The organism is Roseobacter sp. YIN89 (assembly GCF_057219365.1).
Window position 1 is genome coordinate 1,026,435 of the sequence record NZ_JBXVVD010000002.1, and the last position, 54,582, is coordinate 1,081,016.

Annotated in this window: 61 protein-coding genes, 1 tRNA gene and 2 pseudogenes (1 of these 64 cut by a window edge); 32 read left to right on the forward strand and 32 right to left on the reverse strand. The window is 54.6% G+C overall.

Annotation, left to right across the window (positions count from 1 at the left end):
* Nucleotides 1-2,015 carry the 5' portion of a tripartite tricarboxylate transporter permease gene (locus tag AC2D8V_RS11250; RefSeq protein WP_484733617.1) on the reverse strand. It extends 13 nt beyond the left edge of the window, so only the first 2,015 of its 2,028 coding nucleotides appear in the window; it begins with the start codon at nt 2,013-2,015; its stop codon lies off the left edge, out of view.
* 69 nt (nt 2,016-2,084) lie between these two features.
* Nucleotides 2,085-3,191: a tricarboxylate transporter gene (locus tag AC2D8V_RS11255; protein WP_484733618.1), complete on the reverse strand. Its 1,107-nt coding sequence runs from the start codon at nt 3,189-3,191 to the stop codon at nt 2,085-2,087.
* Between the two features lie 128 nt (nt 3,192-3,319).
* Between AC2D8V_RS11255 and AC2D8V_RS11260 the strand changes: the two genes are divergently transcribed.
* Both AC2D8V_RS11260 and AC2D8V_RS11265 read left to right on the forward strand, forming a co-directional pair.
* A complete protein-coding gene (locus tag AC2D8V_RS11260) occupies nt 3,320-3,994 on the forward strand; it encodes a response regulator transcription factor (protein WP_484733619.1) in 675 nt (224 codons plus the stop codon).
* Complete coding sequence (locus AC2D8V_RS11265; RefSeq protein WP_484733620.1) at nt 3,991-5,364, forward strand: sensor histidine kinase; 1,374 nt, start codon at nt 3,991-3,993, stop codon at nt 5,362-5,364. The genes AC2D8V_RS11260 and AC2D8V_RS11265 overlap by 4 nt, the downstream gene beginning before the upstream one ends.
* 66 nt (nt 5,365-5,430) lie before the next feature.
* Here the strand turns inward: AC2D8V_RS11265 and AC2D8V_RS11270 are convergent, their stop codons facing one another.
* On the reverse strand, nt 5,431-6,009 hold the full coding sequence (locus tag AC2D8V_RS11270; RefSeq protein WP_484733621.1) for a TetR/AcrR family transcriptional regulator: 579 nt from the start codon (nt 6,007-6,009) through the stop codon (nt 5,431-5,433).
* A gap of 96 nt (nt 6,010-6,105) precedes the next feature.
* On the opposite strand from AC2D8V_RS11270, the gene AC2D8V_RS11275 reads away from it, so the two are divergent.
* A complete protein-coding gene (locus AC2D8V_RS11275; protein ID WP_484733622.1) occupies nt 6,106-7,212 on the forward strand; it encodes an NmrA family NAD(P)-binding protein in 1,107 nt (368 codons plus the stop codon).
* A 64-nt stretch (nt 7,213-7,276) separates the two neighbouring features.
* Nucleotides 7,277-7,765, forward strand: coding sequence for a hypothetical protein (locus tag AC2D8V_RS11280; protein WP_484733623.1), 489 nt, complete (start codon nt 7,277-7,279; stop codon nt 7,763-7,765).
* 102 nt (nt 7,766-7,867) lie between these two features.
* Here AC2D8V_RS11280 and AC2D8V_RS11285 read toward each other — a convergent pair whose 3' ends face one another.
* Complete coding sequence (locus AC2D8V_RS11285; protein WP_484733624.1) at nt 7,868-8,431, reverse strand: TetR/AcrR family transcriptional regulator; 564 nt, start codon at nt 8,429-8,431, stop codon at nt 7,868-7,870.
* Nucleotides 8,432-8,816: 385 nt separating this feature from the next.
* Here AC2D8V_RS11285 and AC2D8V_RS11290 point away from each other — a divergent pair, with 385 nt between their 5' ends.
* The 3 genes from AC2D8V_RS11290 (at nt 8,817) to AC2D8V_RS11300 (ending at nt 10,836) form a co-directional block, all read left to right on the forward strand.
* Nucleotides 8,817-9,281 carry a nuclear transport factor 2 family protein gene (locus tag AC2D8V_RS11290; protein WP_484733625.1) on the forward strand — a complete coding sequence of 155 codons (465 nt, stop codon included), beginning with the start codon at nt 8,817-8,819 and terminating at the stop codon, nt 9,279-9,281.
* Between the two features lie 168 nt (nt 9,282-9,449).
* Nucleotides 9,450-10,313, forward strand: coding sequence for a cysteine hydrolase family protein (locus AC2D8V_RS11295; RefSeq protein WP_484733626.1), 864 nt, complete (start codon nt 9,450-9,452; stop codon nt 10,311-10,313).
* A 43-nt stretch (nt 10,314-10,356) separates the two neighbouring features.
* Entirely contained in the window at nt 10,357-10,836 is a 480-nt protein-coding gene (locus AC2D8V_RS11300; protein WP_484733627.1) for a YHS domain-containing (seleno)protein, read from the forward strand.
* Between the two features lie 38 nt (nt 10,837-10,874).
* Here the strand turns inward: AC2D8V_RS11300 and AC2D8V_RS11305 are convergent, their stop codons facing one another.
* Entirely contained in the window at nt 10,875-11,135 is a 261-nt protein-coding gene (locus AC2D8V_RS11305) for a hypothetical protein (RefSeq protein WP_484733628.1), read from the reverse strand.
* Between the two features lie 32 nt (nt 11,136-11,167).
* On the opposite strand from AC2D8V_RS11305, the gene AC2D8V_RS11310 reads away from it, so the two are divergent.
* The 3 genes from AC2D8V_RS11310 (at nt 11,168) to AC2D8V_RS11320 (ending at nt 14,249) form a co-directional block, all read left to right on the forward strand.
* A complete protein-coding gene (locus tag AC2D8V_RS11310) occupies nt 11,168-12,082 on the forward strand; it encodes an MBL fold metallo-hydrolase (RefSeq protein WP_484733629.1) in 915 nt (304 codons plus the stop codon).
* Nucleotides 12,082-13,029: an MBL fold metallo-hydrolase gene (locus AC2D8V_RS11315; protein ID WP_484733630.1), complete on the forward strand. Its 948-nt coding sequence runs from the start codon at nt 12,082-12,084 to the stop codon at nt 13,027-13,029. The genes AC2D8V_RS11310 and AC2D8V_RS11315 overlap by 1 nt, the downstream gene beginning before the upstream one ends.
* 173 nt (nt 13,030-13,202) lie before the next feature.
* Entirely contained in the window at nt 13,203-14,249 is a 1,047-nt protein-coding gene (locus tag AC2D8V_RS11320; protein WP_484733631.1) for a YeeE/YedE family protein, read from the forward strand.
* Between the two features lie 46 nt (nt 14,250-14,295).
* On the opposite strand, the gene hemA is transcribed toward AC2D8V_RS11320, so the two are convergent.
* From hemA to AC2D8V_RS11385, 13 genes and pseudogenes are all read right to left on the reverse strand, one after another.
* Nucleotides 14,296-15,513, reverse strand: a complete 1,218-nt coding sequence (gene hemA / locus AC2D8V_RS11325) for a 5-aminolevulinate synthase (protein ID WP_484733632.1) — start codon at nt 15,511-15,513, stop codon at nt 14,296-14,298.
* Nucleotides 15,513-15,941: a DUF302 domain-containing protein gene (locus AC2D8V_RS11330; RefSeq protein WP_484733633.1), complete on the reverse strand. Its 429-nt coding sequence runs from the start codon at nt 15,939-15,941 to the stop codon at nt 15,513-15,515. Before AC2D8V_RS11330 ends, hemA begins: the two co-directional genes overlap by 1 nt.
* Before the next feature lie 82 nt (nt 15,942-16,023).
* Complete coding sequence (locus tag AC2D8V_RS11335; RefSeq protein ID WP_484733634.1) at nt 16,024-17,289, reverse strand: FCSD flavin-binding domain-containing protein; 1,266 nt, start codon at nt 17,287-17,289, stop codon at nt 16,024-16,026.
* Nucleotides 17,290-17,313: 24 nt separating this feature from the next.
* Nucleotides 17,314-18,018 (reverse strand): annotated as a pseudogene (locus tag AC2D8V_RS11340) (c-type cytochrome).
* Nucleotides 18,019-18,024: 6 nt separating this feature from the next.
* Nucleotides 18,025-19,347 carry a c-type cytochrome gene (locus AC2D8V_RS11345; protein WP_484733635.1) on the reverse strand — a complete coding sequence of 441 codons (1,323 nt, stop codon included), beginning with the start codon at nt 19,345-19,347 and terminating at the stop codon, nt 18,025-18,027.
* Nucleotides 19,331-20,602 (reverse strand): sulfite dehydrogenase, encoded by a 1,272-nt coding sequence (soxC, locus tag AC2D8V_RS11350; RefSeq protein ID WP_484733636.1) that lies wholly within the window; start codon nt 20,600-20,602, stop codon nt 19,331-19,333. Before soxC ends, AC2D8V_RS11345 begins: the two co-directional genes overlap by 17 nt.
* A gap of 18 nt (nt 20,603-20,620) precedes the next feature.
* Nucleotides 20,621-22,318, reverse strand: coding sequence for a thiosulfohydrolase SoxB (gene soxB / locus AC2D8V_RS11355; RefSeq protein ID WP_484733637.1), 1,698 nt, complete (start codon nt 22,316-22,318; stop codon nt 20,621-20,623).
* 87 nt (nt 22,319-22,405) lie between these two features.
* On the reverse strand, nt 22,406-23,269 hold the full coding sequence (soxA, locus tag AC2D8V_RS11360; protein WP_484733638.1) for a sulfur oxidation c-type cytochrome SoxA: 864 nt from the start codon (nt 23,267-23,269) through the stop codon (nt 22,406-22,408).
* 23 nt (nt 23,270-23,292) lie between these two features.
* Nucleotides 23,293-23,622, reverse strand: a complete 330-nt coding sequence (soxZ, locus tag AC2D8V_RS11365) for a thiosulfate oxidation carrier complex protein SoxZ (RefSeq protein WP_484733639.1) — start codon at nt 23,620-23,622, stop codon at nt 23,293-23,295.
* A 24-nt stretch (nt 23,623-23,646) separates the two neighbouring features.
* Nucleotides 23,647-24,069, reverse strand: a complete 423-nt coding sequence (gene soxY, locus AC2D8V_RS11370) for a thiosulfate oxidation carrier protein SoxY (protein ID WP_484733640.1) — start codon at nt 24,067-24,069, stop codon at nt 23,647-23,649.
* Between the two features lie 23 nt (nt 24,070-24,092).
* Complete coding sequence (soxX, locus tag AC2D8V_RS11375; RefSeq protein ID WP_484733641.1) at nt 24,093-24,569, reverse strand: sulfur oxidation c-type cytochrome SoxX; 477 nt, start codon at nt 24,567-24,569, stop codon at nt 24,093-24,095.
* A gap of 173 nt (nt 24,570-24,742) precedes the next feature.
* A complete protein-coding gene (locus AC2D8V_RS11380) occupies nt 24,743-25,321 on the reverse strand; it encodes a thioredoxin family protein (RefSeq protein ID WP_484733642.1) in 579 nt (192 codons plus the stop codon).
* A gap of 16 nt (nt 25,322-25,337) precedes the next feature.
* Nucleotides 25,338-26,078: a cytochrome c biogenesis CcdA family protein gene (locus AC2D8V_RS11385; RefSeq protein WP_484733643.1), complete on the reverse strand. Its 741-nt coding sequence runs from the start codon at nt 26,076-26,078 to the stop codon at nt 25,338-25,340.
* A gap of 52 nt (nt 26,079-26,130) precedes the next feature.
* Here AC2D8V_RS11385 and AC2D8V_RS11390 point away from each other — a divergent pair, with 52 nt between their 5' ends.
* The 4 genes from AC2D8V_RS11390 to AC2D8V_RS11405 all read left to right on the forward strand — a co-directional run bounded on the left by AC2D8V_RS11390 (nt 26,131) and on the right by AC2D8V_RS11405 (nt 29,713).
* Nucleotides 26,131-26,526 carry a hypothetical protein gene (locus AC2D8V_RS11390; protein ID WP_484733644.1) on the forward strand — a complete coding sequence of 132 codons (396 nt, stop codon included), beginning with the start codon at nt 26,131-26,133 and terminating at the stop codon, nt 26,524-26,526.
* 5 nt (nt 26,527-26,531) lie between these two features.
* Nucleotides 26,532-26,918, forward strand: coding sequence for an ArsR/SmtB family transcription factor (locus tag AC2D8V_RS11395; protein ID WP_484733645.1), 387 nt, complete (start codon nt 26,532-26,534; stop codon nt 26,916-26,918).
* 42 nt (nt 26,919-26,960) lie between these two features.
* Nucleotides 26,961-28,016, forward strand: coding sequence for a YeeE/YedE family protein (locus tag AC2D8V_RS11400; RefSeq protein WP_484733646.1), 1,056 nt, complete (start codon nt 26,961-26,963; stop codon nt 28,014-28,016).
* Between the two features lie 170 nt (nt 28,017-28,186).
* Entirely contained in the window at nt 28,187-29,713 is a 1,527-nt protein-coding gene (locus tag AC2D8V_RS11405; RefSeq protein WP_484733647.1) for a fused MFS/spermidine synthase, read from the forward strand.
* Between the two features lie 291 nt (nt 29,714-30,004).
* On the opposite strand, the gene AC2D8V_RS11410 is transcribed toward AC2D8V_RS11405, so the two are convergent.
* Both AC2D8V_RS11410 and AC2D8V_RS11415 read right to left on the reverse strand, forming a co-directional pair.
* The gene (locus AC2D8V_RS11410) at nt 30,005-30,526 is read right to left on the reverse strand and encodes a hypothetical protein (protein WP_484733648.1); all 522 of its coding nucleotides are present in this window, start codon (nt 30,524-30,526) and stop codon (nt 30,005-30,007) included.
* 70 nt (nt 30,527-30,596) lie between these two features.
* Nucleotides 30,597-31,010: a c-type cytochrome gene (locus tag AC2D8V_RS11415; protein ID WP_484733649.1), complete on the reverse strand. Its 414-nt coding sequence runs from the start codon at nt 31,008-31,010 to the stop codon at nt 30,597-30,599.
* A 349-nt stretch (nt 31,011-31,359) separates the two neighbouring features.
* On the opposite strand from AC2D8V_RS11415, the gene AC2D8V_RS11420 reads away from it, so the two are divergent.
* On the forward strand, nt 31,360-32,973 hold the full coding sequence (locus tag AC2D8V_RS11420; RefSeq protein WP_484733650.1) for a S1 family peptidase: 1,614 nt from the start codon (nt 31,360-31,362) through the stop codon (nt 32,971-32,973).
* Here AC2D8V_RS11420 and AC2D8V_RS11425 read toward each other — a convergent pair whose 3' ends face one another.
* From AC2D8V_RS11425 to AC2D8V_RS11445, 5 genes are all read right to left on the reverse strand, one after another.
* Nucleotides 32,974-34,599, reverse strand: coding sequence for an MFS transporter (locus AC2D8V_RS11425; RefSeq protein WP_484733651.1), 1,626 nt, complete (start codon nt 34,597-34,599; stop codon nt 32,974-32,976).
* Between the two features lie 23 nt (nt 34,600-34,622).
* The gene (locus AC2D8V_RS11430) at nt 34,623-35,789 is read right to left on the reverse strand and encodes an APC family permease (RefSeq protein WP_484733652.1); all 1,167 of its coding nucleotides are present in this window, start codon (nt 35,787-35,789) and stop codon (nt 34,623-34,625) included.
* 210 nt (nt 35,790-35,999) lie between these two features.
* On the reverse strand, nt 36,000-36,299 hold the full coding sequence (locus tag AC2D8V_RS11435; RefSeq protein WP_484733653.1) for a chaperone modulator CbpM: 300 nt from the start codon (nt 36,297-36,299) through the stop codon (nt 36,000-36,002).
* Between the two features lie 4 nt (nt 36,300-36,303).
* Nucleotides 36,304-37,203, reverse strand: coding sequence for a DnaJ C-terminal domain-containing protein (locus AC2D8V_RS11440; protein ID WP_484733654.1), 900 nt, complete (start codon nt 37,201-37,203; stop codon nt 36,304-36,306).
* Nucleotides 37,204-37,305: 102 nt separating this feature from the next.
* The gene (locus tag AC2D8V_RS11445; RefSeq protein ID WP_484733655.1) at nt 37,306-37,872 is read right to left on the reverse strand and encodes an Hsp20/alpha crystallin family protein; all 567 of its coding nucleotides are present in this window, start codon (nt 37,870-37,872) and stop codon (nt 37,306-37,308) included.
* A gap of 111 nt (nt 37,873-37,983) precedes the next feature.
* On the opposite strand from AC2D8V_RS11445, the gene AC2D8V_RS11450 reads away from it, so the two are divergent.
* Together AC2D8V_RS11450 and AC2D8V_RS11455 are read left to right on the forward strand one after the other, a co-directional pair.
* Nucleotides 37,984-38,757, forward strand: coding sequence for a formate/nitrite transporter family protein (locus AC2D8V_RS11450; RefSeq protein ID WP_484733656.1), 774 nt, complete (start codon nt 37,984-37,986; stop codon nt 38,755-38,757).
* Between the two features lie 104 nt (nt 38,758-38,861).
* On the forward strand, nt 38,862-39,272 hold the full coding sequence (locus AC2D8V_RS11455; protein WP_484733657.1) for a SpoIIAA family protein: 411 nt from the start codon (nt 38,862-38,864) through the stop codon (nt 39,270-39,272).
* Nucleotides 39,273-39,344: 72 nt separating this feature from the next.
* On the opposite strand, the gene AC2D8V_RS11460 is transcribed toward AC2D8V_RS11455, so the two are convergent.
* Nucleotides 39,345-39,620 carry a hypothetical protein gene (locus AC2D8V_RS11460; protein WP_484733658.1) on the reverse strand — a complete coding sequence of 92 codons (276 nt, stop codon included), beginning with the start codon at nt 39,618-39,620 and terminating at the stop codon, nt 39,345-39,347.
* A 121-nt stretch (nt 39,621-39,741) separates the two neighbouring features.
* Here AC2D8V_RS11460 and AC2D8V_RS11465 point away from each other — a divergent pair, with 121 nt between their 5' ends.
* The 3 genes from AC2D8V_RS11465 (at nt 39,742) to AC2D8V_RS11475 (ending at nt 41,539) form a co-directional block, all read left to right on the forward strand.
* Entirely contained in the window at nt 39,742-40,170 is a 429-nt protein-coding gene (locus AC2D8V_RS11465; RefSeq protein WP_484733659.1) for a c-type cytochrome, read from the forward strand.
* A gap of 161 nt (nt 40,171-40,331) precedes the next feature.
* The gene (locus AC2D8V_RS11470; protein WP_484733660.1) at nt 40,332-40,706 is read left to right on the forward strand and encodes a rhodanese-like domain-containing protein; all 375 of its coding nucleotides are present in this window, start codon (nt 40,332-40,334) and stop codon (nt 40,704-40,706) included.
* A gap of 122 nt (nt 40,707-40,828) precedes the next feature.
* Complete coding sequence (locus AC2D8V_RS11475; RefSeq protein ID WP_484733661.1) at nt 40,829-41,539, forward strand: VIT1/CCC1 transporter family protein; 711 nt, start codon at nt 40,829-40,831, stop codon at nt 41,537-41,539.
* A 43-nt stretch (nt 41,540-41,582) separates the two neighbouring features.
* Here AC2D8V_RS11475 and AC2D8V_RS11480 read toward each other — a convergent pair whose 3' ends face one another.
* The 3 genes and pseudogenes from AC2D8V_RS11480 to AC2D8V_RS11490 form a co-directional block, all read right to left on the reverse strand.
* On the reverse strand, nt 41,583-42,011 hold the full coding sequence (locus AC2D8V_RS11480) for a hypothetical protein (RefSeq protein WP_484733662.1): 429 nt from the start codon (nt 42,009-42,011) through the stop codon (nt 41,583-41,585).
* A gap of 51 nt (nt 42,012-42,062) precedes the next feature.
* Nucleotides 42,063-42,179, reverse strand: a pseudogene (locus AC2D8V_RS11485) (DUF6538 domain-containing protein); the annotation flags it as partial.
* Nucleotides 42,180-43,359: 1,180 nt separating this feature from the next.
* On the reverse strand, nt 43,360-43,590 hold the full coding sequence (locus AC2D8V_RS11490; protein WP_484733663.1) for a hypothetical protein: 231 nt from the start codon (nt 43,588-43,590) through the stop codon (nt 43,360-43,362).
* A 364-nt stretch (nt 43,591-43,954) separates the two neighbouring features.
* Between AC2D8V_RS11490 and AC2D8V_RS11495 the strand changes: the two genes are divergently transcribed.
* Genes AC2D8V_RS11495 through AC2D8V_RS11505 form a run of 3 tightly spaced genes read left to right on the forward strand, consistent with a single transcriptional unit; the run spans nt 43,955 to nt 45,719 of the window.
* Nucleotides 43,955-44,143 (forward strand): hypothetical protein, encoded by a 189-nt coding sequence (locus AC2D8V_RS11495; protein ID WP_484733664.1) that lies wholly within the window; start codon nt 43,955-43,957, stop codon nt 44,141-44,143.
* A complete protein-coding gene (locus tag AC2D8V_RS11500; protein ID WP_484733665.1) occupies nt 44,140-44,529 on the forward strand; it encodes a hypothetical protein in 390 nt (129 codons plus the stop codon). The genes AC2D8V_RS11495 and AC2D8V_RS11500 overlap by 4 nt, the downstream gene beginning before the upstream one ends.
* Nucleotides 44,529-45,719 carry an AAA family ATPase gene (locus tag AC2D8V_RS11505; RefSeq protein ID WP_484733666.1) on the forward strand — a complete coding sequence of 397 codons (1,191 nt, stop codon included), beginning with the start codon at nt 44,529-44,531 and terminating at the stop codon, nt 45,717-45,719. The genes AC2D8V_RS11500 and AC2D8V_RS11505 overlap by 1 nt, the downstream gene beginning before the upstream one ends.
* A gap of 230 nt (nt 45,720-45,949) precedes the next feature.
* Here AC2D8V_RS11505 and AC2D8V_RS11510 read toward each other — a convergent pair whose 3' ends face one another.
* The gene (locus AC2D8V_RS11510; RefSeq protein ID WP_484733667.1) at nt 45,950-46,249 is read right to left on the reverse strand and encodes a Rap1a/Tai family immunity protein; all 300 of its coding nucleotides are present in this window, start codon (nt 46,247-46,249) and stop codon (nt 45,950-45,952) included.
* Nucleotides 46,250-46,309: 60 nt separating this feature from the next.
* The gene (locus tag AC2D8V_RS11515) at nt 46,310-46,615 is read right to left on the reverse strand and encodes a hypothetical protein (protein WP_484733668.1); all 306 of its coding nucleotides are present in this window, start codon (nt 46,613-46,615) and stop codon (nt 46,310-46,312) included.
* A 44-nt stretch (nt 46,616-46,659) separates the two neighbouring features.
* On the opposite strand from AC2D8V_RS11515, the gene AC2D8V_RS11520 reads away from it, so the two are divergent.
* From AC2D8V_RS11520 to AC2D8V_RS11560, 9 genes are all read left to right on the forward strand, one after another.
* The gene (locus tag AC2D8V_RS11520; protein WP_484733669.1) at nt 46,660-48,174 is read left to right on the forward strand and encodes a terminase TerL endonuclease subunit; all 1,515 of its coding nucleotides are present in this window, start codon (nt 46,660-46,662) and stop codon (nt 48,172-48,174) included.
* Nucleotides 48,175-48,236: 62 nt separating this feature from the next.
* The gene (locus AC2D8V_RS11525) at nt 48,237-48,479 is read left to right on the forward strand and encodes an HNH endonuclease (protein WP_484733902.1); all 243 of its coding nucleotides are present in this window, start codon (nt 48,237-48,239) and stop codon (nt 48,477-48,479) included.
* A 20-nt stretch (nt 48,480-48,499) separates the two neighbouring features.
* Nucleotides 48,500-49,765, forward strand: coding sequence for a phage major capsid protein (locus AC2D8V_RS11530; protein ID WP_484733670.1), 1,266 nt, complete (start codon nt 48,500-48,502; stop codon nt 49,763-49,765).
* Nucleotides 49,765-50,316: an HK97 family phage prohead protease gene (locus AC2D8V_RS11535; RefSeq protein WP_484733671.1), complete on the forward strand. Its 552-nt coding sequence runs from the start codon at nt 49,765-49,767 to the stop codon at nt 50,314-50,316. The genes AC2D8V_RS11530 and AC2D8V_RS11535 overlap by 1 nt, the downstream gene beginning before the upstream one ends.
* Complete coding sequence (locus tag AC2D8V_RS11540; protein WP_484733672.1) at nt 50,316-50,855, forward strand: hypothetical protein; 540 nt, start codon at nt 50,316-50,318, stop codon at nt 50,853-50,855. Before AC2D8V_RS11535 ends, AC2D8V_RS11540 begins: the two co-directional genes overlap by 1 nt.
* Nucleotides 50,852-51,904, forward strand: a complete 1,053-nt coding sequence (locus AC2D8V_RS11545) for a phage portal protein (RefSeq protein ID WP_484733673.1) — start codon at nt 50,852-50,854, stop codon at nt 51,902-51,904. Before AC2D8V_RS11540 ends, AC2D8V_RS11545 begins: the two co-directional genes overlap by 4 nt.
* A gap of 272 nt (nt 51,905-52,176) precedes the next feature.
* Nucleotides 52,177-52,974 (forward strand): hypothetical protein, encoded by a 798-nt coding sequence (locus AC2D8V_RS11550; protein WP_484733674.1) that lies wholly within the window; start codon nt 52,177-52,179, stop codon nt 52,972-52,974.
* Nucleotides 52,967-53,203 carry a hypothetical protein gene (locus AC2D8V_RS11555; RefSeq protein ID WP_484733675.1) on the forward strand — a complete coding sequence of 79 codons (237 nt, stop codon included), beginning with the start codon at nt 52,967-52,969 and terminating at the stop codon, nt 53,201-53,203. Before AC2D8V_RS11550 ends, AC2D8V_RS11555 begins: the two co-directional genes overlap by 8 nt.
* The gene (locus AC2D8V_RS11560; protein WP_484733676.1) at nt 53,203-54,294 is read left to right on the forward strand and encodes a tyrosine-type recombinase/integrase; all 1,092 of its coding nucleotides are present in this window, start codon (nt 53,203-53,205) and stop codon (nt 54,292-54,294) included. Before AC2D8V_RS11555 ends, AC2D8V_RS11560 begins: the two co-directional genes overlap by 1 nt.
* 41 nt (nt 54,295-54,335) lie before the next feature.
* Here the strand turns inward: AC2D8V_RS11560 and AC2D8V_RS11565 are convergent.
* A tRNA-Phe gene (locus tag AC2D8V_RS11565) sits at nt 54,336-54,410 on the reverse strand.
* Nucleotides 54,411-54,582: the final 172 nt, after the last annotated feature.

Here is a 54,582-nt window from a genome sequence, read left to right on the forward strand (position 1 = left end):
CAGGGCAGATCAACATACTCTTGCAGCAGCCCGGGCGGGAAATCGCGGTTCAACAACCAAGCCATGAAACACATAAAGCAGATGCCTGCGGCCGTGTATGCGGCTGCCAGCCCCGCGGGCAGTCGCGCGCGCAGCTTCATGAATGTGAACAGGAATATCGCCAGCGCGAGAATGAATCCCAGCAGCGAAGTCAGTACAAGAAGCGCGGCAAACCAGATCAGCGTTGACCAAAGCCCGTACGTCGATTCTGCGTCGTCGCCTTCCCTTTCACGGTCGGCAAAGATCGTATCGGTTTCCGGTTTCAGCATCATGCGTGCAATCAGAGCAACACACCCGACCAGACAGACACCGGCGACGAACATCGGGAACACCCTGTCGCGGCTGTAGGACGGAATGGACGCCGCGTCGTAGAAGGCGTAGGCGATGTATGCCGTCACCGCCATCAGGAAAATAAACGGCGCCCGTTTCGAGCCGGACTGTACGTCGCCCTCTGCCATGATGTTCTTGGCCTGACGCAGCCCCAGCACGACGGAAATTACCGTGATGATCAGCAGAACAATCACGATCGGCGAAAAGATATAATCGAGCCCTTCGCCAAAGCCTTTGCGGAACCGCGATGAGGCGATCTGAACGGCCTGGTTTGCGTAGTTCTCTGCGGGTGTCGAGAGAACAAAGCCAATCAGGAAGGCGGGCCGCGACCAGTCGAACCGTCGCATCAGAATGCCCAACAGCCCGATGCCAAAGAGCGCAACGAGATCCATCAGGTTTTGTCCCGATTGGAACGCTGCAAAACTGATGATCATGAACAGGAACGGCGCCAGCAGGACGAACCGGATCGTTGTCAGCTTGGCGATGCCACCCGATGCCGCGATACAGATCACCGTGCCAACAACATTGGCCAGCGCCAACAGCCAAACGATCGAATAGGTAATGTCGAGGTTGTTCTGCAGCATGGCGGGCCCGACCTCAATCTGGCCCGAACCCAGCAGCGCGATCGCACCGATGAAAATCGCCATCGAGCCGGATCCGGGAATGCCGAAGAGCAGCGTTGGCACCAGACCGCCGCCTTCTTTGGCGTTGTTCGAGCTTTCCGGCCCGATCACGCCGCGCACTTCGCCATTACCGAAGTTCGACTTGTCCTTGGTCGTCTGAACGGCGTGGCCATAGGCGATCCAATCCACAACCGACCCGCCCAGCCCGGGAATGACACCGACGATCACACCGATGATCGAGCACCGCACGGACAACCAGATATTGGCAAACCAGTCCCGCACACCTTCGAACCAGCCGCCGCCGAGTTGCGGCTCGGATGAAATGGCGCGGTCACGCCGCAGCAGGGAAATGATCTCGGGAATTGCAAAAATCCCCAGCCCGACGATGACCAGCTTCAGCCCGTCCGTGAGGTAGGGAAAGTCGTATGACGACATCCGCAAATCACCTGACGACGCGCCCTCGCCGATGGTGCCGACCAGCATGCCAAGTCCCGCAGCCACCAGACCTTTTATCGCCACGCGCCCCGCGAGGATTCCGACCATCGACAAACCGAAGATCGTGATCATCAATAGTTCCGGTGTGCGGAATTCCAACACGATCGGGCGTGCGATCAGAATAAAGCCGGTCAGGAAGGTCGCACCGACAAGCCCGCCGAAAAGCGACGACGCAAAAGCTGCGGACAAAGCGCGTGCGGCCTTGCCCTTCTTCGCCATGGGAAAGCCATCGAGCACGGTTGCCTGGCTCGCCGAAGATCCCGGTATGCCCATCAAAACCGATGCAAAGGTATCAGAGGTAGGCACCACCGCGACCATGCCGACCATCAGCGCGAGGCCAAGGATCGGGTCCATGCCGAACATAAACGGCAAGAGCAGCGACAGACCCGCGATCCCGCCAAGCCCGGGAAAAACCCCGATGCACAACCCCATGACCACGCCCAAAACAAGGTAACCCAGTACTATCGGCTGCAATATCAACGCCCAAGCGTCAGACAGAGCCGGCAACGCCTCCATGATTACTTCCATGGCTTCGCCCCCTCCCTTTACTTGAGCAAACGCCCCGCCTTGGCGGGCGGGGCGTTCAGAAAGTAAAGGTCAGTTCAGCGATACGCCGTACTTTTCCTGCAACCAGTTCACGATGAACGCTTTGGCTTCGGGAGATACAGACGTTGCGCTGGATTTCGCCTGCTCTGCCGCCTCACCTGTCATCTGAGGATATTTTCCCAGACGCTTGGAGGAGATTTCAGCAAAGTCAGCACGTGCTTTTACCGCTTCGAATGCCTTGGTGTAGGTCACCATTGCATCGGCAGACGCACCGTTTGGCAGGAAGACCATTTTCTGCGCGGGGAACCCGGCGATGAAGAAGGCTTTCCATGCCTCCCACTTCTCACCGGAAGTGTCACATGCAGGTGTTGCATCGCACACTTCCTTGAACGTGGGAATGTCCGGGAAGGTTGGGTCACGTACGATATTGCCTGAATCGTCCAGCGACCCCCATGTCATCATAGGAACGGCAGTGCCCGCCTCGACCAATGGTGTCACGCCGGACAGGTAGGACGACGATGTCTGATAGTCGATATTTGCTTCGCCGCGCTCAAACATCAAACGGCCGTCGCCACGGCCCTTGATGCCCATGACGCTTTCCACGTTAAGACCCAGCATTTCCCATGCCAGCGTTGGCACCAGATCAAGGCGCGTGGCGCCCTGGTTGCCGTAGATGAAGTCTTCGCCTTGCAGCGGTGTGGCATCCATGCCATCCATTTTGGCGGCAAGATCCGGTGGCAGATAGGCGACACCGCCCGTGCCGGACGCCAGAACAACGTTCCAGTCCGCATAGTCGTATTTTACCCGTGGATCACCCAACAGGAACGGGAACTGCGTGGAGCCCGAAGAACCGAAAATCAGTGTACCGTCTTCGTATTCCTGCTCTTGGAAAAAGTTGGCGCCTTTGGTCGAGCCCGCACCCGGCATGAACTTGACCACGACGGTCGGTTGACCCGGCAGGGCCTCGGACAGCAGCGGCGCGTAGAAGTTGGCCCATTTGGCTGAGCCACCGGTTTCGGAGAATGGAATGATCCACTCAACTGTTTTGCCTTCAAGGTCGATCCCGTGACCTCCGGCGTTGGCTTGTACTGCGAATGTCGCGGCGGCAGCGGCCACAAGGCCAACGGCCACGCGTCGCGTGGTTTTGGTGATGGACATATATTCCTCCCTTTGATGGCGCAATTTTCCAGCGCCGTCGACGAATCATTGTGGGGTGTCCGCCCCAGTTGATGTTTCGAAGATGACCTGCGAACCTTGCGCCAAACTTGCAGAGGTCGAAAAAGTCCGTGCGGATCACGTTAGTCGAAGACAATGTCAGTCTGGCCAAGGGTATCGCCTATCGGCTGGAAGACGCAGGCCATGCCGTTGACGTGTTGCATGACGGTCTGCAGGCGCAGGTGTTTCTCAAGTCTGACGGGTCCGATCTCATCATTCTTGACATCAACCTGCCCGGTCTGGACGGTCTTTCGCTGCTGAAAGAGTTACGCAATCGCGAAGACGCCCGGCCCGTCATCGTATTGACGGCGCGCGCTGAAACCGACGACCGTGTGATCGGTCTGGACGCTGGTGCTGATGATTACCTGATCAAACCGTTTGAGATGGCCGAACTCGAGGCGCGGGTGCGCGCGCTGTTGCGCAGGCGCAAAATCCCGCAGCGCAACATGCGCCAGTTCGGAACGCTCAGCTATGACGTCACGGCACGCCAACTGTTTGACGGGGAAACCGAGATTGAGGTGCCCCGGCGCGAAATGTCGATCTTCGAATGTCTGGCGATGGCAAACGGGCGGCTTGTGTCAAAGGGGGCATTGCTTGAACACGCTTACGGGACCGGCGCTGATGTCGAAGACAGCGTGGTCGAAGTGTATATTTCACGTCTGCGCAGGCGCCTGAAACCTTTTGATCTGTCAATCAAAGCCAAACGCGGTCTTGGGTATCAGTTGCTTGTCGAGGTTGACGGATGATTCTTCCTTCTTTGCGCGCGCGGCTTGTCGTCATCATTCTGTTGCCTCTGGTCGTGATCGCGTCACTCGCGGCGGTCTGGCAGTTTTCCAGCGAGACCAAACGCGCGGAAATCATCTTTGACCGCGGGCTTTTGTCTGCCGCTTTGGCGATCTCAAGAGATGTGGCGTTATCGGACGGGGATGCGCTGAGCCCCAACACACGAAGGCTGGTCAACAACACGTCTGGTGGCGAGGTCTTTTACCACGTGTATGCACCTGACGGCGTATTCGTTACGGGGTATTCAACCCCGCCGGTTCCGCCGACACCTGCGCCCGCGCAGACGGCAGAGCCGTTTTTTTACGAAGCAGCGTATCAGGGTCGTGACGTACGGGTGCTGCGCATCCAGTACATCACCACCGTCGCCGACGTGTCGGGGGTGTACAGCGTGACCGTGTGGCAAAGTGCGGATGTGCGCAGCAGCTTTGTGCGCGATGTCGTCATGCGTTCCGTGGCGGTTACGCTTCTCTTGGTGACGTCGTTGATCCTTGTCGTCTGGTTTGGTGTCGGTCTGGGGCTTCGTCCGCTGCTCGACTTGCAGGACGCTATCGCCCAGCGGTCCCCCAGCGAACTCAAGCCGATACTGCGAGACGTGCCAGAAGAAGCCAAAGGTCTTGTTGCAACGCTGAACAGTCTGCTCGACCGGGTTTCGCGACGGATCAGTTCCAAGGATGAGTTCATCTCCAACGCGGCACATCAGTTGCGCAACCCCGTCGCCGGCGTTCTGGCTCTGGCGGAAGCGGTTGAAAGAGCACCTGATCCCGCCTCGGTCAAAAAGCGCAGCAAGGAGCTGGTTGAGGCGGCCCGCCAAACCAGTCGGCTTACAAACCAGTTGTTGTCGTTCGAACGGGCTGCAGGTTCTGACATGACGCGCACGGCCAACCGCGTTGATCTCGGTGACCTCGTGACCGATGTTGTGCATCAAACCAGCGCACTGGCGTCCCAACGAGATGTTGATCTGGAAACTGACATTACAGACGAGGGTATCGCTGTCGTCGGCGATCCTGTCATGATCCGCGAGGCGATTGTGAACCTGCTTAACAACGCCATGGTTCACGGCGGAGACTCCATGGACAAGATCACAACACACGTGACGCGCCACGAAGGTCAAGCTGTGCTGACCGTCGAAGACAACGGCGTTGGCATTCCGCCCGACAAACACTTCGATGCGACGCTTCGTTTTGGTCAGCTCAATAATGGGCCGGGCAGCGGGTTGGGGTTGCCAATTGCGGCGAGGGTCGCGTCCAATCACGGCGGCACGCTTGAAATTTTACCGCGCACCAACGGCACTTCGGTGCGGATCACATTGCCTATCAGCCAGACGCAGCAGTAATGCGCGACGCAACCTTTTCCAAAAGAGTTTTGGGCCGCAATTTGGAGCGCGCGCGCCGCGCCCATTCTAAGCGTCAGATTTGGGCCAACTGCCCCGCAGGTTTTGTAGCCCTTTTCGACCTGCCTCCAGAACCTTGCGAGAGCCCTCTTCTGTCTCTGCCAGACGGGCGAGAGTGATTGTCCCAAGAAGGAGCGCCATGATTGCGTGCCCTTGTTCGGTATTAGACGCATTGCGCGACTGAAGAAGAGCAGCCATTCGCATTGCCGCGTCCGCGCCAGCCTGCCGGAGAAGACCATCATTCCTTGCAAGCTCTGCGCCCATTGCTGCCAGCGGGCAGCCCTGCGCACGATTTTCAACATGCGCATCCGACAGGTAATTGGCGATGTACTCCTCGCGTTTCTCGTCGCGCTGATCCGGTGTTTGTTGCTGCTCCACAGCAGAGACAACTTGGTCGACGGCGTGTTTGAAAGCGGCCGCAACAAGTTCGTCTTTGGAATCAAAATGCCGGTAAAAGCCGCCGTGGGTCATGCCAGCGGCCTTCATCACATCCGCTACACTCGTGGATTCGATACCTCTCTCTCTGAACAGTTCGCCAGCGGCATCAAGTATCCTGCTGTGGCTACGTTGTTTTTCTGCTTCCGACATTCTTGGCACGTGTGATCTCCGAGGCGGGCTTGACATTATAGATTTTGTATATCATCCAATTTATAGATTACAATAATCATCCATATGGAGCCCTCGATGACAAGCAAACCAAAGATTCTGGTGACCAGCGCAGGCGGGAAAACCGGGCTGCAGACATCTCTTCAACTCAGATCAAAAGGCTTTCCCGTAAGAGCGTTTGTACGGCAGCGGGATCACCGCACTGATTTGCTTGAAACAGCGGGCGCTGAAGTCTTTGTCGGCAACCAATACGCACTGACCGACATGAGGGCGGCGATGAAGGGCGTGCAACGCGCATACCAATGTGCGCCGACGGCCCCCAACGGGCTACACTTTAACGCCGTGTTCACCGCTGCAGCGAGCGAGGCAAACCTCGAACACGTAGTAACCCTTAGTCAGTGGCTGGCCAGCGCCGATCACCCATCCCTTTTCACGCGCGAAGTCTACATCAGCGACATCCTGATCAGTTTGCGCTCCGAGATGTCGGTTACCACCGTTAATGTGGGCTGGTTCGCGGACAACTACCTCATGGTGCTCGACATGGCCGCGCATTTAGGGGTTTTCACGATGCCACTCGGCGATGGCGATGAAAAAAAGAACGCGCCACCGTCCAACGAAGACATCGCAAGTGTTGTGGTTGCGGCCTTGACCGATCCCGAAAGTCACAGCGGCAACACCTACCGCCCGACCGGACCTACCCTGCTTTCACCCAATGACCTTGCCGAAGCCATGGGACGCGCGTTGGGGCGGCGGGTGCGCTATGCTAACATCTCGGAACGCATGATGGTCAAAGCGTTGAAGGCAATTCCCCCGGCAAACTATTCCGAAGCCGCAGTGACGCAGCTGGCCATATATTCGGAAGAGTACCGACGTGGCGCTTTCACGGTGAACGCACCGACCACGGATGTTCTACATGTAGGCGGGCGCGCGCCCGAGACTTTCGAAAGCATCGTGCGCCGACGCGTTGCAGAACGTCCGGATCTTAAGCGCAGTTTTGGGCGACGTATCGGTGCGGTAGCTGGCTTTCTCAAGATTCTGGCCACACGTCCATTCGATCTCGAGAGGGCGCAAAGACAACGGGATTACGTTCAATTGTCCTCTCCGTCTTTCAGCCAGGACGATGCGGAATGGCAAGCGCGCCACATCCCAATTGGCAACAGGAAGGCAGCAACTGCCGCTGCGTGAAACCCGAACCGCCTGACACCTCATCACACCTCAAAACCACCTCACTCCGGAAGGGAGCCCCAAAATGACCGTCATGGGAATATTCTTTATCCAAATACTCTTAAGCCTGATTGTGATTTCAGTTCTTGCTGCATGGTACCTATCGCCTTGGCTTTCGTCGCTGTCGACTTCAACGGCGCTGATTGTTCTTATTCTGCCGCACAGTTTTCGCCACATCGGATTGAGTTTTCTGGTGCCGAACCTTAACAGCGGCGGCCTACCTGAGGCCTTCGCCAACAGCGCCGGTTACGGTGACTTGCTATCTGCTGTTTTGGCGCTCTTTGCTCTGATCGCTTTGCGGTTCGGCGCGGCATTTGCGGTGCCGCTGGTTTGGGTGTTCAACCTCGTTGGAACATTCGATTTAGGGAATGCCCTTCGTCAGGCTGAGGCCATCGACTATTTCGGTGCGACATGGTTCATTCCGACTTTTTTCGTGCCAGTTCTGCTGGTTTCCCATTGGATGATCTTTGGTCTGCTTCTGACAAAGGGAAGCCGGAAGACCGCAGCAGCCTGACGGCGCAATCCCCAACTCTGACGATGAATGAAGTTTCGGCGGCGGCCTTCAGGCCGTCGCACCGCAATACATCTGCAAAATGAAGCGGGACGCTGGCAGGTGTTAATTCATTGATGCGTGCAGCAGCATTTTGGCCGCTGATTTTGCATCATGTGCCGCGTCGATACCTCTGCCAAGAACGGCCATCACAATCGCACCCTCTTTGAGCAAAAGAAGCTGACGTGCCAAGTCTGCTGGCTTACCAGCCCCCATGCGGGTGCAGATTTCTTCTATGTGGTCAAAAAGCAGACGCTTGTGCTCTGAAGACTGCACGTGAATAGCGTGGTCGTTTTCCTGATATTCTGCGCTTGCCTTGATAAACATGCAGCCACGATAGCCCGGCTGGTCAAACCATTCTGCCAAAGCATCGAACATGCCGAGCAATTGTTCGATGGGCGCGTCACCCGCATCTTCCATTCGCCGGAAGAGCCAATTCCGGAAATTCTCATCCCGCAGCCTTAGAACAGCAAGGATCAGATCTTCTTTGGTGCGGAAGTGTTTGTACATCGACGTCTTCGACACGCCGCTTTCAGCGGCCAGCATGTCCATGCCCGTAGCGTGGAAGCCGTTCCGATAGAAGATTTCGAGCGATTTCTTCACCAGTTCATCGCGTTTTGTTTGTCGCATGATTCGCCGTTTTATTTACCGATCTGTTCACCTTGAAAACTATATTGTAGGAGATCGTTGTTCAATAAGTATATGAAAAATATCGAATAACGCTTTGGTGATTCCTGCTCAAAATCAAATCGAAAATCTATGTGTTGACAAAGTTAACCGATCTGTACACCTTTGTATAAGTTAACTGATCGGTTAACCCAATAGCAGCGAACTGGAGCCACCCCAGATGCCACACACAAACTCACAGCCAGCGATCCTCCCCGTGCAAGGCGTGAATACAGGTGCTGCGCGTCTCTCCCCAAAAGCTCCGATGACGCTGCAAAATAAGCGCCCTGCTCTTTTCAGTGCCTCCCGACGGGAGCAGGGCGCCCCCTCCCCATCAGACGGACCTGCAATGCTCAGACATCCACTCCCCCCGTTCACCAAAGAAACCGCCGCGGTAAAGGTCCGCCTCGCCGAAAATGCCTGGAATGCGAAAGACCCCGCTAAAGTGTCGCTTGCCTATTCGACGGACAGCGTTTGGCGGAACCGCACCAGTTTTTTTCAAGGGCGCGATGAGATCATTCGGTTTTTAAGTGAAAAATGGGCCCGCGAACTTGAATACCGGCTCATCAAAGAACTCTGGACCTTTGCAGGAAATAGGATCGCCGTGCGTTTTGCCTATGAGTGGCACAATGACAGTAATCAGTGGTTCCGGTCTTACGGAAATGAAAACTGGGAATTCGACACGGCTGGCCTGATGCAGCGACGCATCGCCTCAATCAACGATCTGCCCATCACCGCAGGTCAAAGACTGTTCCACTGGAAAGGACATGTCCGACCTGAAGACCACAAAGGTCTTGGCGAGCTTGGTCTTTAAAAACCCGGAAAAACGGCCTCGCCAACAGACGCCACCACCAATGGACAACAAAAAAGAACTCAAGAGCAGCGCAGTTTTCACGGCTGCAAACGGTCGGGCTTTGCAAAAGACCCGTCCCAAACCCAGGCGCAGATACCGCCGCACATTTGAAACGAAAGGAATATCAAAATGACGAAACATCATGACCATGATCATGCTTGCGAATGCGGGCACACCGAAGAAAGCGTTGATCTCGCGCGGCGCCGCGTTCTCGCAAGCGTCGCCGCTGCCGGTGCAGCAGGCGCTGCAACGGTGGCAGGCGGCTCTCTGCAAGCGGCAACAGATGAAGCGAAAGCAGCATACGCTGATCCAGAAAACCCAGGGCTGCCGCAGGTCGATATGGAAATCACACCAGGTCGTACCGCGTTGGTGGTTACGGATCCGCAGATCGATTTCCTGTCAGAAGATGGTGTGACTTGGGGGGTTGTTGGCGAAAGCGTGACCGAACAAGGCACAGTGGACAACATCGAACGCCTGTTCATTGCCGCCAAAGCTGCGGGCATGCCGGTCTTCATCTCACCGCATTACTACTACCCGCACGATCACAAGTGGGAGTTTGAAGGGACTTTGGAAAAGACGATGCACGCCATCGGCATGTTTGACCGCCTTGGCCCGTTAAACCTCGATAATTTCGAAGGGTCCGGCGCAGACTGGATGCCACAGTACAAAAAATACATCGAGGACGGCGAAACCATCGTGTGCTCGCCTCACAAAGTTTACAGCCCTGCGCAAAACGATCTGAATCTGCAAATGCGCAAACGCGGCATCGACAAGGTGATCCTTGCCGGCATGTCCGCCAACCTGTGTACGCAAGCTCACCTCTATGAACTGTTGGAACTGGGGTATGAAGTTGCCGTTGTCAGAGACGCGACTGCAGGGGCCAAGGTTCCTGAAGGTGACGGCTACCTCGCAGCCATTATCAACTTCCGCATGGTGGCAAATGGCGTCTGGTGGACGGATGACGCGGTAACACGCATCGGCAATTCCGCCTGATCTTCTCAATAACCCTCCCCCCTCCTCCAAAAGGAATTATCCCATGAAACCTTCTCTGATTTTCCAGGCTTTCGCTGTTTCAATCGCCATTTCGACGGCGGCTTTTGCGGCCGATGAATACAACGTCGGCAACGGCCTGACCCTCAATGGCAACCCCTTGGGCATGCATGGCGTCGACCCGATTTCGATGTTCAATAGTGCGGCGCCGTCACAAGGTGACGCAGCCCATACAGCGACATTTGACGGTGTGGACTACTATTTTGTTTCGAACGAAGCAAAAATGGCGTTCGAAGCTAATCCGCAGGCTTACCTGCCCCAGTTTGGCGGCTTTTGCGCCTTCGGTGTTTATGTAGGCAAGAAGCTTGACGGCGACGTACGCTACGCAGACATCATCGAGGGAAAGCTGTATCTGTTCGTAAACGCCGCGATCCTCGAGAAATACCTCGAAAATCCACAGGCGGTTATCGCCGGCGCCGACGAAAAATGGCCCGAGATCGTCAACACATCTGTTGGTGCACTCTGATCCCAACACCAACTGCCAGCGGCGGCGCGAACATAGGTTCACGCCGTCGCAATAGCCTGATTGCCCCAAAATAATGGCTGCCTTTCATCTTGCTGATGCGGTGTCTGGCAGATCTTTTTCGCAATCATTCTGCTGCAGCGCTCGAATAAACGGAGTTTGCTGTGAATGAGGTGCGGGTCCGGTGACAACGCCCGGTTGCTGATAGAGCCGCAGCACGCGATGCAGAACGACTTTGCACGGCTGAATGCGATTTCCCCGAACATAACCTTGCGCTTAAAGTGCCATTCATTCATATTCATATAAAAGAATTTAATAGTGGGAAGTGAATATCATGCATCTTTCACGCAGACGTTTTGTGCAATCAGGAACCGGTTTGCTGCTGGCCGGTAGCCTGCCAAACTTTGCAATTGCCAATTTGTCGTTGGGTTCGTCCACACTTTCTACAGTGAGCGACGGTAACCTGGTTCTTCCTGCAAGCTTCATTTTTGAACCAATGCCGCAGGATCAGCTCACCCCGATATTGCAAGAGTATGGTGTTGCGGGTGAACAGTTGACCCCTGAATGCAATCTCGCACTGTATCGCGACGGGACAAACACGGTCCTTTTTGACGTTGGTTCAGGCCCGGATTTCATGCCGACCGCCGGCAAGATCGTGGAGTCCTTGGATGCGATGGGGCTGGCCCCGGAAGACATCACTCATGTATTGTTCACACATGCTCACCCAGACCATATATGGGGGCTTCTCGACGATTTCGATGAGCCGTTGTTCTACGAGGCGAGCTACATGATGGGCCGCGCGGAGTGGGACTATTGGTGGGATCCTGAAACCGCCAATTCCATTGGAGATGCGCGTGCAGCGTTCGCCGTTGGCGCAAAACGGCGCATGGAAGCAATAGAGGACATGGTCGAACTCTTCGACGACGGTCAGGAAGTTTTGCCCGGTATTGCCGCCGTCTCTACACCCGGACACACACCGGGCCACATGGCATTCGAGATACGGCAAGGCAATGCAGCAGCCATGGTTGTCGGTGATGCTATTGGCAACCATCATGTGGCATTCCGCCGACCGGAATGGCGCAGCGGATCGGATCAGGATCAGGACACGGCAATATCCACGCGAAAAATACTGTTTGACCGCCTCACAGCGGAAGACATGACACTCGTCGGTTTCCATCTGCCGGATGGCGGAATGGGGCGTGCCGCGAAAGACGGTGATGGCTACAAGTTTATTTCGGAGGCCTCGTGATGCGCGCACTCAAAAGCCTTCTTGCTTGCTTTGTCGCGTCGGCGGCTGTCGCTAGCGAAGATATTCCAGACCAATACCCGGGATCCCCGCTCTACTCCAAACCCGTGGAATTCATACCCAATGTCTGGTCTGCCATTGGTGCAACTGCACCTCCCACTTATGAAAACACCGGCCACAACAACAACCTTAGCTTTATCGTTACCGGAGACGGTGTTGTCGTGATTAACGGCGGTGCAGCCTATGTCTTGGCCAAAGCACTGCATGAGGAAATCAGAACCATCACGGATCAACCGGTCAAACTCGTCATAGACGAGAATGGTCAGGGGCACGCGATGCTCGGAAACTCTTACTGGTCGGAACAAGGCGTGCCAATTCTTGCCCATGTCGATGCCGCCCACGAGATTGAGGCGCGAGGGGATGCCATCCTTGAAAGCATGAAGCGCTACAACCGCGACAAAGCTGAAGGCACCTTCGTCGCCATGCCGACAGATACGTTCGAGGACAAACGCGTCATCGAAATGGGCGATTACAAGATAGAGGTCTTGCATCTTGGCCCTGCGCACGGCCCCGGCGATACTCAGGTCTGGCTACCTGAGCAAAACCTTGTGATTGCTGGCGACATGGCCTTCCACGAGCGTATGCTGCCGATCTTTGAAGACACGATTGTCTTGGACTGGATTGAGACTTGGGAATGTTGTTTCGAGGCTTTGAACGCAACTTACGTCATTCCCGGGCACGGCCACCCGACTAACATGGATCAGGTAAGGCGCTTCACGAGAGACTATCTTGTCTACCTTCGCGAAAAGATCGGCGAGCATCTCGATGGCGGGGGCGAATTGAAAGACGCATATTATGTGGATCAGTCACCTTATGCGCATCTCGACACATTTGAAGAACTGGCAACGCGAAATGCAGGTCGCGTGTATGAACAGATGGAATTCGAGTAAAAAAGACTGGCTTCCCAAAATACGGAACAAGCGTGCCGATTACATTGCAATTGCGGCAACTAATTGGAACGCTTTTTCAAAGAAGCGGTGCCTTCAAGGACAGCGTTATACTGAGCGCTCATTGACAATTCAGCGGCGCATCTAAATTGCAAGGATCGAATGGAGATCCCGCAATGCTTATCGAGACTTTTGATACGTCGCTTTCAGTGCAAACGCTGCAATTGATCTTTGCACTCGTCTTGGGTCTGGTTTTTGGAGCATCCGCTCAAGCATCGAAGTTTTGCCTTCGGCGCGCCGTTGCCAGTGAACAGGGCGTAAATGCATCTGCTATGGCGGTATGGCTCACAGCGTTGGGCACAGCCGTAGTTGGTTTTGCGGCATTAAATTACGTCGGGCTGGTCGAGACCACCGGGCATCGGTTTCAAGCATCGAATATACCTTTGGCTGCAATCGTCGTCGGGGGGCTGTTGTTTGGCGCGGGTATGGTTCTCACTCGTGGGTGCGTGTCTCGGCTGACGGTGCTGTCAGCGACCGGCAATCTGCGCGCTGTCGTGGTGTTGGCGGTGTTTGCCCTGATCGCCCACGCAACACTCAAGGGCGTTTTCGCCCCTGTTAGAACAGCACTGGGAAGCTTCTCGATCGACGTGCCCTCGGGCGTTCTGGCCCAATCCCCGTTTCTGGCAGCCGCAATCGGCATGCTGCTTTTGGGCGTCGCCGGTTTTCTTGCACGTAAAAACGACGCACGCACAGTCAAACTTGCTTTGGGCGCATTGATCGGGCTGGTCGCAGTTGCGGGATGGTCCGCCACAACCATCTTGCTTATGGATGAGTTCGATCCGCTGCCCGTTCAGTCAGCTGCGTTCACGCTTCCATGGTCCGATACGCTGTTCTGGTTTGTAGCATCTACGTCGATACCTGCGGGCTTTGGCGTCGGGTTTGTTACGGGCGTATTGGGCGGGAGTTTCCTGAGCGCAGCGCTCCGAGGCGAACTCGAGCTGCAAAGCTTTGATACTCCGGCGCAAACGCTGCGCTATGGTGCAGGCGGCGTGATGATGGGTGTTGGCGGTGTCCTCGCGGGCGGCTGTACAGTTGGCGCCGGGCTGAGCGGCAGCGCGATGCTGAGCGTGTCAGCTTTGATCGCGCTGACATCTATCATTTCCGGCGCGGTCATCATGCGGCGCATTTTGATGCCGTCGACCGCTACGGAAGTCGCAGCCTGAGCAGTCAATCTGGTCCTGCGGGCAATCCAGCAAATCAAGTCACTGATTATTCGGCTGCCTTTGGCACCCGCGCAAGCGCGCATTGCGTCCACAGTGATGCCAGTGCGTCGATCAATTTGTCTATGTCCATTGGGGAATGGACAGGCGAAGGCGTGATTCTGAGCCGCTCGCTTCCTTTCGGCACGGTAGGATAGTTGATGGGCTGGATGTAGATTCCATGATCACGCAGCAACACATCAGAGATGAACTTGCATTTATGCGGATCACCGACAATCACGGGGATAATATGACTGTCGTTTTCAAGATGCGGCAGACCGATGTCGTCCAACCGCGCCCTGACCTCTGCCACTCTTGTCTGATGTTCGCTGCGTTCTTCCGTGCTTGACTTCAAATGACGCACGGAAGCGGCAGCACCCGCCGCAACCGAAGGCGGCAGGGCGGTCGTAAAAATGAAGCCCGATGCGAACGAGCGGACAAAGTCGCAAAGTTCAGCCGAAGCCGCGATGTAGCCACCAACAACGCCAAACGCCTTGCCAAGGGTCCCCTCTATGACGGTCAGGCGATGCATTAAGCCTTCACGTTCTGCGATGCCACCGCCTCGCGGGCCATAAAGGCCCACGGCGTGCACCTCGTCGAGATAGGTCATCGCACCATAGCGGTCAGCCAGATCACAAATGCCAGCGATGGGTGCGATGTCACCATCCATCGAATAAACGCTTTCAAAGGCGATCAGTTTGGGGCGATCCTTTGGGATCGCTCGCAGTTTTGCCTCCAGATCCTCAAGGTCGTTATGCTTCCAGATCACTTTTTGCGCACGTGAATGACGGATGCCTTCAATCATCGACGCATGGTTCAATTCGTCCGACAAAACCACGCAATCCGGAATGCGCGCGGCCAAGGTGCCCAACGCGGCCCAGTTAGACACGTATCCACTGGTAAAAAGCAAAGCTGCTTGCTTGCCGTGAAGGTCCGCCAACTCGGCTTCGAGCAGCACGTGATCCAGGGTTGTGCCGGAAATGTTTCGCGTCCCCCCCGCGCCCGCTCCGGTTCGATCCAGTGCTTCATGCATGGCGTCCAGCACTACCGGGTTTTGCCCCATGCCAAGATAGTCGTTCGAGCACCAAATGGTGACGGCCCCGGGACCATTGTGGCAGGTCGCATTCGGGTATGCCCCGCGATGACGCTCCAATTCAGCAAAGTCGCGATAATTTCCTTCGGATTTCAGCGTCGCGAGTTCACGCGCAAAAAACGCATTGTAGTCCATTATTCCTCCGTTGCTTCTGCCACGATTTCGGACAGCAGCATTTCAACCTTTTGCATAGGACCGTCCGGATATCCGCGGTAGCCAACTATGACCCCTTCGTCGCGCTCGGCGACAAAAATTCCGTAAGGACAATGCGCGATATTCATGGGGTCGGCTTCCATCATCTCGCGCGACAGCACCGCTGAACAAAAAATGAAAACATCTGCGGCTTGGAATATCTCTTTCGAACTTCCTACATCCGCACCGGTTCTGTTCAGCATCTCGCCCACGTGACTGACGTAGTCGATGACCAACCCGCGATCGACGATCGCACTTTCTACCGCAAAGGTCGCATCATCAAACGATCCCTCAAACGGTGTGGAAATCACCTCTTCTGCGCTGGCAAAGCCAGACAAAGCGAAAACAGCTGGGTAGATTAAAGGTTTCATCATCTTCTCCCTTTCGTTTGGCTTTATCTTCGCACAGGTAATCAGCCCCGGCTTTGAGCAGGATCAAAGCCGGGAGCTTGCTTTAGCCGAACATGTCCGCAGTGATGCCTGCGTACCAACCTTCGGATTCTTCGTAGGTCGCTTTGCGCACTTCAGCGCTTTCACCGGTTTGCGAAATGAAACCATCCACTTTGGCGATCTTTTCCGCGGTCGCCTCGTACGTCGCTCCGACCTTCACGCCATCGTTTGTGTCGATTAACGACCAGCACGTGTTGGAGAATTTGGCAGGAAAGACTTTTGAGCCCGTGAGCGCCCCGCGCACAGCATTTGCACAGACCTTGGCCTGGCTGTTGGCGGAGAAACCGGATTTTGGCATGTCACCCTGTTGCGATGCGTCGCCCAGTACATGGATATCAGGATCGGCTTTAGACGACATATCCGCCGCATTTACCGGTGCCCAGTTGCCATCTGTCACCCCGGCTATGTCCGCGATACGACCCGCCTTCATCGCCGGAATGACGTTGCAAACGTCAACTTTGGTTTCTTCACCATCGATTGTCAGCGTCATAGCGGCAGTGTCGACCGAAACGTTGCCACCGCCAAAGTCTTCGCCGATCCAATCGACCATACCCTCGTAATGGTTGGCCCAACCCTCTTGGAACAACGCCATTTTGGAAAACTTCGGTTTCGGATCTGCCACGATGATTTTGGCAGTCGGATTATTGTTTTTCAGGTAGTGCGCCACCATCGAGATGCGCTCATACGGCCCGGGTGGGCAGCGATATGGGTTTGGCGGCGCAACCATCGCAAACGTACCACCCTCAGGCATGGCCATGAGTTGCGCCTTGAGCAATTCGGTTTGGGAACCCGCTTTGTAGGCGTGGGGCATGGCATTTTGCGTGGATACGTCCCAGCCGGGAACCGACATGTCCACGAAATCGATACCGGGGCTCAAGATAAGCTTGTCATATTTCACTGAACCGCCGCCAGCCAGGCTGACAGTCTTGGTGTCCCGATCAACACCAACCGCCCAGTCATGCACAACGTTCACGCCGTTGGCAGCAAGCCCACCATAGCTGTGCCCGATGTCCTCGATCTCTTTAAATCCGCCAAGATAAAGGTTGGAGAAGAAGCAGGTGTAGTACATCCGTGTCGGCTCGATCAGCGTCACATCGATCGCGCCCTTGCTGTCTTTGGCAATATATCGAGCGGCTGTTGCGCCGCCTGCACCACCACCGATGACCACGACCCGTGGTTTACCGTGACCGTCAGCCAGAACTGCCGGCGCCGACAAGACTGCGGTAGCAGCCGCTGTTTTTCCTAAAAAGGATCTTCTGTTCATACTCATGAGTTACTGTCCTCCCATTGGTCCTCAGTTTTCGAGGTTTTCGAAATATGCCGCTAATGCAGCAATCTCTTCGTCGTTGAGCCTGCCCGCGACCATCTGCATCACGGGATGATTGCGTTGCTTGTTTTTGTAGGCATGCATAGCAACGACAAAGTCATCCGCCGGCCAATACACGATCGACGGGATTCCATCATCTCCGCCATCTGATTGATGGCACGTTGTGCATTCGCTGCTCAGATATTCGCCGTATTCCGGATCACCCTGAATGGCGAGAATTTCCGGATCAAGATTATGGTCCGTCGCCTTCGCAGTCGGGTCTGCTTCAGGAATGTTTGATGGATCATCAGAATAGACGCGCAGAAAGGCGATAACGTTGTCACGATCCACCTTTTTCTTCAGTCCTCGAAAACTCATTCGGGTGCCCGAAGTGTAGGACCGCGGATTTTCCAGAAATGCGTCCAGCGTTTCAGCGTGCCACTCAAGGCCACCCGATCCGGCACGCTGGAAACTTTTGGAATACTTGAAGTCTTCCAAGCCGGCAGCCGCTCGACCAAACAAGTCATTTAGGTGTGGGCCGATACGGTTTTTCGCCCCCTCACCTACTTGATGGCATCCCTAACACTGCTGGAACACTTTCTTTCCCGCTTCGGCGTCACCCAAGCCATCGGCTGATGCTGAAGAAGCAGCAAGAACAGCCGCAAACCCAAAGAAAATAAACGAGCTACGCAACACGGGCTATTCTCCGACGGATTTGAGGTAGGCTGTAATCGCCTTCAAATCCTGTTCCTTTTTCAAGCCGGAAAATGCCATTTTGGTCCCTTTCATATAGGCCTTCGGCTTTGCCAGAAATTCCGCAAGCGCAGCCTCATCCCAGATGCGGCCTTCTTCGAGAGCGGCCTTGAAAGCTGCGGAATAGGAGAAACCATCCACGGACCCCATTGTGCGGCCAATCAGGTCATTTAGTTGCGGGCCAGATTTGTTTTTCGCGCCAGCGCCGACGGCGTGGCAGGCCTTGCACTTGCGGAACACTTTTTCGCCGTCACCGATCAGTTCGGATCCTTCGTTTACTTTCGCTGCCACTTGTGTTTCTTTCGGCGCGTTTTCGACAATTTCGGCTTTGGGCTGCGATACCGGAACAAAAGCCGGTCCCTCTGCTGTGAACGGGGGCAACCCCTCGAGCGTTGCTGGGTTCATCACGGAATTGGTTCCACCTTCTTTTGGTGTTTCCACGATGAAAACCGACCGCATCGTCACTTTCACTTCGTCCTTGCAGTTCTCCATGCAAGGCTCTGTGCGCCACATCGAATACTCCTGCTCGGGCCGGTCATCCTCCACAAAGCCATCGGCGTTATACATTTCCACGTCGCCAAAGTTCTCATGAGACAATTCGAAATCGTCATCAACCAAGTCGTTGGAATACAAAATGTAGGCAACAATCGCATAGGTTTCGTCAGCGGACAGAGTACCCGCTTCACCAAATGGCATGGAGCGATGTACGTAGTCCCACACGGTGGAGAGGTGAGGCCAATACGACCCAACCGTCTTTACAGGGTCCTTGTCACCGAGAGTGTCAAATCCGCCAGCCAATACCGGCCAGTTGTCAACGCCTTCGGCGAAATCGCCATGGCATGAGGCGCATTTATCGGCAAAAACTTCTTCACCTGTGAATACGTCGCCCGAGCCTTCCGGCAGTCCGCGCCCGTCCGGCAATACATCCACGTCCCAAGCGGCCAATTCCGCCTCCAAGGCGGCGCGCCCAATACCGTAACGACCCTCCACCTTTGGCGCCGGTTCCGAAACGCCAGCAGCACTTGCCATTTGTTCGGCGGCTGCCGCTTGCACTTCAGCAATTTCCAGTTCCAACCCGGCCGCACGTTCTGCTTCTGCTGCTGCTTTGGCGGTTGCCGTTGCGACATGCTGTTCCACCTGTTTCACACGGCTTTCCAGCGTTTCGATCTGGTCTGCACGATAGTCGCGTGAAGCGAGCCCGAATGCCAGACCGAGAGCCAAGGCTGTCCCGCCAGCGGCAGGTAAAAGAAGGTTAGGAGACTTCGACATTTTCAGCCACTCCCTGTTCGTTGACGTACCAAGTTTGAATGCAATTGTTGTGATAGACAGAGTTTTCGCCGCGCTGATCGCGAAGCTGATCTTTGGTGGGCTGCACATAGCCTGTCTCGTCCATGGCGCGGCTTTGCAAAAGCATCGGCGCACCGTCCCATTCCGTATCCAAATAGAAACGGGTGAGCGCCTTAGTGTCGCCCTGCTTGCCCAGACGTGCGGTTTGCCATGTGATGCCACCGTCCTTTGAAACATCTACGCGCGTAATCTGCCCGTGGCCCGACCACGCCAGTCCAGAGATAACCAACGAACCCTTTCCGTGCTCGATCGGCATCTGCGGGCTTGGCGAAGTGATTACCGATTTCGCGTCCATTACCCACGTCCATTTGCGGGCGGTGCCGTCTTCCAGTACATCGGTATATTTCGAAGTTTCCTCGCGGCTTTCGACAGCCATATCAACGACTTCGATGCGCCGGAGCCATTTGACCCACATGTTGCCTTCCCATCCGGGAACCACCAGCCTGACGGGATAGCCATGTTCCATCCGCAACGCTTCACCGTTGGCTTTAAAGGCGACCAAAACGTCATCCAACGCCTTTTCCATTGGGATAGATCGACCATTGGAAGAAGCATCGGCACCTTCGACATAAACCCACTTGTCGCTCAGATCGCCAGCAGCACCGAGGCCTGCCTCGTTCAGCAAAGTGCGCAGAGGAACACCGGTGTATTCCATGTTATGGATCATGCCATGCGTGAATTGAACGCCATTCAACTGTGCTCCAGCCCACTCCATTCCGGTGTTCGCGGCGCATTCGCAGAAATAGACGTGGTTTTCACGCGGAAAGCGTTCGATGTCCTGATACGAAAATACCAATGGTGTATCGACCAGCCCATTGATCATCAGGCGATAATCCTCTTTGGCCAGTTCAATCGCGCCCGAGTGGTGCCGCTCAAACGCACATCCCTGCGGTGTGATCGTGCCATCAAGCGCATGGATCGGCGTGAAATTGATCGACGAAATAGGAGAAGCTGTCAGCCACTCCACATTGCGGCGGACCACATCTGCCTCAAACCTGATAGGCAGGCCATAGGGTGTTTCGTCCACACCGGCTCCGGTTATCGACGCCCAGTCCTGCAACTCGGTGATTAGCGGATCAGGGCCTTGGGCTGCAGCCGCCCCCGCGACAGAACCGGCTGCCATTGCAGCACTGCCTCTCAGGAAGGCCCGACGAGATGGTTTGAACATGTCATCCATTTTCTAGCTCTCCGATTTTCAAACGCCGACGACTTCGACGCTGTTGTTTGGCTCTAATTTCACCGTTCCAAGTTTGCGCACGTGGTTTTCCACAACGTCCCAAATCTTGGGTCCTTCTGTGCCCTCGTTCACGCTCGCCCAGCCCGCGACCACGTAGCTTCTAGCGGGGTCAATAGCTTCTCCGCTGCTCAGCAATGTCATGTTGGATATGCGTTCACCCTGCGGCTTGGTTACGTCGATGCGGTAACCCAGACCTCCGGTACGAACCATGTCACCACCCTGCTGATAGAAGGGGTCGGGATTGAAGATGTTGTCTGCCACATCCTCCAGTACGACCTTGAGAAAATCGCCTGTCATCTCGGTTCGATAGGCTTCACCGTATGACATCGAGGTGACACCAAAGATATCCTCGCGGGTGATATCCTGCCCCGGGATCAAGGATGGGCCCCAGCGGACGCCTGGGCTCAGAGCAATCTCAGCATCTCTTTCGGACAGAAGCGCATCGCAAATAAGATCATCCCAACTGCCGTTGAAATTACCTCGGCGGTACAAAAGACTGTCAGTCTGCCCGATAACTTCGGCCATCTCTTCTTCGAAAGGCGCTCGTTCGGCATCAATAATCGCCGCGACCTCGGCGTCAGGCTCAATTACGTCGGAAAAGATCGGAATGAGCTTGGTGCGATAACCCATCATCCGCCCGTCGCGAATATCGAGATCCACGCGGCTTACAAATTTGCCATTCGATCCTGACGGGACGATCATAGTCTGCCCTATGAGAACGGGTTCCGGCAGCGCATCATGCGTATGTCCAGACAATATCACGTCAATACCCGGAACAACGCTGGCCATCTTCTTATCCACGTCGAAACCATTGTGGCTCAGCACAACAACACACTCTGCCCCGGCAGCGCGAACTTCTTCCACCATGGCTGCCATGTTTTCATCGCGGATGCCAAAAGAGTATTCCGGGAACATCCAACGGGGATTTGCAATGGGCAGATAGGGGAAAGCCTGACCGATTACGGCAATCTTGGTCCCGCCACGCTCGAACATCTTGTACGGGGGAAACATCTCAGTCGGCTCGTCCCATTCGGCGTCAAAAATGTTTTGTCCAAGTGCGGCGAAGGGAAGTTGTCCTACCAATTCTTCGACACGTTCTGCACCCAGCGTGAACTCCCAATGGAAGGTCATCGCATCTGGGGCGAGGGCATTCATGACATTGACCATGTCCTGCCCTGCTGTCTTGTGGCAGGTGTATGAACCGTGCCACGTATCGCCACCGTCGAGCAGGATAGCGTCGGGCCTGTCCGCGCGGATCGCCTTGATTACGGTTGCGACACGGTCAAGCCCGCCAACCCGCCCATAGCCTGCTGCAAGTGACGAAAAGTCGCCAGAGCTCAAGGCGTAATGAGAGGGCGATCCATCTTCGATGCCATACAGCCGCCTGAAGTCCGCTCCGGTAACGTGCGGAACGGCGCCCTTGTTCCCCCCTACTCCGATGTTGATCGAAGGCTCTCGGAAATAGATCGGTTTGAGCTGTGCGTGGATATCGGTGATGTGAATAAGAGATACGTTACCGTATGTATCGAACTCCAGCAGGCTGTCCTGCGACAACGACTGTTGCGCGGCCAATCGCGCCCAGTTCCCAAAACCTGTCGTGCCGTAGAGTGCCGCAGTGGCCATTCCAACTTGCAAAAAGTCACGTCTGGAGATCATGTTTTCATCTTTCCATTCACATGCGCATATTTGAATATAAAGTGACAAAAAAAGCCCCGTGCCGCAACACGGGACTCTCATTCATATTCAGTTTCGTACTGAAGGACCCTCGACACTCAACCCGTTACCGCGCGAGGTAACATAAAGCTCCAGTGCCACGAATTCTGGTGAGCCCGGCGCGAATGTGTGCGCACGGGTGTCACGAACGCACCCTTTGAAGCGTGCATGAACAGAATTGAGCTTGGTGTTCTTCAACCGGTAGGTCGGGAAACCGTTGATCTGGCCCTGGCTCAGATGGTCCGCCCTAATCATGTTGCCATAGTTGTCTTCATGACAATTCGCGCAGGAAAGCTCCAGTTGACCATAGCGTGTGTAATAAATCTCTTTACCCTGCTCCCAAGTGGTCTGGGCAGGCCCGTCAATAGCAACATTCACGGGCATGCCACGCGAAACTGATGTGAGAAGCGCGACCATATTGGTCATGTCGCCGCCATCATATTTCCAAGGCTCGGCCTGCATCCGTTCTTCTCGACACCCGTTTATTTGATGCTCAAGAGTCATGACCTTGCCCGCAGTCTCACTCCACTTCGGATAAACCGCTTTTACGCCAGCCATGCTGTCAACACCCTCGTGGCATGAGGAGCATGATTTATTCGCTGCGCCATCCGGTGTATCCCAAACCTCTGCTGCCTGCTCCACCCATATCATCGACGGGTTATCGAAATCATCGACCTGAAAAGCCTGTGTTTCGTCAGAGCGGAAACGCCAGCCAGAGTAAATTGTACTCACGTTTTCCATATGCTCAGGAGCATCGGTTGCGGTAATCATCTCTATTTCGCCGTTGACAACCAGCTTGTCGTCGTCCGGCCCCGCATAGGCTGCCAAACCAACAACTCCAGCCGCGAAACCCAGTGCAAGGCGAGCGATATTCTTTTTGTGGTCCGTCGTCATATTTCCTCCCATGTCCAGTCTGATTAAGAGACTGAAATCGCCTTGGTTTCTTCATAGACCGACCCATCGTCATCGTACCAAATGAACTTGAACTCGCCGGATTCCGGCACGACCGCTTCAAACTGGAAGTACGGGTTCGTCGAAATTGCAGGTTCAAGTGTCACATCGATGACGTTTTGGCCGTTGAACTCAGCGACGAACCTATTGATGATCGACCGCGGAATAACGTTGCCGTCACTATCTTTACGCTGTCCGCTTTCCATTTTATGGCTGATCAGCGTTTTGATGGTGATTGTCTCCCCAGCAGAAGCTGTTTTGGGGACCTTGACGCGGGGCTTAACTCCAGATGCCATTGTGTATCTCCTCGTCTTCTCGGTTTAGCCGCCGCAGCCGCCGATGGTTACTTTGACGTTCGCAGAAGCTTTCTGGAAAGTGCCATCTTCCATTTCTGCAATCGCAATGACGTTTTGTGTTTTTGCCAATCTGATCCGAGTGGACGCATATCTGGATGCGCTGAGCGGTCCAAACCGGAAAGTCGCAACTTGTGGCAGTGGATTGCCATCCGCCAGCAGCGTTACAGCGACCGCACCGGGCGCATCGACGCCAATCGGAACTGTATTTCCGTTTTCGGCAATTTCGGGCGCATCGATTGTGATCGCCCCTTCGGCAACTTCAGCGCCGCCGGTGATTTTCGCGATTTCATCGTCGGTAACCGTCGCAAACGCTGGGAAAGCTCCCATCGCCACTGCGACTGCACTGGCGGAAGTCGTAAACAGCATGTTTCGCCGTGTGAGTTTCATTTTTCTCTCCTCGAATTCGGGAATTATTCTTCTTTGAGCGTCATCAGGTAGGCGACGACGTCTTCAATCTGTTGGCCGGTCAACAAAGGAGCCACCTGCCCTTCAGGATGTGCTTTTCCTGTATAGGCATCGCCGATACGCACAAATCCGGAAACCTTGTAAAAAGACGGCATCATTGTGTCTTCGAACGTTTGCTTCGCATCAGCTATGATGCCCCGCAGCTCTGCTTCTGACCAACGATCTGCGACACCATCCAGCGGCGGGCCGATCTCGCCATGGAAAGCAAGGTGATCAAGCTCGGTGACCGCGTGACAAGCAATGCAATTGCCCGCACCCTTGTTCATCAGCACCGCGCCCTCAACAGGATCTCCGGCAACCCCGGTCAGCGATGTCTCGATGACACCTTCGTTAAAAACTACATCCGACGGCGCGACCTCTTCAGCCAACACCGGCAGTGCGAATACTGTTGCAAATGCAACCAGTCCTACTGCGCTTTTCATGCACCCTCCCTAGGACGACTCTGTTTGTCATTTTCTTTGTACACTAACGCACACATTCAAAATCACGCAACAACAAATTCATCTACATGAATTTATATATGAGTTATGAGCAACCCACCGGCATTGCGCTACCAAAGCTAATCCTCTGTTTTATATACTGAATATCCGCCGGATTATCTTGTATCACCATCATCGCGTTCTTGAATCTTCCGCGCGTGATACCGCTGAAAGTCTTCTTCGGACGTATCGAGATACCGTTCCTCTTTTACCCAAGTCATCATGTCCAGCGTTGTTCCAGCCGAAAATGCGCCTGGCATAATTGCTACCGCCTGCTTTTGTGCAGAAGTCTGATCGTCCAATTCGGTAGGAAGAAAAACCATTGTTGGTGTGAACAAAATCCCCCACTTGCGCATGGCCTGTTTTTCGGAAAGTTCTTCACCATCTGTGTCGACGATCTCGATATCGCCGTGCAGATTTAGCTGAACGACGAAATAGTCATTTTCGAGCAGAGCATTGACCCGTGGATCGGGAAAGGTTTTTTCGTGCATGTCGCGACAGTAGAGGCAGCCCCTTTGCTCAACGAGCAACACGAGCCTTTTCCCTTCGCTCTTTGCTTCCGCAAAGTCTTCTTGCAAATCTTTGAACGTATCGCGCATCCAGTCTGCTTTGTGCAGACCATCATCACCCATTTCTGCGGCAAGAGATGCTCCTGCCATGGCAAGAGCAGCCAGAGTTACTATAACCAAACGCATATCTTCCTCCCTTCGACTATCCAATCGAGCTAAACCAAGGAATGTTTTCCAACATCCACCAAGCGATGAGATTGATCCTGTCCGTTGCGATCAAAAGACCGAATATGACCAGCAACACCCCCATCATTTTTTCGACCAGCCCCAAATGCCGCCTGAAACGCTTCATCCACGCCATGAAAGGACCGATAAACAGGGCAGCGATCACAAAGGGCAGAGTCATTCCGGCGCCGTAAACGAACAAAAGTGACGCGCCTTGCGACGCGCTGTCCTGCCCTGCAGCAGTGAAAAGAATGGCCGCGAGGACCGGGCCGACGCAGGGAGTCCAGCCGAATGCAAACGCAAGACCAATGACAAAAGCGCCAGCCAGACCGACGTTGTCGACGCTGCCGCCTTCCGAGCGAAATTGCCTGTTCAGCAGGCCAATTTTCCAAACTCCGAGAAAGTGCAGGCCCATTGCAATAATCAGTGCTGCAGCGATCCATCTGAGGATGTCAAAATACTCTCTGACGAGTTGTCCGAATGCTGTTGCGGTCGCACCAAGGCCGATGAATACAACGATCACACCTAAGGCAAAAGAAATCGACGAAAACACCGCTCGCCTGCGGATCGCCGGTGACACTTGTGCGTTCTGCGTCACTTCATGCATGCCGACCCCAGCAAGGTAACTTAGGTAGAATGGTACCATCGGCAGAACGCAAGGTGATAAAAAAGACAGCAACCCCGCAAGAAAGGCGCCTAAAAATGTCACATCAAGCATGCGAATACGGCTCCCTTCTTGAAACATTCAAATATCAGATTATGATTGAAAAGTGAAACGCGTCAATCCGTGGCATCAAATGAAAATGTTCAGATCAGCGCTATGCGCGGCTCTTTTGTCCTTTCCCGCTGCCGCCTGGGCAGAGACTTATCTGCTTATGGCGGAAGAGCACGGCTGTTACTGGTGCCAGAAATGGGACAAAGAAATCGCGCATATTTACCCCAAGACGGACGAGGGTCGCGCAGCACCTTTACAGCGGTATGATCTGCGGGCCGTCACCCCGGAAGTTGAGTTTAAGAAAAGAGTCAGCTTCACGCCTACATTCATTTTGGTTAAAGACGGAAAAGAAGTGGGACGTATTGAAGGACACCCAGGCCAAGACTTTTTTTGGCCGATGCTTCAGATCCTCTTTAAGGAAGCAAACATTCCATTTGGAAACACCGGATAAACGACATGACTTTGGATTCTGAAAACGATTTTGAAACGGAAGCGCCGCAGGCGTCACAGCTTCCTGTCTTTGACCCGAACATGTGCACCGAAGATATGGAGCGCATGATGCGGAATGCCCAAGAGGCGGCGAATTTCCTCAAGGCCATCAGTCATGAAGGACGGTTGATGATTTTGTGCCACCTTGCAACCGGCGAGAAATCTGTGACCGAGTTGGAAGATCTGTTGTCTGCACGTCAGGCGGCCGTGTCTCAGCAACTATCCCGTTTGCGGTTGGAAGGCCTTGTGAAACCCCGTCGGGATGGCAAGGCAATTTACTACAGCTTGACAGATGACCGGCCGAAGCAAATCATGGAAGTGGTCTACGATCTGTTTTGCCGGAACGTGGATTGACCGGCGACACTCTAGCCAGCCGGTCACTGGGAGGAAGTCGGCATGCTGGAATTCTTGGGAGAAGCCAATACGGCTGCTCTCGTCGGGCTTTTCGGGGGCATAGCTCTTGGACTGGCGGCGAGAGTGGGTCGATTTTGCACTCTGGGCGCAATCGAAGACGTTCTTTACGGGTCAGATGATCGCCGCTTGCGGATGTGGGGGATTGCCATCGCTGTTGCCATTATTGGCACGCAGAGCGCGATATCATTTGGGTTCCTGGAAGCTGCGCAAACTGCTTATTTGGACCGCGTCTGGAACCCGTTAGGCACAATAGTCGGCGGATTGCTGTTCGGATACGGCATGGCGCTTAGCGGCAATTGTGGTTATGGCGCTTTGGCACGGTTAGGTGGCGGAGACTTGCGCGCATTTGTCATCGTCATCGTTATGGGCCTGTCCGCGTACTTTGTGATGTCTGGCCCACTTGCACATGCGCGTGTCTGGCTATTTCCAGCGGTAGAAGGCGCAACCACCCCCCAAGGCATCGGGCAACTTGGCGAAACCGCATTGGGCATCGACCCGCTGATTACCGGGCTTGCGATTGGCGGTTTGATACTGGCCATTTCGCTGTCCTCTCAAGGTATGCGGCAATCCCCCAAACATATTGCCTGGGGGTTTGTTGTCGGAATGGCGATCGTTTCTGGCTGGATCGGGACGTACTGGATTTCCGTTACCGGATTTGAGGCGGAACCTATCGAAACACACACATTCGCTTCGCCAATCGGTGACACGATCTTTTACGCCATGACCGCCTCGGGCAACGATCTTTCATTTAGCGTTGGGTCCGTTTTGGGTGTCGTGTTCGGTGCAACTCTGGGGTCATATTCCAAAGGTCATTTCAGATGGGAAGCCTGCGATGATCCGCGGGAACTGAAACGCCAAATCTTTGGCGCAGCGCTTATGGGGCCGGGCGCGATCCTCGCTGTCGGGTGCAGTATCGGTCAAGGCGTGTCAGCATTCAGCACCTTGGCGTATAGTGCTCCGGTCGCCTTCGTTGCAATCTTCATGGGCGCCGCGCTAGGGCTTAAACAGCTGATTTCAGGATTCGCACCGGCAGAATAGGCCGTGTCCTGCGGGTTGTTTCGGTCCAAGGGTAAGTGTTCCGAAATCGAGTTCACCAACCTTCAGATAACATCCGAGAACGCAATGCACTCGCGGAGCTATCAAGAAGAGCAGTTACGGCTTGATGTATGTGTACCCTCGTTGCTGCAGGTGAGAATAATGCTGGTGAAATGAAAGAAACCAATAAAACTCAAAGCGGGTCGCTTCTGCTGGTAACGGCCCTGCAAACGGGCATATCCGCCGCGGGATTGGTCGTCGAAATCGTCGCCGCCCGCATGATCGCGCCCTATGTTGGCATGAGCCTCTACACTTGGACCGCGATCATCGCCATCGTCCTTGCTGGCTTCTCGGTGGGCCATTGGTGGGGCGGTCGTATGGCTGCTTGGGACAGCAGGCGTGCCATGACCGGTATTGCGTGGATACTGATTGCAGCCGCTGTTTTCACGGCTGCGGCAGGCATGGTTTTACGCTTTGTCGCCACACCCGTTTTGCAATCCGTCAGCGACCCGCTGACTGCAATTTCCCTGATCACCGCCGCGGCATTCTTTCTTCCTTCTCTTTTTGCCGGCGTACCGGCGCCGGTTCTTGCAGTGGTCGCCATGAGATCAAGCAGCAAATCCGAGCAAGCCTTGGGCGTTATGTTCGCCGCAGGTGCCGTTGGCGCCATTTTGGGTACTTTGATGGCCGGCTTTGTTTTCATTTCATGGTTGGGGTCAGCGGTAACGCTTCAGTTGATGGCCGCGTTCTATGCCCTTGCCGGTGCTGTTGCTTTGGGCATCGGGTGCGCAGGCCCCGCAAAAACGGGTGCGTGTGTATCGTCAATCGTTATTGCTGCTGCTTTAGGGTGGCATGCCTTGAGTTCCCCCGCGATTTGCGACGTCGAAAGCAGTTATTACTGCATACGCACGGAAGATCTAAGCAACTCGGATGCAGGACCGGTACGTGTGATGATCCTTGATCATTTGGCGCATGGTGTCGGTGCGCGCGACGCGCCCAGTGTCATGTACACCGATCACACAGCCATGTTGGATGCGCTTCCACGCATGCGCATGGGCGACCGTCAATTCAGCTCATTCCACATTGGAGGCGGCACATTTTCTGTTCCGCGCGCTTGGGCGTTTAGAGGTCATTCCGACATCACAGTCGCCGAAATTGATCCCGCAGTGACCGAAGCGGCCGCCAGAGAGTTCTGGTTTGACCCAGCTTCAGCGTCAGTCATTCACGAGGATGCACGATCCTTTCTCGGATCAAACCACCGCCAATATGACGTCATTGTTGGCGATGCTTTTACTGACATAGCAGTCCCGGCTCACCTTGTGACAACAGAATTCTTTGAACTGGTATCAACACGACTTTTGCCTTCGGGTGTCTTCGTAATGAACGTCGTTGACCGCGTAGATAGTCTCGAGGCGTTGGCGGCCTTGTATCGGACTTTGCAAGTCGTGTTCCCCAGCGTTGAAGTATGGACTGAAGCAACCCCGCCCCAGCCGAACGAACGGCGTGTGTTCGTGTTGCTCGCCAGCCAAACGGACAGTCGAGTATCTCAAATCGAAACACGAACGCCCGAACCCAAATCATTTTCGCCACTGGCAACGAAGTTTATGGACGACTTGGTCGTCCGAACAAATGCCCCCGCCCTTTCTGACGACTTTGCCCCCATCGACCGTCTGATGGGCATGGCTTCTGTATTGGACTGACGCACTTTAAAAATGACCGCTTTCTTACAGACTGGGCTTTGTCCCCTAGAGGTGCGAGAGCCGGCATTGGCAGTAGAATTTCAGATTTGAACCAGCAGGTTGCTGCAGATCACCTGCAGTCATTTTCAGAAACACTGGCGTCGCGGACGGCGATTTGCCCACCAAGCACCACTCGGTTCCATTGACACGGAACATGCTCAAACTCTGCGATTACAGCGACACGCTGAATATCTTTTGGGGAAACGAAAGACGAACTTGAGACCTTTAATTCTTCCTTTCCGCACGACCTGATCAGGAAGTTGTACTTTCAGAGTGTTGACCCACTCTTTTCAAAAGATTTTTCCACTCGCTGATCTGTTCCTCTGCAATCCCGTTTTCTTCGCAATATTGCGCGCCGCTACTGTCGGGATCATTCTTGGCCATGTCATAGTTTCTGATGTGGTCAGCTTTTTCCGTTAACGAATATGTGCGCTTGGTTGCGTTCTTGGCCAATTCAGCCCCATAGATTTCAGCAAGGAGCTGATCGTCGGAAACCTCGGCTTTTTTCCCCCGTACGTGGTTCTCGAACTGTTCCTCAAAATCGGAAAACAAATCCAAACCTCTTTTGGCCATTTCGACGAGTTCATGAAGCTTTGGTTTGAATTCCTCTTCCCAGAAGTTTTGGATTTCTTCCTTAACCGCCTCTTCAATTTCAGCGTCTATCTCTTTCATTTTCTTGCCCGCGGCGTTGTCGATTCTTGATTTTTCGATCATCTGCTCGCGCGATATTTTCTGTTTCTCGGACAGCAATTGTTTCAAAGGTTTGGCAGTCATCAGTTTCCTCCCATTTTCCGGTCATTGCTGTGTGCCCTGAGCGATTGCATTTGCTACATCCTTTTACATGTCAGGGCACATACGACGTCGGTTTTGGATTCTGTATTTTCTCAAGATAGCGCACGATTTCGATCAGCTTGGTCGGGACAAGTACCAACTGACCGTTGCCAGTATCGAACTCGGTCATTTCGTTTTCCAAAAAGTTTTCGAAAACCGGCATACCTTCACGCGGCAGGGTATTTCTGGAATACCCATCAATAATCGCCATGACTTCCAACATTGGCCACACGCCGTCACGTCGTGCCGCGATCTTTGTCAAATCCGCCGGAGGTGGATCAAGCGACGCCGCAAAAGGACCGTCGCCTTTCCCGATCGAACCGTGACAGGTGACACAGTTTGCCTTGTAAAGCTCGCTACCTGTGTCCGAACGTGCGTGAGACGCTCCCATCACCACAAGCGGAGCCACGAGCAACAGATACTTCATCAATGCTGCCTTTCCTGAGCTACGGGATAGGTTTAACGGCAATTTTCTTTTCAAACATTGATCCCTGTCAAATGACCTGAATGCTTTGTCTTGGTAAAATCCAAGGGGTGCGACGCAATCGATTTGTCATGTTCACTCCACCTGCTCCTGTGGTTTTTTGTTTTTCGCCGTTTCACATGGAGAAGAATTTTTGCCTATATTTCAGTAAGTTGAGGTCACCAAAGGACAGCGAATGCGTCAAGAATACCCTCAAAATGCAAAGCCGGTTTCCGTACCCATGCCAGGCTGCCTTGCGGGGCTAAATTGGACGCCTACCCGGAAATCATGTAACTTCATGTGGTAGGCTACTATGACCGAACCTTCTATGACAACGCGAGAAACCTCAGCCGTTGGACGGGACGAGGAAAAGCCAAGCCGCGCACCTCGTGCATTTCTTGAAAGCCTTACTGGTTCTTCAAAAGGCCAAACAATTTGGCTTGCAGACGACAAATTTTCTGCACTTGTAAACTCGGACGGTGCACTGGAATTGGCAGGCGGAACCTCCGAAGCCGAGCACGACGACGTCGTCGCAACGCTTGATTGGGAAGAAGACGGCTATTCTGTCCATGCGCGCAAAGACCGGCAAATCTGGGTAAACGGCCATCAGATTAAGTCTGTAAAATTGATGCATGGAGACATGATCGAATTTGAGAAATCGGGGCCGATGTCACGATATCGGCTATGCGACAAGTCTTATCCAAAAACATGGACAATCGATGACATCCTTAGTGATGCGATAGCCTATGCAAGAAGCAGCCGCAGGCCAGTTCCTGATCGATTGGCAGTTGCGATCAAGGAAAGTGCCAGACGTGTGACGCGGCAGTCCACGATCTTTTTCCGTGTCTCGATGATCTTTGCACTGGGTGTCATCGCAGTATTGGTCATGGTGCTGTACCAAAACGATCGCAAACTCGAGAAATACCTCGAACAGGACGCACGTCGCATTGAAGCCGTGACGCTTTTGCTGACCCAAACCCGGCAGGAAGCTCTCACCGAAGAAGCTCTGCTGGACCTAAGGGAGCAGATTGAGCTTCAGGTGCAGCAGCAAGCGGAACGGCTCAGCGATCTGGAAAAACGTTCTGCAGCGCCGTCGCGGGTTATAATGGAATCCGTGCCGTCAATTGCCTTTCTGCAGGGCGCATTTGGCCTGCGACACAAAGTAAGCGGTGAGTTTTTGCGAGAGGTACATGGCGCGGACGGCGAGGTGCTTAAAACACCCTTCGGACAGCCACGAATAGAGCCTTTCGGAAACGGCCCGCCAGCAGAGTTTCAGTTTACTGGTACGGCGTTTTTGCTGAAAGGTGGGCGCTATCTGGTGACCAATCGCCATCTCGCGGAACCTTGGACCAGCGGCAACCGGTTGGCGTCGTTTGAGGCATCCGGCCTCCAGCCGGAATTGTTGAAACTGATCGTATTCCTTCCAGAAATCCAAGGACCCATTGAGACGAAAGTCGTGGGCATAAGTGAAACCGCTGATCTTGCCGTACTATCAATTGAGCATCCAAATCTTACCGACCGTGGCCTTTCCTTGGCAGAGAGGACCCCGCGCGCCGGAGACGAACTTTACCTGCTTGGATACCCGACCGGACTTAAGGCTCTGCTGGCCCGTGCAGACAGGGAAATTATCCGCTCTGTCAGTGATGGCAAAGACGTAGACTTTTGGTCAATTGCAGAGCGGTTGTCTGATGCAGGGCAAATTGACCCGCTCGCGAGCCAAGGGATCGTCGCCCAGGTCGGGCCGGATGTGGTTGTTTATGACGCCGAAACCACCGTTGGCGGGAGCGGCGGACCCGCATTGAACCAGAACGGAAAGGTGGTTGCGGTCAACACCGCCATTCTTCCAGAGTTTGGAGGGTCGAACATAGGAGTGCCGGTGAATGAGCTGAAAGTACTGCTGAGCACTCTCCCCCCGAATAGAAAATGATTACTCTGTCGTGCGAAATCGCGAGTGCTGTACGATCAGAATAGTGGCGATCGGTGCCACCACGCCGATTAAGGCGACCACAACAAGCAGTTGGCCCAGCAGGCTATAGTCCGCATCTGAGATCGAGACGCCGCTTTGCGGGTCGACGGCTTCCCGAGTAACTACAAAAATTTGATTGAGGTATTTCGTTCCAAGACTGCTGGCGGACAGGGCCATGTTCGTAAACGAAGCCATAACGGCAAAGAATGTCGCCTTAAGATGAGGCGGCGCATTTCTGGCAATCCACGCCAGCATTGGCACCATGGCCACCTGACCAAGGGGGGATTCAATTGCTGTATCAAGGACGGCAATAAACCTCGCATCGATAATCCCGTTCGTGCGTGCAGCCGTCCATTCATGAACACCGTAATAAAGCGCAAGATTAGGTAACGACAAAACTGCGGCGGCAATCGTCAGCAACAACACCACGTCAGCGATGGATTTTCTCGCCATCAAGGGACGGAGTACCAACAGCCCCAAAAGCGCGAGCAGTGAAGTGATGAAGGCCAGTATCGCGAGAAACTGCTCGTCAAAACCAAGCTCATCAATCTCAAACCATGTCAGGCCAGGTCCGGGTAACGGCACTGCCCTGAAGACGAAAATAATTGCAGCAGTCCCCATTAATATACGCGCTTGCGCTGGCTTGAGCTCTTTGAGCAACCTGCCAATCAGAAAGAAAATGATCAGCAACGACGCCGAAAATACGATCTCTTGTGAGTATTCAAATCCGCCAGCACCCATCGAAATACTGAAGACAACAAAAACAAGGCCCCCCATCAATATCTGCCAGTCAATTTCTGTTCGTCCTTCCGGTCCCGCTGCGGACCGCAGGTTTTTTCGCATTCTGCGTTGGATGATTGAATGCAGGACAACACCGCTGACAGAAATCAGCGGAATAATCAGCGCGGTCAGATAGACGCGGCCGTAAAGCTCGAGCCGAGCGTCTGCGTCGAGATTTTCCGCGCCTTCGAACATCCAAATATTTACGGCCGCGACTGCCGCAAAACCCGAGATTATCGCGATCCGCCCCAAAGTCTGCATCGTTGTATGCAACGCGCGTTCTTGCGCCTCGGTGTAAGGGTTTCCCTCACTATCCGAGCGCGGCACGGCTTCAACCGTCATCGCATCCGCGACCACGTCTTGAATAGCGTAGCCGGACGGTGCGAGCAGCAATGCCGCCACGTACCAACTAGACATCGGCATATACGACGCCATTTTGCCGGGGGCCGAAACCAACATGTACATGATGAGAAGTGAGCCGGTGATCAGTGCTGCGCCAAAAAAGATCAGGAAAGCCTTCCAGCGCCAGAACAGATCGACAATATGCCCCATGGGCATTTTCAGAATCCAAGGCAGGCCGGCCCAGAACGCTAAACCGGCGACAAACGACGCAGAAAGATCAAGGTACTCTTTTAAAAAGAATGCCCCGACCACTGACGTTAAACCCGACACCCCAGCCGCAAAGTAGACGAGAAGAGGCGGCAGATATGACCAGCGCAGCTGTGTAGCCAGTTCGACAAAGGTCGCGTGCCACCACAGAGCAATCCAAGATCGACCCAAAGGCGTTTTTTTGTCTTTCGCTCCCATTTACTACCCGGTTGCCAGATTGGTCATAAAAACCCTGCTGCGAAGAGAAGAAGACTGGATATCACCCCAAGCACCGGCACAAAAGCTGGCACCACAAACTGTTCTTTTGATGCGCTGGAAGTCATCTTGAGACGTATCAATGAAAGGTTGACGAGCACAAAGACAAACAAGACGATTTGCGATGTTCGTTCGGCAAGCACCGCAATCGGGAGAGTTTGTGTCAGTACCAGAATAATGCCGCAGACTGTTAAAGTGGCTACCACCGGTGTTTTTGTGCGCAACGAAACTTGCGCAAGCGCAGATATCAGATGTCCTCTATCTGCAAGACCGTACAGAACACGTGACGCCATTATCGTTTGAATAAGCACGCCATTCACCGTGGCCACAATTGCGATTACGCCAAACACCTGTTGGACCTTCGGAGGAGCCTGTTCGAATACAAGCAACAACGGCGCTGACGAGTTCGCAAGATCGTTGATCGGGACCACAAGCAATACCATGGTTGTGGTGGCAATATAAAGGGCAGTCGCCAACAGCAGGGTCCAGATGATTGCCCGTGGAATTGTTTTTACGGGGTTTTTTACTTCCTCCGCCACGTTTGCCATGTCCTCAAAACCGACAAACGCAAAGAAGGCCAGCAGCGAGGCCGCGAATATGCTTCGCCAAAAATCGCCGTCAAAGGCAGGCACCATATCAACAAGTGAAACCCCCATCGGTTCGGCAAAGAAACCGCCCCAGAAAATGACAAACAACAATCCGAAGATTTCAATGACCGTGATAATTGCCGCAATAAGAACTGACTCTGCAATACCCCAGATCGCAATCAGCCCCATCGTCACAACGACCAAAGCCGTCAAAAGAGCCTCTGACGTCCCGAATAGACCATGCAGATAAGATGCAGCGCCCATGGCAACAGCGGAGGCAGAAATCATGCCTGACGCCGCGACTGCCAGCCCCGTGCACACGGATAACCAAACGGTGTTAAACCCTGCTTCAACATATGCAGCCTCGCCCGCACTGACAGGATAGCGGGTCGATAATTCGGCATATGACAGTGCCGTCAGCGAAACGACAATCGCGGCTACAAGGAACGATAAAGGCGCAAAAGCACCGGCTTGTTCTGCTGTCGCTCCGACAAGAACATAGATGCCTGCACCGACCGTCACCCCTAGACCGTAGAGTGTCAGCATCGGCGTATTTAAAGCTCGGCGGAGCTTGGGTTTCCCGGCGGTTTGTCCTGACACTATGAGGTATCCCCGTTGTGACGTGATCTTGATGGCGACTTCATTTTGCCATGTCCCCCAAATTTACGGCAGTTTTACCGCTTTTAGTTTTGCGGCAGGCTGTCCCTACTTTCGCACCGAGAAACCCAGCCAAAACATGTGGACTCCGAGACATGTTCAGCCTGCCTCGAACTTACTAAGCGTTCTGAGAAGTTGCTCACGCTCTTGCAAGAGGTCGAGAACGATCGCGATACCAGGAGTATTTATTCCCAGATCGCGCTGAAGTCGTTTGGCTTTCTTTGCCCGAACTATGTTGACGCCTTCAAAATGCCATTCCCGGAAAGTGGACCCTTCGGGTTCAAGCACGCCGTATTCGACCAACTCGGTTACCCAGTTTTCATCTGCGTCGCAAAACCGGCAAAGCTCATAAGACGTCAGACGGTTGAGCACTTCAGCAGAAGGTCTTCTTTTCTTCATCTTTCTATCCTCCCATACGCTCGCGCGGGTTGAAGGGCATTGACCGTGCAAGCAGTTCAAAAACTTCCTTGTCTTTTGGTGTTTTGATTTCCGGGTTCACGATGCGCAAAGTCGCATAAATGTCACCCGGCGGAGTCGCAGGCAGCCCCTTGCCTTTGAGCCTGAGCTTTTGGCCGCTGCGTGCGTTTTCAGGGATTTTCAGGTCAACCTTTCCGTCCGGTGTCGGCAATACAATCTTTTGCCCCAACGCGGCCTCCCACGGTGTGACTGGAAGGTCCAAGTACAAATCAACACCCACCGGAGTGAAAACAGGGTGTGGAGAGAACGCGATTTCGAGATAGAGGTCGCCCGTAGCTTCGTCGTCGGACAGACGTGTGCCCTGACCACGCAATCTGATATTTTGCCCTTCAACGACCCCTCTGGGCACGTTTACTGCAATTTGCCTTTCAAAAAAGGAAACGTCCCCGAATTGTCCGACCTGTGGCGTGCGCAAAGTTAGTGTTTGTGTGGCGCCGCGATATGCATCTTCCAGAGAAATTATCAATCTAGCGTGCTGATCTGAAGCAGACATCGCTCGAGAACTGCCGCCATAAAAGCGTTCAAAGATATCGGAAAACCCGCCGGTATGTTCGTGGCCCGGGTGAGAAAACTCAAATCCACCGCCCCAGTCGCGGGCACCGCGGTCTTCGCTCTCATCTTTCGGGTTATCGTATGCTGCGCGCTTTTCCGTGTCCTTCAACACGTCATACGCTTCGCTGACTTCTTTGAACTTGGCCTCAAACGATGGATCAGAAGCAACATCAGGATGGTACTTGCGGGCCAGTTTGCGATACGCGCGCTTTATTTCGGCATCATCCGCGGTACGGACAACACCCAAAACTTTATAGTAGTCTTTTCTATCCATCGCGATAAGCCTCGCTGCGAAATTCGGGAGTAAACCCGTCAATCGATCCTGACCCATTTAGGACAAAGCAGCTGCACGCAACCACGCCGAACACTTGCAAGGTCAGGCTTTCGAAATCGAAATCCTTTGCGCTTTTTCTTCCTTCTTGCCGATGCGCGGAACTGAAATGCGCAGAACCCCATCTTTCATGCTGGCACTGGCATTCGCGCCGTCAGCATCTTCTGGCATTCGAAATGTTCTGCTAAATGCACCGTACTGGCGTTCGCTGAAGTACCAAGTATCGCCCTGCTCTTCTGTCTCAGTTTTCTTTTCACCACGAACAACAAGATTTCCGTTGTGCACAGACAGTTCGACGTCGCTTTCCGAAACGCCGGGTAATTCCACACTGATACAGTACGTGTCGTTATTTCCGGAGGCAGCGCTGGCTGGTTTAAGCCAGTCCGCGACCCTGTGACCAAAAGACCTGAGTGGATCATAAAGCGGGTCCAGAAGCGTCGGCCACCAACCTGTTTCTGTATGCTTTTCCACCATTTTCTCCTCCTTACGCCGATGAAATCCGGAGGTCGCGCCACTTTGAACGGACAGCGCCAAGCACGAAACGGTAGCCTTAGAAGAAGTCTCCTGTGCCGCGCTGTGCTGCCTGAATTTGCCCGCGACCAACCCGATCATATTCCGAGCTTGAAGCGTGCAACATGATTTGGATCAAAGCTTGGCCAGCGCTCAAGAGATATCAACTGACAGGTTACTGATATTACTCTCAGACCTGCAACAGGCTCGGAATTGGACGCTCACAAACCCGCTGAAATCAAGCTTCTCATCGAAACCGCCGGTGTTGGGAAATCTCGCCTCCCAGCCTCGCAGATGTTTGTACTCGCCGTTCTTGCAGGCGTATTTATCGGTTTTGGCGCAGCCGCTTACACGGTCGTCATGACGGGCGCGGAGGCAACATATGGCCCCTCCCGATTGCTTGGTGGAGTAGTATTCTCGCTGGGTCTGATATTAGTCATCGTGGGTGGAGCGGAGCTGTTCACGGGAAATGCCCTGATGGTCATGGCTGTGGTTGAGCGGAAGGTTTCCATACACCGATTGTTGCGAAACTGGGGCGTTGTCTATCTCGGAAACCTATTTGGGGCCGCTGCGCTGGCGTATTGCATCGGACACGCAGGGTTGCTTGACCAAGACGCCGGGGCAACCGCCGTCCGGATTGCCGAGGCCAAAGCCGAATTGTCACTCAAAGATGCGTTTCTGCGCGGCATTTTGTGTAACGCATTGGTGTGTCTGGCAATTTGGCTCACATTTGCTGCGCGCTCAGTTGCGGGGAAAATCATCGCGATATTATGGCCTATATCGGCCTTTGTTTTATTGGGGTTAGAGCACTCTGTCGCCAATATGTACTTCTTTCCGCAGGCTTGGATGGCGGGTGCAGATATCGAAGTACTGGCGGCCGCGGAGAATTTAATTGTCGTGACAGCAGGCAATGTCATTGGCGGCAGCGGCGGCGTCGCTCTGGCTTACAGGTTCGCTTACCTCAGGCCTTCGACCCAAAACACCTGAAAAGCCGGCTTGATCCCTTAATATGCCAGACCGGATTTGACATGTGTCAACGAGCAAATGTTCGAAATGGCATATCCTGACAACGACAAATACGGGAGAGAGCTATGCTGCAAATTTCAAAGCCGTCAAAAAACAGAGTTGATATCCTCTTGTCCGGTGTTCTGGACGCCGACGCGATGCGGGAAGGGCTGGATGATCTCGTTCAGCAATCACAGAACGTTAGCGAAGGAAGGATGCTCTATCGCATTGCAGATTTTGAGTTCCCAACCTTGGGAGCGCTGGCACAGGAGTTCATACAGATGCCACGGCTGTTTGGCCTGCTCGGACATTTTGAAAAATGCGCTGTTGTGTCAGACGCCGCATGGATCCGTACAGCTGCAGAAATCGAAGGTGCCGTTATTCCTTCGCTAAAAATCCGAAGCTTTGCCGAGTCGGAAATTGGGGCGGCTGAGGAATGGCTTGATGATACGGAAGACTCTTCGAACGCGACTGATTTCGAGAATTTCCCCTTGTGACGCAAAGCGTTGCCGACGCTGCGCAGTTACAAATGGTAGCACAATTGGAGGGGTATTATGTTTTTCGGAATTTCAGGTTGCGCCGCGCGCCGCGTTCGGGTGCTCGGCCAGAAATTTCCTCAGAACATCAAACAGTTCACGCGCGTGCTCAAGTCTGCCCGAGTTCAAGGCCGAACGGATATCATCGCAAATGATTTCGTGAACCTTTTGAGGGCCATGATGCAAATGCATGATGTACTCACCCATCAATGCAGCGTTGAACGTATCCGTATGTTCATGTTCGGCGAGCGCCTCGATCTCTGCACGTGAGAGCATGGACATGTCTTCGATGTCTTCCACCGTAATCATTGTTTCGACCTCCCTAACAGGGCAAGTCTAGCAGCGGGTGCAATTCGCTTCCTTGATTTGTCTCAAGGAAGCATGTTGTACCGAGTGACACCTTAAAGAGACAAAAAATCAGGCGGGAAAAATGCACAAAAGAATATTCGGATTGACCGTGCTCGGGTTCATGCTTGCGGTGAATGCCTCATGCACCGAACTGGAAGCACAAAATCGCTCAATGCCAAGCCAGGAGGACGGGCGCGCTTTTTACCTTCAAAACTGTGCTTCCTGTCATGGCGATGACGGGAAAGGTTCCGGTGCTGATGCCAGCGGCCTATCAATCAAGCCTGTGGATCTCACCACTCTTAGCGCGCAGAACGGTGGCGTGTTTCCCGCCTCTCGTGCTCTGAGTTTTATCTATGGTGACCCGGAAAACGGCCATCTCGCGCGCGTTATGCCAGAGTTTGGCCAGATAATGTCGGATGAACTCGTCCCTGTTGAAATTGACGGCGTTTTCACACCGACACCGCGGGAGCTCGCAGGATTGCTCGAATACCTTGAAAGCATTCAGGAATGACGGTGGGAAACGACGTTCGATCGTAAAAATCAATAGCGCGGCAATCTGCGTTACATATTGCCATTCCGGTAGTGGCCTGAAATTCTTTGAAGAGTTCAGCGTTTTGCCAAGCGTTGCAACTTTAAGGATTTAAGAACAATTCAGGTAGAGGAATGGATGCAATGAAAACAGCCCAGAATTATCTCGATGAAGCCAATGCTGCTGTGCCGAAAATTACTGTCGAAGAAGGCATGGATAAACACAAAGCAGGCAGTAGTGTTTTTGTCGACGTTCGCGACAGTGGCGATATTGCGGCCTCAGGTACTATCGCAGGTGCGGTGCGCGTGGCACGTGGCATGATCGAGTTTCGCGCTGATGAAACGCATGCGCTCCACAACCCTGCTTTGACGAAAGATGCAGATATCGTTTTGGTATGTGGTGCTGGCGGGCAAGCGGCGCTTGCCGGAAAAACGCTGAAGGAGATGGGCTATACAAGCGTTTCCAACGTCGGTGGTTTCCCGGCATGGAGGGACGCAGGAGGCCCAACAGAAGCCTGACACACAGCGTTTGTCCATGCGCGCATCAACGGTTTGGTGTTCGCATTAGACAGCGCCGTGTTTGATCTGCATTAAAGTGAAAAATCCTGCCGGGTCTACAGTACTCCGACAGGAGAATTCACATGGCAGAGCATGGTCATTCCGAAAAAGAAATCGCTGAACGCATAGGTGCACCGCCCGGACGCGGACTGCTGCGCGACGCGGTATTTGGCGCAATTGACGGTACAGTTACCACATTCGCAATCGTCGCAGGCGTTGCCGGAGCCGGCTTGTCACCGTTTGTCATTGTTGCACTTGGGATTGCAAATGTGCTGGCCGATGGCTTTTCGATGGCGGCGGCCAATTACTCGGGATCAACGGCAGAGCTCGAAAACATCCGGCGGATCCGTAGTATTGAGGAGCGCCACATCCGGGAATATCCGGACGGGGAAAAGCTTGAAGTGCGCGAGATTTTATCGCGCAAAGGACTTGAGGGAGATGTGCTCACCCAAGCAACCGAGCTCATCACCCAGGACCGTGAAAACTGGATCGCACTCATGTTGGAGGGCGAATATGGATTATCCGACGCCGACCCACATCCGATAAAATCCGCCACAGCGACATTTGTTGCATTTCTGCTCGCAGGAGCAATTCCTCTCATCCCATTTGTCTTTGGCCTCAACAACGCGTTTACGATATCCGCAACTATGACGATGGCCACGTTTTGCTTGATCGGAGCGTTAAAGAGCATCTGGTCTCTCACGCCTTGGTGGCGCTCCGCGACCGAAACACTGGCAATTGGCGGCGGCGCTGCCGCAATAGCGTATCTTGTTGGCACTCTCTTCCACGTCTGATGAAAAACTCGGACACCGAATTCAACTGGCCACAGCCGCTTGCTTACCACGGGGAAAGCGTTTGGCAGTTTTTGGCGGCGTTATCTAAGAAAACCTCGGGACAAGACACACTGCGAGCATGACGGTCAAAATAGACACCGCCGAAGGGGTTATTGAAAGAAATCCCCATCTCACTGGCAGCAAAATTGGTAACCGAACGAACTGTTCCAAAAACACGCGTCATACTGCTGCCAGATAGGCCACGCCCAATGAGGGCATCGCGGAAAACATTGGCGTCTTTCTTGGTGTAAGCGCGAAGGTCCTTGTCACCAACAGCATCAATGACATACCCGCATGACCGCTCAGCAGCTCGGCGGAAAGTCACCGGGCGGTCAGTACCTTTCAGCTTTAGATAGACCTCCACTGCTTCTGAGAGCGTCAGAGCGTCCGCAAATTGTGCATGACCTGCACTGTTGGCAATGTCGGAAGTCATGCGCAGTTTATGCTTACCCGGCAGCTCTACATCCTTGACCCGAAGGTGATACCAATACTCATCAAGCTGATTTGCTGCCCTACTGGCCCTCGAAGCCGCAGCAGTTGCTGACCGCGTCCTGAGCGAATACGTGATTTTCTTGGATGAATAGTGTCGCTGAAGGTCGCTCGGGACCCTTCGTTAGAAGTAGTAGATGCCATTCTTGGTAAAAGAAAAGGGCACTGATTTGTCATACGTCATGTCCTACGCTCCCGCAGTATCTTAAAGAAACTGAGGGTAATCAACAGGTTGTAACGTAAGGTGGTGCCGGGGGCGTACTCACACCAGCACCGCCAGCGGCTCCTCTCGCACCTCTATGAGCGCCCCCGCAGCCCCCTGTGGATCACCTTACGTTTCACCGGGAGACCACCCCGGGAGGGGGAAGATCGCGAAGGGGACGTATAGGTATTGGCGCAGAGATTTTTCTGGGGGAAACTTGGGAGGAGGTGGTTGAGACGATGACAGCTTCAGAGCAATGCGAGGAAGGTAGGTGCTTTCTCAGCAGACGCTATTAACGCCCTCGTTAGATACAACCAAAACCAAGGCAGAAAGGGGTACGGTAATAACCCCTCCCCCATGATATGACAAAAAACCGAAGCAGTTGATTGCGGGTATCGGTCAATACTGCCCCCCATGAGTTAAGACAAAAATGCAGACCTAAGCCTTGATAAGCGGTTGCGTGTTTGTCGATCAATTAAACTCTTCCGATGAGATAGGTAATGGTGCCGGGGGCGGAATCGAACCACCGACACGAGGATTTTCAAGTGTGATTCAGAACGTTGTTTTTATTGAGTTATTTCTGAACTGAACGGTACACGTGGATAGAACGTCCAATTTTCTACCCCCAGAAATACCCCCAAAAACAAAGGCTTCTAGTATCAATGGGTTACGGGGTAGATATAGAGACAAAGTTGAGACAATCGGAGTTATACACAGCCCTAGGTTGCAGGAATTTTGAAGTGTGGCAAGATGATTGAGATGGTTAGTTTCTGTGGGGGACGCTGGCGCCTCGGTCTCATGAACTGAGAATAAGTGGCCTCCACCAAAAGCTAATCATCATGGTGTTCTTTGTGTAGGAGTGGCGGAATAGGTGCGTTACGACGCAACCCCATAATGCGATAGTGGTCTAATCAAGTGGCGTGTGTCTCCGTTGAGCACATTGAAACAAGATGAACTAGCTAGAGACCAAGGGCGTTGAGCACAGCAAGGTGACTATACGAATAGATAGATGCTGCGGCGACTGGTACTGAGAATTCGGGGCCGGTTGCGCAGATACTTCGGCAAATCCTTGCCTCCTGCACAAAGCACATCACATCCACGTCGCGGCTATCTGAACCGCAAATCCGCCGACAATCAAAATCAGGCCGGTGACAGAGTACATCTTGTGCCGCCTGGCCTTTCTTTCCTCATCCGCATTCTTTGAAGTCGACGCAATAAGGACTTCATGTGGAATCGGCTGCGGCCAACCAAACTTAAAGACCACGATAACGCCGACTGCATCCATCAATAATCCAAAGGTGTTTATCCATTCTGGGTACATGAATTTCTCCGAAATATGCGAGACAAAAGTGAGACAACGACCTTAATTGGTCAACTCGAAACCTCGTAACTACTTGATTTTGTTGGTGCCCGGGGGCGGAATCGAACCACCGACACGAGGATTTTCAATCCGGCGCTATTCAAAGCAACACAAGCACTTACAGGATCACGGCACGTCAAACCCCTGACGGCGGATCAAATACTTACGCGGAGAATGTCAAACCGGCACGGGCCGACCTGACAAACGAAAACCCCGGCGCGACGGCAATCGCAACCGGGGTAAAAGACGTTATCAAGTGCGTCCATTCGTACAGCGATTATATCGCACTTTTCCCCATCTTGGCAACTCATTGGGGGGCGCTGATATGAATATCATTCAAGTCACCCCCAACATTTCCGGCGCCATGATCGAGGCACCGGGCGGCTTTGTGGTCAGTGTCTTTCACCACCCGACAAACCGCGCGCTCTACGGCTTTGAGGATACCGCTGACAACGCGCTTGGCTGGCTCCAAGCGTCCCGCCTGATCTTCGAACACGCGGAGGGCAGCGCATGAGCATTTCACAGCATATCCCCCGCGAAATCAAAAGCGTGTCCCGTAGCATTGGCTTTGCGGCATGGTTGGACACATCCGACGCTTGGCTGGGCGCGTCTACCGTGCTGGAAGCGCGCCTTGAACCTCACCAGAGGGCGGCGCTGGGCTACGCGGCCCTGCGGTCCCTGACGCCTAAGCAAGTTGCGGACGTGGCGAACACGGTAATACCGGATAGCACCGGAATGCCGATTGCGCCATTTATTGACCACATGGATGAGGCTGCTTTCTGGGCCGATCTGGCGGAGCCAGACGAATTGAAGGCGTATTGCCTCGCCAGCTTCAACCGTATGTCTCAAGCGGATCAAGCCGCTTTCCTTGACCATATGCAGGGGAGGCAAGCGGCGTGATGGCGCGTGATTTTTCTGACATGGCGATGCAGCTTGACGCACACCGGGCCGAGTTTCCCCGTGATCGGGGGGACCGCCTGCCAACCGAATTTGTCTGGCGCGACCCGTCCAGCATTCCCCCGCGCCCTTGGGTCTATGGGCGTCACCTGATCCGCAAACAAGTATCGGTGACGGTTGCCCCCGGCGGCGTCGGCAAATCGTCTCTGACGATCTGTGAGGCACTGGCGATGGCAACCGGGCGGGAACTGCTGGGCGACTGGACCGCCAAGGGCCTCAAGGTCTGGCTCTACAACCTTGAAGACCCACGCGACGAAATGGACCGGCGCATCATCGCGGCGATGCAACACCACCACGTCAGCCCCGAGGAAATCGCGGGGCGGCTCTATGTGGACACGGGCCGGGAACGTGCCCTGAGCACGGCGATCCAAACCCGTGAAGGCGTCCAGATCATCAAGCCGGAATTGGACGCGCTGGCTGATGAGATCGAGGCGCGGGAAATCGACGTGCTGGTGATCGACCCTTTCGTGTCATCGCATCAAGCGTCCGAAAACGACAACGGCGCAATCGACTTGGTGGCGAAGGAATGGGCGCGTCTGGCGGATCGGTGCAACTGCGCAATCGAACTGGTCCACCACACCCGCAAGACCAATGGCGAGGAAGCGACGACCGAAAGTGGGCGCGGCGCATCTGCCCTGCTGGCGGCGGCTCGGTCCGGTCGGGTGCTCAACAAGATGAGTGACCAACTGAAAGAGGAAGCGGGCGTAAAGGATGACCCGGCCACCTACTTTGCCATAACCCGCGACAAGGCAAACCTAGCCCCCGTGGGGGATCGTGAGTGGCGACGCATGGCGTCGGTGCATCTGGCCAACGGTGATAGCGTGGGCGTGACTGAGGTCTGGGAATGGCCCGACACCTTCGACGGCGTATCGGTCGATGATCTGTTGTCGGTGCAACACGCTCTGGACGGCAAAGACACGCTGTCTTGTCGCTACTCCGATCAGGCGGGTGACGATTGGGCAGGCGTGACCGTGGCCGAGACGCTGGGGCTGGACGCCACGGCGGACCGCAAGCGCATCAAGAAAATGATCGAGGCGTGGCTGAAATCCGGGGCTTTGAAAAAGGTCAAGCTACCGGACGCAAAGCGCATGGAACGCCCGTGTTTGGAGGTAGGCGAATGGGCAAACCAATGAGTGCCACACCCACCCCTGAAAGCATGGTGTGGCAAGGTGGGGCAAACACCCTTGAAAACAGGTGCCACACCACCCCGCCCCTAAAGGGGGGGCGGGGGTGGTGGGGCGTGCATCACCTGTTTGGCGTGGGGTGGGGCAATGATCTGGTCCCAATGACCCCGTTTAGAAATGGGGCGGTCACCGACGGGGGGGGGCGTGTTTTCGCGCTGTGGGCGTGGAATATCCAAATTTCAGTTACAAGAAAGAGTTTCTTCCAAAGCCGTCACAATCAAACTGCTAGCAGTATAGTGTCTGTGTTCAGGGTTCTCTTCGAGCCAACGAGAAACAATATCAATAATTTGCGTCCCTGTTACTTGAGTAGGATAGCAAGTCTCTGCCAAGTTTATGAGCATATCAGTTGCGCCGATGACATAACCATAACAGTAGATTTTATCGCCTTCACTAGTACCGACATTGCAAAGTTGATGCAGTTGGTTTCCGGTTACAAAGGCCTCTTCCGAAGATGCAGCGTAGGCGTCGAAAATGAGCATCAAGCACAAAATTCTGAAAAAAGTCACTTCAAATCCTCCAGTACTGGCATCCCAAAGGCCTCAACTTGCAAGCCACGCTCCCAATATCGCGCCGGCTATTGCGGCTATGGCTCCCACCGCCGCAGAAATCCATGTGGTCTTGTAGGCGAGTTTTTTAGTTTCTTCGAATGCGCGCCGATCAAGCTCCATCTGAGCAAATTCGGCCACACGTTTCCATTTCACATCGTTTGTGCGAGATGCTTCAAGTATTTCCCATCTAAGCTGAAACTCAGATTTTTTCTTGAACTTGCCCAGAAGGGCTTCTTCACCCTGAGTAAGCTTAATATCGCCATGGTCGTCTACATACGGGTATTTTTGTTCCGACACTCTTTGCTCCAAGACCACTACTGCAAAAGCAGGGGTAGGCTCGCATGAAGCCCGCCACCAAAGCAATCCGGTTCCTTCAATCTCTGGAAATTCCCGAAGGTCCGAACGCTGGGCAGCCGATAAAGCTGGCTCCGTTTCAGAAGCAATTCGTAAAAGGCGCTCTAGCCGATGGCGTAAACGTGGCCGTCCTGTCCATCGGTCGTGGCAACGCCAAAACGGCGCTTTCGGCGGGCATTGCTCTGGGCGCAGGCATGGGTATCTGGGATAACCAACCCCGGCGTGAAATCATCATTGCAGCACGGACGCGCGATCAGGGCCGTATCGCCTTTGACTTCGTAATCGGCTTTATCCGTTCACTGCCTGAGGATGAACAGGCGCTGTTTACGATCCGGCGCAGCCCCCGGCTTGAAATCGAATATGAAGGCGACGGCGGCGGGCATTTCATCCGTGTGATTGCTGCGGATGGTAAGTCTGCGCTTGGGTCTGCCCCTACCCTTGTTTTGATGGATGAGCGCGGCCACTGGCAGACAGATCAGGGCGACGCACTAGAACACGCACTGTTGTCTGGTCTGGGCAAGCGTGGCGGTCGGGCGCTGATTATTAGCACCTCTGCACCGGATGACGCGCACCCCTTCTCGGTGTGGCTGGATGAGACGCAGGAAGGCGTCTACGTGCAGGAACACCGACCAGCACCGGGCTTGCCTGCGGATGATCTGGAAAGCCTGAAACAAGCGAACCCCGGCGCGGCGCACGGCATCGGCTCAACTCTGGAATGGCTGCAAGGACAGGCGCGGCGGGCGATAGCGCGGGGCGGCTCTACGCTGACCAGCTTCCGGCTCTACAACCGTAATGAGCGGGTATCCGGTGAAAACCGAGACGTGCTTATAACTGTCGATGAATGGCTTGCCTGCGAAGTTTCCGAAATACCGGAGCGCGCCGGTCAAGTGGTCATCGGCATCGACTTGGGCGGCAGTGCATCCATGACCGCAGCCGCATTCTACTGGCCGGCAACTGGCCGTCTTGAGGCGCTGGGCACCTTCCCAAGCAAACCAAACCTCTTGGACCGTGGGCAGAATGATGGCGTTTCCGGGCGCTACGTCGAAATGAACGAACGCGGCGAACTCTCAACGCTGGGCGACCAGACGGTGCCGGTTGCGCCTTGGTTGGTCGAAGTTGTGAAGCATGTCGAAGGTGAGGACGTCGCGGCTATCGTCACCGACCGCTACAAGCAATCCGAACTTGGCGAGGCGATTGACCGGGCGGGCATTCGTGCGCCGGTAATCTGGCGCGGCTTTGGGTTCAAAGATGGTGGCGAGGATTGCGAACGGTTCCGGCGCGCGGCCTTCGATGGAAATGTGAAAACGGCCCCTTCGCTTTTGTTGCGCTCTGCCTTTGCAGATGCGGTCACGCTGCGTGATCCGGCAAACAATCTGAAATTGGCGAAAGCGCGGTCTATGGGCCGGATTGATGCGGCGTCTGCAACCGTTCTGGCGGTCGCTGAAGGCGCGCGCATGATGGGCCGTCCCGCTAACAAAGGGGGACGCATGGCATGGGGGTAAGGAAGGAACACACGCGCCATAGCCGCAAGGTTACATCAACACGCCGCTGGAAGGCTCTGCGGATGCAGGCGCTGGATCGCGACGGCTGGCAATGCGTCCAGTGTGGCGAGCGGCGGCGTCTGGAATGTGATCATGTTTTGCCCGTCAGGACACACCCCGAACTGGCTTGGACATTGAGCAATTTACAAATTCTGTGCGGTGCCTGTCACACGCGCAAAACCCGAATTGAGGTTGGGCATAAACCCCTGACCCCAAAGCGCCAAGAATGGCGCGAGCTGCTGCAAAACATGCAGCAAAAAACCTAACGAGCATAAGGAAAACAAAGATGCTTACGAGTAAGAAACTTGAACTACGCCGGTCTGAAATCCGTCAGGAGCTTGCCGAACTGGCTGCGAATGACAATCCGACGCGGGATGAAACCCGCAAAATGTCCGAACTGGACGGCGAATATCGCACGGCAGAGACACGCTATCGCGCGGCAATTGTTGCCGAGGATGAAGAACGCCGCGAAGCCGGTGCCGATTTGGAAACCCGCGACACCAAAGAATGGTCCGACATGCTGGGCCGCTTCGAGGTCCGCCAGGTTGCGGCGGCGCTGGATCACGGTCACCAGATCGACGGTGCAACTGCCGAGATCGTCAGCGAACTGCGCAGCCAAGGCACCTATCAGGGCATCCCGGTGCCGTGGCAGGCACTTGAGCAACGGGCTGGTGAAACCATTGCCAGCGGCACACCTGACCCGATGCAGACGCGGCCTATCATTGACCGGCTCTTTCCACAGTCTGTCGCAAGCCGCATGGGTGGTCAGATGGTCAATGTCGGCCAAGGCGACTTGGAATATCCGGTTGCTACGTCCGGCGCTTCTGTCGGCTGGCAAACGTCTGAAACAGGCGATGTAGCTGCACCGTCGGCTTATGCCACGACGGACAAGCCTCTTGCGCCTGACAATACTCTGGGCGTTCAGATGAAGATCACCCGTAAGGCGCTGAAACAATCCGGTGCTGCTCTTGAGCAAGCGGTGCGTCGGGACATGAACGGCGCGATTGCGCAGGAAATGGATCGGGTAGCGTTTCTGGGAACAGGCGCGACCGGTGAACCTTTGGGCGTTATCGAAGGCGCTGCCACTTACGGCATCACAGAAACCGCCATTGATGCGGCGGCAACATGGGCGGCGTTCCGCGCGGCTGTTGTTCGCTTTATGACGGCCAATGCGGCTGGCTCGCCTGATGCGGTGCGCTTGTTGATCCGTCCTGAGGTTTGGAATGATCTGGATGCGGCTATCTTCGATAGCGGTTCCGGCCAAACCGAATGGGACCGTATGACGCGCAACATTCCAGCGGCCAACATTAGCATGTCTCCGAATGCACTGGCGGCACCTGCGGGCGGTCCGCCGGTTGAATCGAAAGCAATGCTGACGACCAACACAGGCGGTGTTGCACCGTTCTTTGTTGCGACTTGGGGCGCTGTCGACGTGATCCGCGATCCGTACAGTGATGCAGCATCCGGTGGCCTGCGGTTAACGGCTCTGGCAACAATGGACGTAACGGTTGCGCGCGCTGTGCAACTCGAAGTCCTGACAGGCCTGCAATAATGTTGTGGGGTGGTTCGCTAGGCGGGCTTGAGGTTCGCCAAGAGGGTGAGGCTGTCCGCGTTGCGGGCCGCTTTCCTTACGATACCCGGACGGAACTTGCGCCGGGGTATTATGAGACAATCGCGCGGGGGGCCTTTGCGTCCCGCGTGAACACAGATGACGATGTGCATTTCCTGTCCGGCCACGACTTCAACCGGCCTCTGGCAAGCCGCCAAGCCGGAACGCTTGAGGTGCGCGAAGACGGCGAGGCTCTGGTTTTTGAGGCCACGGTATCAGCGTCAACAACATGGGCGAGAGACTTCATAGCGGCCCATGAAGGCGGCTTGATACGTGGCTTATCACCGGGCTTTCGCGTGGCAACTGGTGGCGAGCGTGTCACCCGTGACGGCGACGAAATGCACCGCACAATCACGAAAGCAGAACTGATCGAAGTCTCAGCGGTCACGCGGGCAGCATATCCAGACGCGCAAATTGAGGCGCGCAACTGGGGTGTGATGACTCAGGCCTTGGACGCTGGACTGGTGCGAATACTTCAACGGTGGAGACTCTAATGATTGATCTCATAAAACAAGTCGAAGACCTACCGGCCAGCTATCCGCACGTGAGGCCGTTTAACCGTCTGGGCGTCTTCTTAGGCGAGGACCAGGCACCGGATATGGCGCAGGTCTGGCAACGGATCGAAAGCTATATTGCGTATCGCTGGACACCCCGCGAGGTGGTCTGGACCTTAACCGGAAATGCTGATGATCAATTCCATCCGCGCCTTGCACCCTTGGTTTCTTTCGAGGCGCACCTTTGGGGCGACCAGTGGGAAAGCGTCACCTTGGAAAGCGGCCCCTTAGGGCTGTGCCTGCCATTTGACGGCACGTACAAGATCACGGCGCAGGTCGGAGCAGGGCAACCACCTGAGGCGGTTTACGAGGCCGTCAGGCGGCTGCATGAATACACGCGCGGCATTAACGACAGCTTCAAAAACGAAACGGCGCACCTTGGCGGCGAAGACGGCGAGATCGTGCGCGGCTGGGCTGGCAAAGCACTGCAACTAAGCGGGGCGGCTGATTTGCTGCGCCCATATCGGAGGGCGCAATGATGTGGCCATTTAAGAAAAAAGAACCCGAAACAAGATCGAGCGGCAGCGGATACACGGCGCAGATGATGCAAGCCCGGTCGGCTTACATCACCGGCACAAGTGGGCGGGCCGAACTGACCGCAACCGTGCAAGGGGCGGTCACGCTCTGGGAAAACGGCCTGTCCGTCGCTGACGTGCAAGGCACAAGCCTGCTGAACCGGCGAACGCTGGCCATGGCAGGCCGGATGCTGGCTTTGCGTGGCGAGGCGGTATTTTACATCACTGACAATACGCTTATCCCGGTGTCGGATTGGGACGTGCAAACGCGGCTTTCTCTGCCATCCGCATATCGTATCAGTTTGCCCGATGTTGGCGGGGGTCGCACCATGACGGCGCTGGCTGGCGAGGTATTGCACTTTAGGATCGGCGCAGATGCAAACCAGCCTTGGCATGGTACCGCACCGCTTAGACGGGCCAGCTTGTCGGCTGATCTGTTGGAAGTCATCGAGCGGTCACTTGTCGAAGTTTACGGTGATGCACCGCTTGGCTCTAGTATCGTGCCTATGCCTGAGACGCCGGAAACAGACCTTGCGGACATTGCGCGCGGGTTTCGTGGCTCAAGGGGTCGCGTTCTGGTGCGGGAATCGGTGCAAGTGCAAGCCGCTGGCGGTCCTGCCCCTGCGCAGGATTGGCGGGCAAACGATCTAACGCCGGATCTACAAAAGGCGATGATGGACAAGACGCTGGACCAAGCCCGCGATCAGATCAATACATCCTTCGGCATCCTGCCCGGTTTGAACAGTCAAGCGACTACGGGGCCGATGGTGCGCGAGGCGCAACGCCACCTTGCACAATGGACCTTACAGCCGATGGCCGAACAGATGGCAGAAGAAGCATCCGACAAGCTGGGGGCGAATGTATCACTGGACGTCATGCGGCCTCTACAGGCGTTTGACGCAGGTGGGCGCGCAAGGGCGGCAATGGGTATCGTGCAGGCCTTGGCGCAGGCGAAAGAGGCGGGCGTCGATCCGTCGATGGCGCTCAAGCTGGTGGATTGGGATGGCGCGTGATTGCTGCGCTGGGCTTAGTTCTTTCACCCTAAATGCAATCGGGCCGTTGCAGCCCCCTGTAGCTTGGAAACGCGACCGGATTAGTCGGTGAGTGCCGTAAAACCCCGACACTGCGCGGCCCTTTATGGGATTGAGGGCGCGGCGCTGGACCGGCTTCAGTAAATTGGGGCCGGTCCATATCTACAAGGGGATAATTTTAATAAACCCATACTATGGGTCTTTACAAACACCATGCCGTGGTGTTATAGTTGGTATCAGCGATGGAGCTTGATATGAAACCCGACGAAATTTTTAACACGCCAAGCACGATAGGTAAGATTTGGAATGAACCGTGCTACACAGTCGCGGACGTGTGCAAAGTCGCGGACGCTACTCCAAAAGCGCTTGAGCATTTCGTAAATCCAAAGCGCGGCCTTGTCAGGCTTTTGGGTGAACACGCAAATCCCGGCACTGGTCGGAAACGCATGTTTACGGGTTCGCAGGTTCTTATGCTTACAGCGGCTTACACTGTTAACCGTTTAGGCTTCCCTCAAAGGCACTCCATTACACTGTGCGATCAGGTAGATCGCAGGGCCACCGCGCGCTTGAGCGGGCTAAGTGACAAGACTGGTTTTGTGCTTTTTTCTTACCCACAGGCAAATGAAGAGTGGGCTTTTACAGCCTTCTATGACCAGACGCAGGAACAACCGAAAATTCCACGTGCCGCGATTGTCTTGGATGTTGACCGGCTAATTGACGAGGTTACTGCGCAACTCAAAGCCATTTCGGAAGGCCAAGAAATGCCAGATTTTTCGGTTCCTGTGATCGAGCCAGAACCAAACCCCTATTCCCCAAGATCAAACTTTTTCAAGGCATGGGAAAAGTCGGAAAGCGGGCGCTGGTCGTATGTTGGCCTCACAGAAGAAGAAACAGACGAATTAATGTTTCTTCAGGGCTTCGAATTTGATGGCGACGATCTGCGTTACGTAGATGAGCCAGAAAAAAGCCAAGAGCAGCAGGATCGCTATTTGGAATTGCTGGGCAAGCACGAACGCGCGCGCCTTTCTGCTTTAGGTGGCGACGATGGCTAACGCAAACCTCAATATCAGCGTCATTGAAAAGCGGATGCTGAAACAGGCGGAGGCGGCGGACTATACCGGCCTGCCCGTCAAGCATTTCAAGGCGACGTGCCCGGTCCAGCCGGTCGAGATGCGCCCTGGCACGGTTCTTTGGGACAAGCGCGACCTGGACAAGTGGATTGATGCAATGAAGGAAGGGGCTGAGATGGCGACGCAAGACGCCATTCTTGGCAAGCTGTAATGACGCGGATCAGGGTAAAGGGCTTCAAGATATTCGATGACCGGCACGGGAAACCGCGCTGCTACCATCGCGCCACCGGCCACAAGATCGACCTGGAAAAGACCCCGCTGGGATCGGCTGAGTTTTTCGCGGAATGCACCCGCATTGCGGCCATTTCCGAGGCGAGGAAGGCGCAAGCCCCCAAGCCGGGAACGCTTGGCGGACTGGTTAAAGCGTATTTCCAGACTGAGCACTTTGACAATTTGGCGGATGCCACCAAGCGCGACTATCGTAAGTGCGCGGACTTTCTGCACCCAATCCGTAATACCCCAGTTTCCGCGATCACTACGCCCCTTATGTCGGGGATTCACGACAAGGCGGCGGGAAAGATCGGCTGGCGTCGGGCAAACATGGTCCGCACCTTCCTTAGCCAAGTATTCCGCTATGCCATTCCCAAAGGATTAATCGACCGGGACTATGCGTCAGGTGTCATCCCCAAGCCACGCCCGAAAAACCAGCCCTACGCCAATCGGCCTTGGACGGTCGAAGAACGCGCTATTGTACTGGAACGCGCCGAACCCCACGTCCGGGTGGCGGTCGCGCTGATAATGAATACCGGCCTTGATCCGTCGGACGCGCTCAAGCTGACCCGTCGCCAGATTGACGGCAGCACGATCTGGGGCTTCCGTGGCAAGACTGGCCAAGAGGTCGCTATTCCCATCGGCCCGACACTACAAGAGGCTCTTGACGCTGCCCCCGACCACGACGCCGTGACGATCCTTGCTACATCCAACGGCAAGCCTTGGACCTACAACGGATTTTCGACTGTTTGGCACCGCTTCAAAAAGAAGCTGGAGGCAGAGGGAGTGGTCCAACCCGGCCTGACCCTCAAGGGCCTTCGGCACACCGTGGCGACGACGCTACGCGAGGCGGGACTTGAAGAACGCCAGATCGCAGACCTGCTGGGACAAAAAACTCCATCGATGGCACGACACTACTCACGGTCCGCTAACTTGGCGGATCGCAACCGGATCACAATGGAAACGCTAGAAAAGGAGAACGAACGCAGATCGAAAATTGTCAAACCCTTCGACAAAACTGTCAAACCTTAAGAGGCTAAAAAATGAATATCGAGCAATATCAGGAATTTAAGTGGTGCCCGGGGGCGGAATCGAACCACCGACACGAGGATTTTCAATCCACTGCTCTACCCCTGAGCTACCCGGGCACGGGTCATCGCTATGGCGATCGGGTGAGCGCGTTCTATGAGGTTGCGTTGGGGCTGTCCAGCCCAATTTTGCAATTCTCGGCGCCGGTGTGTGCTTTCGTCTCTGCCACACTGCTACATGGCGCTGACTTTAGGATTTCACTGGTCAAAACAGACCCAGCAGGCGCACGTG

Excerpts from the sequence above, each read along its gene's own strand:
- AC2D8V_RS11255 (WP_484733618.1), bottom strand. The coding sequence starts at position 3,191 with ATGTCCATCACCAAAACCACGCGACGCGTGGCCGTTGGCCTTGTGGCC.
- AC2D8V_RS11455 (WP_484733657.1), top strand. The coding sequence starts at position 38,862 with ATGCTGCAAATTTCAAAGCCGTCAAAAAACAGAGTTGATATCCTCTTG.
- AC2D8V_RS11270 (WP_484733621.1), bottom strand. The coding sequence starts at position 6,009 with ATGTCGGAAGCAGAAAAACAACGTAGCCACAGCAGGATACTTGATGCC.
- AC2D8V_RS11540 (WP_484733672.1), top strand. The coding sequence starts at position 50,316 with ATGATTGATCTCATAAAACAAGTCGAAGACCTACCGGCCAGCTATCCG.
- AC2D8V_RS11445 (WP_484733655.1), bottom strand. The coding sequence starts at position 37,872 with ATGATCGGGTTGGTCGCGGGCAAATTCAGGCAGCACAGCGCGGCACAG.
- AC2D8V_RS11295 (WP_484733626.1), top strand. The coding sequence starts at position 9,450 with ATGACGAAACATCATGACCATGATCATGCTTGCGAATGCGGGCACACC.
- AC2D8V_RS11415 (WP_484733649.1), bottom strand. The coding sequence starts at position 31,010 with ATGAAGTATCTGTTGCTCGTGGCTCCGCTTGTGGTGATGGGAGCGTCT.
- soxY (WP_484733640.1), bottom strand. The coding sequence starts at position 24,069 with ATGAAACTCACACGGCGAAACATGCTGTTTACGACTTCCGCCAGTGCA.
- AC2D8V_RS11430 (WP_484733652.1), bottom strand. The coding sequence starts at position 35,789 with ATGCTGACACTCTACGGTCTAGGGGTGACGGTCGGTGCAGGCATCTAT.
- AC2D8V_RS11470 (WP_484733660.1), top strand. The coding sequence starts at position 40,332 with ATGAAAACAGCCCAGAATTATCTCGATGAAGCCAATGCTGCTGTGCCG.
- soxZ (WP_484733639.1), bottom strand. The coding sequence starts at position 23,622 with ATGGCATCTGGAGTTAAGCCCCGCGTCAAGGTCCCCAAAACAGCTTCT.
- AC2D8V_RS11395 (WP_484733645.1), top strand. The coding sequence starts at position 26,532 with ATGACTTTGGATTCTGAAAACGATTTTGAAACGGAAGCGCCGCAGGCG.
- AC2D8V_RS11475 (WP_484733661.1), top strand. The coding sequence starts at position 40,829 with ATGGCAGAGCATGGTCATTCCGAAAAAGAAATCGCTGAACGCATAGGT.
- AC2D8V_RS11555 (WP_484733675.1), top strand. The coding sequence starts at position 52,967 with ATGGCTAACGCAAACCTCAATATCAGCGTCATTGAAAAGCGGATGCTG.
- AC2D8V_RS11505 (WP_484733666.1), top strand. The coding sequence starts at position 44,529 with ATGGCGCGTGATTTTTCTGACATGGCGATGCAGCTTGACGCACACCGG.
- AC2D8V_RS11545 (WP_484733673.1), top strand. The coding sequence starts at position 50,852 with ATGATGTGGCCATTTAAGAAAAAAGAACCCGAAACAAGATCGAGCGGC.
- AC2D8V_RS11310 (WP_484733629.1), top strand. The coding sequence starts at position 11,168 with ATGCATCTTTCACGCAGACGTTTTGTGCAATCAGGAACCGGTTTGCTG.
- AC2D8V_RS11465 (WP_484733659.1), top strand. The coding sequence starts at position 39,742 with ATGCACAAAAGAATATTCGGATTGACCGTGCTCGGGTTCATGCTTGCG.
- AC2D8V_RS11525 (WP_484733902.1), top strand. The coding sequence starts at position 48,237 with ATGCAGGCGCTGGATCGCGACGGCTGGCAATGCGTCCAGTGTGGCGAG.
- AC2D8V_RS11265 (WP_484733620.1), top strand. The coding sequence starts at position 3,991 with ATGATTCTTCCTTCTTTGCGCGCGCGGCTTGTCGTCATCATTCTGTTG.
- hemA (WP_484733632.1), bottom strand. The coding sequence starts at position 15,513 with ATGGACTACAATGCGTTTTTTGCGCGTGAACTCGCGACGCTGAAATCC.
- AC2D8V_RS11300 (WP_484733627.1), top strand. The coding sequence starts at position 10,357 with ATGAAACCTTCTCTGATTTTCCAGGCTTTCGCTGTTTCAATCGCCATT.
- AC2D8V_RS11500 (WP_484733665.1), top strand. The coding sequence starts at position 44,140 with ATGAGCATTTCACAGCATATCCCCCGCGAAATCAAAAGCGTGTCCCGT.
- soxA (WP_484733638.1), bottom strand. The coding sequence starts at position 23,269 with ATGACGACGGACCACAAAAAGAATATCGCTCGCCTTGCACTGGGTTTC.
- AC2D8V_RS11460 (WP_484733658.1), bottom strand. The coding sequence starts at position 39,620 with ATGATTACGGTGGAAGACATCGAAGACATGTCCATGCTCTCACGTGCA.
- AC2D8V_RS11510 (WP_484733667.1), bottom strand. The coding sequence starts at position 46,249 with ATGCTCATTTTCGACGCCTACGCTGCATCTTCGGAAGAGGCCTTTGTA.
- AC2D8V_RS11330 (WP_484733633.1), bottom strand. The coding sequence starts at position 15,941 with ATGAAACCTTTAATCTACCCAGCTGTTTTCGCTTTGTCTGGCTTTGCC.
- AC2D8V_RS11435 (WP_484733653.1), bottom strand. The coding sequence starts at position 36,299 with ATGAAGAAAAGAAGACCTTCTGCTGAAGTGCTCAACCGTCTGACGTCT.
- AC2D8V_RS11560 (WP_484733676.1), top strand. The coding sequence starts at position 53,203 with ATGACGCGGATCAGGGTAAAGGGCTTCAAGATATTCGATGACCGGCAC.
- soxX (WP_484733641.1), bottom strand. The coding sequence starts at position 24,569 with ATGAAAAGCGCAGTAGGACTGGTTGCATTTGCAACAGTATTCGCACTG.
- AC2D8V_RS11535 (WP_484733671.1), top strand. The coding sequence starts at position 49,765 with ATGTTGTGGGGTGGTTCGCTAGGCGGGCTTGAGGTTCGCCAAGAGGGT.
- AC2D8V_RS11280 (WP_484733623.1), top strand. The coding sequence starts at position 7,277 with ATGACCGTCATGGGAATATTCTTTATCCAAATACTCTTAAGCCTGATT.
- AC2D8V_RS11315 (WP_484733630.1), top strand. The coding sequence starts at position 12,082 with ATGCGCGCACTCAAAAGCCTTCTTGCTTGCTTTGTCGCGTCGGCGGCT.
- AC2D8V_RS11490 (WP_484733663.1), bottom strand. The coding sequence starts at position 43,590 with ATGTACCCAGAATGGATAAACACCTTTGGATTATTGATGGATGCAGTC.
- AC2D8V_RS11420 (WP_484733650.1), top strand. The coding sequence starts at position 31,360 with ATGACCGAACCTTCTATGACAACGCGAGAAACCTCAGCCGTTGGACGG.
- AC2D8V_RS11285 (WP_484733624.1), bottom strand. The coding sequence starts at position 8,431 with ATGCGACAAACAAAACGCGATGAACTGGTGAAGAAATCGCTCGAAATC.
- AC2D8V_RS11405 (WP_484733647.1), top strand. The coding sequence starts at position 28,187 with ATGAAAGAAACCAATAAAACTCAAAGCGGGTCGCTTCTGCTGGTAACG.
- AC2D8V_RS11335 (WP_484733634.1), bottom strand. The coding sequence starts at position 17,289 with ATGAGTATGAACAGAAGATCCTTTTTAGGAAAAACAGCGGCTGCTACC.
- AC2D8V_RS11385 (WP_484733643.1), bottom strand. The coding sequence starts at position 26,078 with ATGCTTGATGTGACATTTTTAGGCGCCTTTCTTGCGGGGTTGCTGTCT.
- soxB (WP_484733637.1), bottom strand. The coding sequence starts at position 22,318 with ATGATCTCCAGACGTGACTTTTTGCAAGTTGGAATGGCCACTGCGGCA.
- AC2D8V_RS11440 (WP_484733654.1), bottom strand. The coding sequence starts at position 37,203 with ATGGATAGAAAAGACTACTATAAAGTTTTGGGTGTTGTCCGTACCGCG.
- AC2D8V_RS11520 (WP_484733669.1), top strand. The coding sequence starts at position 46,660 with ATGAAGCCCGCCACCAAAGCAATCCGGTTCCTTCAATCTCTGGAAATT.
- soxC (WP_484733636.1), bottom strand. The coding sequence starts at position 20,602 with ATGGATGACATGTTCAAACCATCTCGTCGGGCCTTCCTGAGAGGCAGT.
- AC2D8V_RS11380 (WP_484733642.1), bottom strand. The coding sequence starts at position 25,321 with ATGCGTTTGGTTATAGTAACTCTGGCTGCTCTTGCCATGGCAGGAGCA.
- AC2D8V_RS11290 (WP_484733625.1), top strand. The coding sequence starts at position 8,817 with ATGCTCAGACATCCACTCCCCCCGTTCACCAAAGAAACCGCCGCGGTA.
- AC2D8V_RS11305 (WP_484733628.1), bottom strand. The coding sequence starts at position 11,135 with ATGAATATGAATGAATGGCACTTTAAGCGCAAGGTTATGTTCGGGGAA.
- AC2D8V_RS11410 (WP_484733648.1), bottom strand. The coding sequence starts at position 30,526 with ATGACTGCCAAACCTTTGAAACAATTGCTGTCCGAGAAACAGAAAATA.
- AC2D8V_RS11275 (WP_484733622.1), top strand. The coding sequence starts at position 6,106 with ATGACAAGCAAACCAAAGATTCTGGTGACCAGCGCAGGCGGGAAAACC.
- AC2D8V_RS11345 (WP_484733635.1), bottom strand. The coding sequence starts at position 19,347 with ATGTCGAAGTCTCCTAACCTTCTTTTACCTGCCGCTGGCGGGACAGCC.
- AC2D8V_RS11400 (WP_484733646.1), top strand. The coding sequence starts at position 26,961 with ATGCTGGAATTCTTGGGAGAAGCCAATACGGCTGCTCTCGTCGGGCTT.
- AC2D8V_RS11425 (WP_484733651.1), bottom strand. The coding sequence starts at position 34,599 with ATGGGAGCGAAAGACAAAAAAACGCCTTTGGGTCGATCTTGGATTGCT.
- AC2D8V_RS11320 (WP_484733631.1), top strand. The coding sequence starts at position 13,203 with ATGCTTATCGAGACTTTTGATACGTCGCTTTCAGTGCAAACGCTGCAA.
- AC2D8V_RS11495 (WP_484733664.1), top strand. The coding sequence starts at position 43,955 with ATGAATATCATTCAAGTCACCCCCAACATTTCCGGCGCCATGATCGAG.
- AC2D8V_RS11550 (WP_484733674.1), top strand. The coding sequence starts at position 52,177 with ATGAAACCCGACGAAATTTTTAACACGCCAAGCACGATAGGTAAGATT.
- AC2D8V_RS11480 (WP_484733662.1), bottom strand. The coding sequence starts at position 42,011 with ATGACTTCCGACATTGCCAACAGTGCAGGTCATGCACAATTTGCGGAC.
- AC2D8V_RS11530 (WP_484733670.1), top strand. The coding sequence starts at position 48,500 with ATGCTTACGAGTAAGAAACTTGAACTACGCCGGTCTGAAATCCGTCAG.